We start from the raw sequence: 57,411 nt of genomic DNA on the forward strand, positions 1-57,411 counted from the left end.
CCGACGACCTCGCGGCACCACGACGGCCCGGGCCGGTACGACGGACCGCCGGCCGGCGACCGCGGCCGGCCCGGCGGGCCGGAGCACGACGGCCCGTGGGGCGAGCCGGCCCGCGACGACGAGTACCCGACCGCGCAGATCGCGCCGGTGCGCGACGAGCCCACCGAGCAGATCCCGGCGGTACGCGACGAACCCGCCTCGGAGCCGCCGGCCGGCCGCCGCGGGCCGGGACGCCGTCGGGCGAGCGCGGAGCGTCCGCCGACCACCGTGCCGAAGGCGTCCCGGGCGGGGCGCAACCTGCCGGCCGCGATCGGCGTCGGCGTGGCCCTCGGCGCGGCGGTCGTGGTGCCGCTGTTCTTCTTCATGCCGGCGTTCCTCGCCGTGCTGGCGGCCGCGGTGGGGATCGGCATCTGGGAGATGGCCCGCGCGGTACGCCGCAGCGGCGCCCACCCGCCGCTGGCGCCGCTCGTCGCCGGTGGCGTGATCACCGTGGGCCTGGCCTGGTACGCGGGCCCCGACGCGCTCTGCCTCGGGCTGCTGGTGACGGTGCTGGGCACGATGATCTGGCGGCTGGGCGACGGGCCCGGCAACTACCAGCGCGACCTGACGGCGGCCACCCTGATCGCGGTGTACGTGCCGTTCCTCGCCGGGTTCGCGGCCATGCTCGCCGCGGCGCCCGGCGACGGGGCCCTGCGGGTGCTGGTGACGCTGGTGGCTGTGGTGCTCTCCGACACCGGCGGGTACGCCGCGGGTGTGCGTTTCGGCAAGCACCCGATGGCGCCCACGATCAGCCCGAAGAAGTCCTGGGAGGGCTTCGCCGGCTCGGTGACCGCCGCGGCGGCGGGCAGCGCGGCGCTGCTGTGGGTCTTGTTCGACGTGGCTCCCTGGTGGGGTGCGCTGTTCGGGATGGCGATCTCGGTCTCGGCGGTGCTCGGTGACCTCGCCGAGTCGATGATCAAGCGGGATCTCGGCGTCAAGGACATGAGCAACCTGCTGCCCGGGCACGGCGGCCTGATGGACCGGCTCGACTCGATCCTGTTCGCCGTGCCGGTGGCGTACCTGCTGCTCGCCGTCTTCGTCCCGGTGGTGAGCTGAGGCATGCGTCACGGCGGCGACCCGCTGCGGGCCGGGTGGCCGGGGGCGATTCGACACGTACGGACGGGTGCGTCCGGGCGGGAGCGTGTCAGACTGGACGCGCCATGACGAGTCTCCCGCTGATCTCCGTAGACCCCGACGCCCGCGGCCGCCGGCCCGCGATGCCTCCCCGCCACCTCGCCGACCTGGACCTGCCGGGCCGGCAGGCGCTCGTCGCCGAGCTGGGTGAGCCCGCGTTCCGTGCCAAGCAGGTCTCCAACCACTACTTCGGCCGCCTGGTGCGCGACCCGGAGCGGATGACCGACCTGCCGGCGGCGACCCGGGAGCGGCTGGCCGGCGAGCTGCTGCCCACCCTGCTGACCCCGGTGCGCGAGCTGGCCTGCGACGACGGCGCGACCCGCAAGGCGCTCTGGCGGCTGCACGACGGCTCGCTGGTGGAGAGCGTGCTGATGGGCTACCCGGACCGGGTGACCGTCTGCATCTCCAGCCAGGCCGGCTGCGGCATGGCCTGCCCGTTCTGCGCCACCGGCCAGGCCGGGCTGACCCGCAACCTGTCCACCGCCGAGATCGTCGACCAGGCGGTCTACCTGGCCGGGGTGGCCGCCTCCGGCGTGGTGGCCGGGTCGCCGCCGCGGCTGTCACACGTGGTGTTCATGGGCATGGGCGAGCCGCTCGCCAACTACTCGCGGGTGGTGGCGGCGATCCGCCGGCTGGTCGCCCCGGCGCCGGAAGGGCTGGGCCTGTCGCAGCGGCACATCACCGTCTCGACGGTCGGCCTGGTGCCGGCGATCCGCCGACTGGCCAGCGAAGACCTCTCGGTGACCCTTGCGCTGTCGCTGCATGCCCCCGATGATGAGCTGCGCGACGAACTCGTCCCGGTCAACCAGCGCTGGAAGGTGTCCGAGGTGCTGGACGCGGCGTGGGACTACGCGGCCACGACGGGGCGTCGCGTGTCCATCGAATACGCGATGATCAAGGACGTGAACGATCAGCCGTGGAGAGCCGATCTGCTCGGGCGGCTACTGGCCGGCAAGCTGGCCCACGTGAACCTGATCCCGCTCAACCCGACTCCGGGCAGCCGCTGGGACGCCAGCCCGAAACCGGTCGAGCGGGAGTTCGTCCGGCGGTTGCGCGACGCCGGGGTGTCGACCACGGTGCGCGACACCCGGGGACGCGAGATCGACGGGGCCTGTGGGCAGCTCGCCGCCGCCGGGGACACGGACGGCGACTCACGCGCGGCAACGGCGTAGCGGTACGAGACCAGGAGACATAGTGGCGAGTCAGGGTCAGCGTTTCCGGCGTAAGGCGCTCCGCCGGGGCTACAAGGTCGACGAGGTCGATGCCTTCCTGGACCGGGTCGAGGCGACACTCGACGGCCAGCCGATCGGCGCGCCCGTGGCCTCCCAGGAGGTCCACGACGTCGTCTTCCGGGTCCGGTTCAACGGCTACGACGAGTGGCAGGTCGACCTGCACCTCGACCGGGTCGAGCGGCAGCTCGCCGAGCTGGAGGAGCGCGGTGGCGCACCGGCCGGACGCGGTGGCGATCCCCGGATGGCCGACCGGCTCGGCCCGCCGATGCGCGACGACCGGGGCATGTCGCCGGTGCCGCAGCCGCCGATGCCGCCCCGGCAGATGCCCGCTCAGCCCGGCCCGCCCGCCGACCGCTACGGCAACCGCTACGACGAGTCGACCGGCGCGTTCGCCGGTGGCTACGACGGCCCGCGCGGTGGCTACGACGGCCCCCGCGGCCCGGGTGGCCCCGGCCCGATGGGCCCGGGTGCGCCGATGGGACACGGCGGCCCGCCGCCGCGCGGCCTGCCGCCCGGCCCGGGCGGCTACGGCCCGGACAACGGCCCCGGCGGCTACGGCCCGCCGGACAGCGGCCCGGGTGGGTACGGTCCGCCGGACAGCGGCCCCGGCGGCTACGGTCCGCCGGACAACGGCCCGGGTGGCTACGGTCCGCCGGACAGCGGCCCCGGTGGGTACGGCCAGGAGGAGCGGTTCGACGGGTTCGAGGCCGGCCGGCGTGCCCGCGCCGACATGACCGCCGAGATTCGCATGCCCGAGCGCGAGCTGCGTGGTCGTGGCCCCGGCGGCCCGCCTGCGCTGCCGCAGCCGGGCTACGGCGCGCCGGAGCCCGGCTACGGCCCGCCCGATCCGGGTTACGGTCCGCCGGACCAGGGCTACGGCCCGGGTCCCTCGATGACCGGCCCGCCGCTCGTGGGTCCGCCGGTCGCCGGTCCGCCGATGGTGGGACCGCCGATGGCCGGCCCGCCCGGCAGCGACCTGCACCGGGTCGACCAGATCCGGCGCAGCTTCCAGGTCCGCCGGTTCGGCAGCGGGTACGACCCGGACCAGGTCGACCGGTTCTTCGAGACGCTGCTCGGCGGCATGCAGGGACGCAACCCGATGCCGGTGAACCCGAAGGAACTCGACACGCTGCGCTTCGGGCTGGTGCCCGGTGGCTACTTCGAGGCCGAGGTCGACGCCGCGCTCAAGGACGTGCAGGACATCCTGCTCGGCCGCTGACCCCCGCCGCGAGACGACGAAGGGCCCGCCCCCGGACAGGGGGCGGGCCCTTCGCGCAATACCGTGGGCGCCGCGCGTCAGGACCGCAGGCCGTTGCGGCGCAGCACGGCGTCGCCGATGACGATGGCGATCAGCAGTCCGGCGATCCCGAACAGCCAGATGTGCTCCACCCGGCCCTCCTCGATCCCGCAGAACGCCATCAGAACCAAGGCCAACGCCGACAGCACCGCACCGATCCGTCCGGACTTGCGGTGTCCGGGCTTGTGCTGATCTGGCGCGGTTACCGGCTCGTCTCCTGCCACTGTCGGTCCTTCCCTCGCGATCGGATCTCCGATCAGTCTGGCACGCGCCCAACCGGGCCCGGCGCAGGGTCCGACCTCCTGTGCCGGGGATGACCCGGGCGGGCGACCGTGGAGGGCCCGGCCGACCCGGGTCGTTGGTCCCGTCCCGGTGGGGGCGGATGGCCACTACCGGCGTCGCGGGACGGCGAGCACACTGCCTCCGGTAGCGTCTTGACGTACACCTTGATGCCTTTTTGAGGAGGACTGCGGTGCGAGTGACCGGTACGGGGCATGCCAGCATGCGGATCGACACGGCCGCGGGCAGCATCCTGTGCGACCCGTGGGTCAACCCCGCCTACTTCGCCTCGTGGTTCCCCTTCCCGGACAACTCCCTCCTCGACTGGGCGACCCTCGGCCAGGTCGACTACCTGTACGTGTCGCACCTGCACCGGGACCACTTCGACGCGAAGCACCTGCGTGACTTCGTGTCCAAGGACGCCACCGTCCTCCTGCCCGAGTTCCCCACCTCGGAGATGGAGGACGAGTTCCGGGAGCTGGGCTTCACCAAGTTCCTCAAGGCCCCGAACGAGCAGGTGGTGGAGCTGCCGGGCGGCCTGAAGATCATGATTCAGGCCCTGACCAGCCCGACCGACGGCCCGATCGGCGACTCCTCGCTCTGGGTCGAGTACGACGGCGTGCGGCTGCTCAACCAGAACGACGCCCGGCCGACCGACCTGAGCGTGTTCGCCGAGCTGGGCCACGTGCACGCGCACATGCTCCAGTTCTCCGGCGCGATCTGGTACCCGATGGTCTACGAGCTGCCGCAGGCGGCGAAGACCGCGTTCGGGAAGCAGAAGCGGGACCGGCAGTTCGACCGCACGTGGCGGTACATCGACGACCTGAAGGCCGACCACGTCTTCCCGATCGCCGGCCCGCCGTGCTTCCTCGACGACGAGCTGTGGCAGTTCAACGACATCTTCGGCGACGAGGGCAACATCTTCCCCGACCAGTCGGTGTTCCTGGCCGAGTACGCCAAGGTCGGCGGCACCAACGGCATCGTGCTGCTGCCGGGCAGCGTCTCGGAGGTAACCACCGAGGGCGCGACCACCACGCACCCGGTGCCGGTGGAGGAGTTCTTCGCGAACAAGGTCGCCCACCTGGAGGAGATGCGGGAGCGCAAGCGCCCGGTCATCGAGGCCGAGAAGGCGTCCTGGCGGCACCCCGAGGTCGACGTGCTGGGCGAGATGAAGCGCCGGATCGAGCCGCTGCTGGACGAGTCGATCTACCTGGCCAAGGGCGTCGGCGGCCCGGTCCGCTTCGACCTGGTCGGCTACGACGGTGCCGAGGTCGAATCCATCGTGGTGGACTTCCCGGGCAAGGAGGTCCGGCCGTACGCGGACGAGAAGGTCCGCTACCGGTTCCGTACCGAGCGGGCGCTGATCGAGCACCTGCTGCACATCGGCGAGGTGGACTGGGTCAACTCGCTCTTCCTGTCCTGCCGTTTCTCCGCGGCCCGCATCGGCCAGTACAACGAGTTCGTCTACGCCTTCTTCAAGTGCCTGTCCGAGGAGCGCCTCCAGTACGCCGAGGGCTGGTACGACGAGCACGAGCGGGCGGTCGACGCCGAGGACATCACGCTCGACGGCTGGGTGGTGCAGCGGCGCTGCCCGCACCTGAAGGCGGACCTGAGCCGGTTCGGCATCGTCGACGGCGACCAGCTCACCTGCCAGCTGCACGGCTGGAAGTTCGACCTGGCCAGCGGGCGCTGCCTGACCAGCGTCGGGCACAAGATCCGCGCGCACCGCGCCGACGCGGAGACCCCGGCGCCGGCCGGGGAAGCGGCCATCTGACGGTTTCCGCCCCGTCCGCTGCCCCCGGCACGCGACCATCGGTCGTGAGGGGGCAGCGTGACGGGTGCGGACAGGGAACCGGCGTACCGGTTCGGGCGCGGCAACGAGATGGCACGCGACGCCTCCCGGGTGGAGGCGTTCAGCGACGCGGTGATCGCCATCGTGCTCACCCTGATGGCCGTCGAACTGCTGTCGTTCGACCCGGACACGCCGCAGGACGACGGGCTGCCGGCCGCGCTGGCGCACGAGTGGCGCGCCTACCTGGCGTACGTGATCACCTTCGCCATCGTCGGCCAGGTCTGGCTGACCCACCACAACATGTGGCGTTACGTCCGCCGGGTCGATCAGATGCTGCTGGTGCTGAACCTGCTGCTGCTGATGTTCGTGGCGGCGATCCCGTTCACCGCCGACCTGCTCGCGGACAACCTGCGCGGCACCGTCGACGACCAGCGGCTGACCGCCGCGCTGTACGCGGGCGTGGTGCTCGGTGAGGCGCTGTTCTTCAACCTGAGCTGGTGGTGGGCGCGCCGCCGCGGGCTGCTGCAGCCGGGCCTCGACCCGAGGCTGGCGCGGGCGGTGGCCCGTCGGTTCCGCCTCGGTCCGCTGCTCTACCTGGTCGCGTTCGCGATCGTGTTCGTCGACCCCGTGCTGAGCCTGCTGGCGTACCTGCTGCTGGTCGGCGTCTACCTGGTCCGCGGGCCGGGCGACCTCCCACCCGCCGGCCAGGAGGCGCCCGACACCCCGTGAGGACTCAGCCCAGGTCGGCGAGGATGCGCCGGGCCGCGTTGTGCCCGGCCGCGCCGATCACGCTGCCCGCCGGGTGGCAGCCGGCGCTGCCCGCGTACACGCCGTCCACGCCCGTCGCGTACGGCATCCGGTCGGTGAACGACACCGTGTTGTCGACGTGGTGGATGTGCCCGCCGGTGATGCCGAAGTGCGCCTCGATGCCGGGCGGCGGCAGCGGCACCGCGTCCGCGACCAGGTCACCGGCGCCCGGGGCGTACCGCTCGCAGATCGCGATCAGCCGCTCCACGTAGCCGGGCAGAGCCGCGTCCCAGGTGGTGCCGGCCAGTTCGTAGGGGACCGACTGCACGAACAGCGCCGACGAGTGGTGCCCCGCGTCGTCGGACAGCGACGGGTCGACAGTCGTGTGCAGGTACCACTCGATGGTCGGCTCGTCCGGAAGCCGCCCGGCCCGCACGTCCGCCCACATGCCGCGCAGCGCGGCCATCGGCGACTCGCCGCCGTCGCCGACGAGCGAGGCCGAGCCGGGAAGCAGGTGGATGGTCGAGCCGAACGGGCTCGGCGCGTCGTCGGGCAGGCAGGAGAAGCGCGGCAGCCCGGTCAGCGCCAGGTTGAGCTTGAGCGTGGTGCCGGGGCGGCGGACCGCCGCCATCCGCGCGCCCAGCTCCGCCGGAAGCGCGCCGTCGGGCAGCAGCTCCATCAGCCGGTACGGGTCACAGGCGCCGAGCACCACGGAGGCGTCCACCTCCCGGCCGTCGGCGAGCGTCACCCCGGCGGCGACGCCCCCGGCCAGCCGGATCGCGGTGACCGGCGCGTCGGCCACGATCCGCGCCCCGGCGCGCTCGGCGGCCTCGGCGAACGTGCGCGACACGGTGCCCATGCCGCCCCGGGTGATCATCCAGGTGCCGTCCGCGCCCGGCAGCCGGCACATGTTGTGCACCAGGAAGTTGTGGCCGGTGCCCGGGTCGTCCGGGCCGGCGTTGAGCCCGGACAGGCCGTCGGTGACCGCGTACATGCTGACCAGCAGCTCGGAGCGGAAGTCGAAGCGGGCCAGGTGGTCGGCGACCGAGCCGCGGACCAGGTCGACGAAGACCTGCCGGAGCGCGGGCCGCACGTAGCGTTCGGCGGTCTCCTCGACCGGCAGCGGCTCGGCCAGCCACGCCGGGGCGAGGTCCTCCCGCAGCTGGGCCAGCTCGGCGTGCAACGCGTCGTCGGCGGCCACGTCGGCGGGGGAGAACATCTCCGCGAGCTGCCGCCGGCCGGCCGCGACGTCGCTGCCGGCCAGCAGGTACGGCGAGCCGAGCCCGCCCGGCGTGGGCAGGAAGTAGTGCGGGTCGCGGCGCAGCACCGGGATGGTCACGTCGAGCGTGGCCAGCAGCTCCGGCGGCATCAGCCCGAGCAGGTACGACCCGGTGGAGTGACGCAGCCCCGGCACCTTCGGGAACGGGTTCTCGGTGCGGGTCGCCCCGCCGATCACCCCTGATGCCTCGAGCACGAGGACGTCCAGGCCGGCGCGGGCCAGCAGGATCGCCGAGACCAGGCCGTTGTGCCCGGCGCCGACCACCACGACGTCGGCGCGGGACGGCAGCTCACTCGCGTCGCTCATGGGAACGGAGCGTAGCGGCGGCGGGTCCCGGGCGGGAGGGTTCGCGCTGGGGCGCTACCGTTCCCGGCATGTCCCCGGCTGTCCAGATCGCGCTCGCGGTGGCGCTCGTCGTGGTGGTATTCCTGCTCCTGCTCGTGCTGCGGCGCGACCGTCCCCGGGACCTGGTCGCCCCGGATCGCCCGGCCGGCGACGGGCAGGCCGAGGTGCTTCGGCTGGCCCGCGCGGGGCGTACGGTCGAGGCGGTCAAGGTGCTGCGCGAGCAGACCGGGCTGTCGCTGCTGGACGCGAAGCGGGCGGTGGACGCGCTGGCAGCCGGCGGAACCTGGTCGCCCGGCCCGCCGGCACCGGGAAAGGGCGTCGACGAGGCGGTGCGGGCCGAGGCCGCGCGACTGCTGTACCGGGGCAAGAAGATCCAGGCGATCAAGGTGGTGCGGGAGCACACGCACATGTCGCTCGCCGACGCCAAGCGGTACGTCGAGGGCCTCTGACGCCGGACGGCCGTCACCGGGCGTTCACCCTATAGTGGCAGTTGTCGATGCATTTCCGTCCTACCGTCGACGGGACACCCACCGCCTCCGGGAGGTAATCCCCGATGGACCGTCGTACCGTCCTGCGCGCCACGGCCGCCGGTGGCGCCGCCGCTCTCGCCGGTGGTCTCTGGGCCGCCGCGGCCGCCCCGGCCCAGCCCGCCCAGCCCGGCCCCGGCCCGTACGGGGACCTGCTGGCCGCCGACGCCAACGGCCTCCAGGTGCCGGCCGGCTTCACCAGCCGGGTGATCGCACGTTCCGGTCAGCGGGTCGCGGGCACCTCGTACACCTGGCACCCGGCGCCGGACGGCGGCGCCTGCTTCCCGGCCGGCGACGGCTGGATCTACGTCTCCAACTCGGAGGTACCGCTCGTCGGCGGCGCCTCGGCGGTGCGGTTCGCCGCCGACGGCGCGATCGCCGCCGCGTACCGGATCCTCGGCGGCACGAACGTCAACTGCGCGGGCGGGCCGACCCCGTGGGGGACGTGGCTGTCCTGCGAGGAGGTGCCGCTGGGCCGGGTCTTCGAGACCTGGCCGGCGGGCGGCCGGTCCGGCGAGGAGCGGACCCGGATGGGCCGCTTCAAGCACGAGGCGGCGGCCTGTGACCCGGTGCGGCGGGTGGTCTACCTGACCGAGGACGAGGGGGACGGCTGCTTCTACCGGTTCGTCCCGGACACCTGGGGCGACCTCCGCACCGGCCGCGTGCAGGTGCTCTGCGCCCCGGACGGCCAGGTGACCGGGCCGGTGACCTGGCGGGACCTGCCGGACCGCGACGGGTTCCCGGTGCCCACCCGCTACCAGGTGGCCGCGGCGCAGACGTTCGACGGCGGCGAGGGCTGCTGGTACGCCGACGACACCTGCTGGTTCACCACCAAGGGCGACAACCGGGTGTGGGCGTACGACGCGGTGAACCAGCGGCTCGACCTCGCGTACGACGACTCGCTGGTGCCGGCCGGGGCCGCGCCGCTGACCGGCGTCGACAACATCACCGGCACCGCCGGCGGTGACCTCTACGTGGCCGAGGACGGCGGCGACATGGAGATCAACGTGATCACGCCGGCCGGTGTGGTGGCGCCGTTCGTGCGGCTGCTCGGGCAGTCCGAGTCGGAGATCACCGGCCCGGCGTTCTCCCCGGACGGCAGTCGGCTCTACTTCTCCTCGCAGCGCGGTACCAGCGGCGCCCGGGCCGGCACCGGCGGCATCACGTACGAGGTGCGCGGCCCGTTCCGGCGTTGACCCGCAGCCGTCAGGCGCGGGCCGCCTCCCGGGTGGCCCGCCACCGGCTCGCCGCCAGCGTGGCCGAGTAGCCGGACAGCACGATCACGTGGAACAGGTACAGCCAGAGCAGCACCGCCACGCCGCCACCGATCTCGTCGAATCCGCCGAACGGCACGCCCAGGTCCAGCGGCAGCGAGCAGAACAGCACGAAGCCGTGCACGAAGCCGGACAGGTTGGCCGCCGTGAACGAGCCCAGGACGATGGTGGCGAGCCAGTCCGGGGAGGCCGGGCCGACCACCCGGAACACCCAGATCAGCACCGGCGTGAGCACCAGCCACACCGCGAGGAACGACAGCACCACGCCGAGCGCGCCGATCCAGCCGCCCTGGCGCACCAGCCGGGTGGTCATCGGCAGCCCCAGCAGGATCGACAGCAGCAGCACCGGGGCCGGCGCCAGCAGCGGGAGCAGCAGCAGGCGGCCCCGCCAGCCGACCAGCGCGCCGGACTCGGCGCGCGGCTCGGCCACCGAGACGAAGGCGCGGCGCAGTCCCTCGCCGTAGAGGGAGGCAGGCAGGAGCGAGGCCAGCGCCAGCAGCGGGGTCAGCCCCAGCCCGGCCTCGACCAGCGCGGCCGCCGCCCGGTGCGCGCCGATATCGGTGGGCAGCGTGTCGATGGCGTACCCGGTAAGCCGCCGCACCCGGTCCGCCCCGGCGAGCAGCCCGGTCAGCCAGATCGCCAGCAGCGCCACCGGCACCACGGCGATCGCGCCGTAGAAGGTGATCGCGGCTGCGTGCAGCGACAGGTCCCGGCCGCGTACCGGCCGGAACGCCGCAGCCGTGATCCGCTTCGTCCGCTCCCACCCGTCGCCCATCGCCCTCTCGTTCCCCGTACGACCCGGCGCCACGCATTACGATCCGGCGGCATGACGATCGCCACGACCGAGCGGCTGGTGCTGCGGGACTGGACCGAGTCCCCGGACGACCTGGACCGGATCTACGACATCTACTCCCGGGACGAGGTGATGCGCTGGCTGGGCGGCGGCAAGGGGCGGATGACCGACCCGTCCGAGGCACGCGAGCGGGTCCGGTCCTGGCACGAACGCTGGGCGCCGTACGAGGGCCGCTGGGGCCTGTGGGCGATCGAACCGCGCGACGGCGGACCGGTGGCCGGGAGCATCCTGCTCAAGCCGCTACCGGGACGCGACGGCGTCACCCTGACCGACGACATCGAGGTCGGCTGGCACCTGCACCCCGACGCCCAGGGCCGCGGCTACGCCACCGAGGCGGCCCGCGCGGTGCTGGAACGCGAGTTCGCCACCGGCACCCCGAGGGTGTACGCGGTGGTGATGGCCGGGAACGACCCGTCGATGGCGGTGGCCCGGCGCCTCGGCATGACGCACGTCGGCGTGCGCACCGACTGGTACGGCGGCGCCGAACTGGAGACCTTCGTCCTGGAACGCCCGACCTGAGCCGCGCCGTTGGCAGTTCGCCCTCGGCCTCCTACGGTGGTGGAGACACGGGGAGGCGCGGATGGTCGACGGTGGCGACGCGGCGCGTTGGCTGCACCTCAACGCCGCCCGGGGTGGTCCGGACGACCTGTCGCTCCTGGTGAACCGGGTCGCGCCCGCCATCGGGGCCACCGACATGGTGATCTACCTGGCCGACTACACACAGTCCTCGCTCGTACCCCTGGTCGGCGCGGGCGCGCCTCGGGACGAGCTCACGATCGAGACGACGCTCGCCGGTCGGGCGTTCACCGGCCTCCAGGTGCAGCGCGCTCCCGACCACCCGGACCGGCTCTGGGTGCCCCTGCTGCTCGGCTGCGAACGGCTGGGCGCGCTGGAGATCGTGTCGTCGCGCGCCGGCGACCCCGCGCTGGACCGGCCGGCCTGGGAGGTGGCGGTCGCCGTCGCCCAGGTCCTGGTGAACCGCCGGCTCTACGGCGACGTCGTGGAACGGATCCGCCGCCGCCTGCCGATGCAGGTCGCCGCCGAGATCGTGTGGGGGCTGCTGCCGCCGCTGACCTTCGCGACGGACGACCTGGTGGTCACCGCCATTCTCGAACCGTGTTACGACGTCGGCGGGGACATCTTCGACTACGCGCTCAACGGCGACATGCTCAGCGTCGGGCTCTTCGACACCTGCGGGCACGGGATCAAGGCGAGCGCGATGGCCTCGCTCGTGGTCAGCGCGTACCGCAACGCCCGGCGCACCGGTCTCGACCTGATCGACACGGCGATCAGCATCGACAGGTGGGTCCGCTCCGAACACCCGGGCATGTTCGCGACCGCGCTGCTCGCCGAACTCGACCGGCGGACCGGCCTGCTGCGGATCATCAACGCCGGCCACCCCGCCGCCATGCTGCTGAGGGACGGCAAGGCCGTCCGGGCGCTGCCCGGGCCGACCGCGCTGCCGCTCGGGCTGGGTAACCTGTCGACGCGGCGACCACGGGCGCACGAGGAGGCGCTACACCCGGGCGACCGCATCCTCGCCTACACCGACGGCATCACCGACGCCCGGGGCGACGACGGTGAACGGTTCGGGCTGGACCGACTTGTCGACTTCGTCGAGCGTGCCCTCAACGACCGGCTGCCCAGCCCCGAGACGATGCGCCGGCTGGTGCGCGCCGTCCTCGCCTACCAGCAGGACCAGCTCGACGACGACGCCACCGCGATGTTCCTGGAGTGGCGGCCCCCGCACCTGCCGTTGGGGCACCTGGAGCACCTCACCGCGCCCGACAGGACGATCGTGTCCCCGTAGCCTCGTCCTGCAGCGCCAGCCGCACGTGCGCCACGGGCGGATGACCGACCCGTCCGAGGCGCGCGATCGGGTCCGGCTGTGGCGGGAGCGCTGGGCGCCGTACGCCGGTCGGTGGGGGCTGTGGGCGATCGAGCCGCGGGCGGGCGGACCGGTGGCGGGGAGCATCCTGCTCAAGCCGCTGCCGGGACGCGACGGCGTGACGCTGACCGAGGACATCGAGGTCGGCTGGCACCTGCATCCCGATGCCCAGGGCAACGGCTGCGCCACCGAGGCGGCCCGCGCGGTGCTGGAGCGTGAGTTCGCCACCGGCACGCCGCGGGTGTACGCGGTGGTGATGGCCGGGAACGACGCGTCGATGGCGGTTGCGCGGCGGCTCCGAGAACGTGTGATGTTCGCCGAAGTGGTGACATCGCGGCGCCGGTGATGCCACCACCTCGGGGAAGTGGAGTCGATCATGCCGTCGGGCACTCCGGGACGAACCGGGGTGAGGCGCTGGGGAACAATGGTCCGGTGACCACTCCCCGAGACCTCGTGCTGCTCGGTTCGACCGGCTCGATCGGCACCCAGGCCATCGACATCGTCAGGCGCAACCCGGACCGCTTCCGGGTGGTTGCCCTCGGCGCGGGTGGCGGCAACGTGGAGTTGCTCGCCGCGCAGGCGCTGGAACTGGGCGTGGAGGCGGTCGGCGTGGCCCGCGCGTCCGCCGCGCAGGACCTCCAGCTCGCGTTCTACGCCGAGGCGAGCCGGCGTGGCTGGGCCACCGGCGACTTCAAGCTGCCGAAGATCGTGGCCGGGCCGGACGCGATGACCGAGCTGGCGCAGTGGCCGTGCGACGTGGTGCTCAACGGGGTGGTCGGCTCGCTGGGCCTGCCGCCGACGCTGGCCGCGCTGCACGCCGGTCGTACCCTCGCCCTGGCCAACAAGGAGTCCCTCGTGGCCGGCGGCCCGCTGGTCAGGGCCGCCGTCTCGCGACCGGGGCAGATCGTTCCTGTCGACTCCGAGCACTCGGCGCTGGCGCAGTGCCTGCGCGGCGGCGCCCGGGGCGAGGTGCGGCGGCTGGTGGTCACCGCCAGCGGCGGCCCGTTCCGGGGGCGGCGGCGCGACGAGCTGACAGCCGTCACGCCGGAGCAGGCGCTGGCGCACCCGACCTGGAACATGGGCCCGGTCGTCACGATCAACTCCGCCACGATGGTCAACAAGGCGCTTGAGGTGATCGAGGCGCACGAGCTGTTCGACGTGCCGTACGCCGACATCGAGGTGATGGTCCACCCGCAGTCGGTGATCCACTCGATGGTCGAGTTCACCGACGGGTCCACGCTCGCCCAGGCCAGCCCGCCGGACATGCGGCTGCCCATCGCGCTCGGTATCGGCTGGCCGGACCGGGTGCCGGGCGCCGCCGCCGCGGTGGACTGGACCAGCGCGCACACCTGGGAGTTCTTCCCGCTCGACGACGCGGCGTTCCCGGCGGTCGCGCTGGCCAAGGCGGCGGGCGAGGCCGGGCGCTGCCGCCCGGCGATCTACAACGCGGCGAACGAGGAGTGCGTGGCCGCGTTCGTCGCGGGCCGGCTGCCGTTCCTCGGCATCGTCGACACCCTCCAGCGCGTGCTGGAGGACGCACCCGATTTCGACGAACCAGGTACCGTCGAGGACGTGCTCGCCGCCGAGTCGTGGGCACGGGCGCACGCCCAGGAGATCATCGTCGGGTCGGTGGAAGGAGCTCGATGAGCTATCTGCTCGGGGTGGTGCTGTTCGCCCTGGCGATTCTCATCTCGGTGAGCCTGCACGAGGCGGGGCACATGCTGACCGCCAAGGCGTTCGGGATGAAGGTCACGCGCTACTTCGTCGGCTTCGGCCCGACGCTGTGGTCGTTCAGGCGGGGCGAGACCGAGTACGGCATCAAGGGCATCCCGCTCGGCGGCTTCTGCAAGATCGTCGGTATGACGCCGCAGGACGACGACGTCGAGCCGGGGGACGAGAAGCGCGCCATGTGGCGCTACCCGGTGTGGAAGCGGACGATCGTGATGTCCGCGGGCTCGATCACCCACTTCGCCCTGGCCCTGATCGCGCTCTGGATCATCGCGGTGTCGGTCGGGCTGCCGAACCCGAAGTTCCCCAGCACCGAGGCCGGCTTCCGGGCCGAGCCGGCGGTGATCGCCATCGCGCCGTGCGTGGTGGTGGAGAACGCGGCCCGTGCCTGCGAGTCCGGCGACCCGGCCAGCCCGGCCGAGAAGGCCCAGCTCAAGGACGGCGACCGGATCACCGCGGTGAACGGCAAGCCGGTCTCCACCTGGGGCGACATGCTCGACGTGGTCCGCGCCACCCCGCCCGGCACGGCCACCGTCGCCTACGTGCGCGACGGCAAGCCGGACGACGCTCGGGTCGACCTGGCCTCGGTGCAGCGTCCGCCGCTCGGCGACCCGAAGGGCGCCGCCTCGTCGGTCTCCGCGCTCGGCGTGGCGCTCTCGCCCACCACCCCGACCCGGGTCGAGTACGGCCCGGTCGCCGCGTTCGGCGCCACCGCCGACTTCACCGGCACCATGGCCGTGCAGACCGCGCACGCCATGCAGCGCATCCCGCAGAAGGTGCCCGCGTTGTGGAACGCGATCACCGGCGGCGAGCGTGACGTGGACACCCCGATCAGCGTGGTCGGCGCCAGCCGGCTCGGCGGCGAGGCCGTGGAGAACAACGCCTGGCTGGTGTTCTTCATGCTGTTCGTGTCGCTGAACTTCTTCATCGGCGTGTTCAACCTGCTGCCGCTGCTCCCGCTGGACGGCGGCCACATCGCCATCGCCTGGTTCGAACGGGCGCGCTCCTGGCTGTACGCGCGCATCGGCCGCGCCGATCCCGGCCGCGTCGACTACCTCAAACTCATGCCCTTCACGTACGCGGTGATCCTGATCGGCGGCGCGTTCACGCTGCTCACAGTCACCGCCGATGTCATCAACCCCATCACGCTCTTCTCAAGGTGAGTGCCTGAAGTGACCGCTGTCAGTCTCGGTATGCCCCCCGTACCGCCGCCGCCGCTGGCCCCGCGCCGGGCCAGCCGCCAGATCATGGTCGGTCCGGTGCCGGTCGGTGGTGGCGCGCCGGTCTCGGTGCAGTCCATGACCACCACCCTCACCGCCGACGTCAACGCCACGCTCCAGCAGATCGCCGAGCTGACCGCGTCCGGCTGCCAGATCGTCCGGGTCGCCGTACCGTCGCAGGACGACGTGGAGGCGCTGCCCGCGATCGCCAAGAAGTCGCAGATCCCGGTGATCGCCGACATCCACTTCCAGCCGAAGTACGTCTTCGCGGCGATCGACGCCGGCTGCGCCGCGGTGCGGGTGAACCCGGGCAACATCCGGCAGTTCGACGACAAGGTCAAGGAGATCGCGCGGGCCGCGGGCGACGCCGGCACGCCGATCCGGATCGGCGTCAACGCGGGCTCGCTGGACAAGCGTCTGCTGGCCAAGTACGGCAAGGCCACCGCCGAGGCGCTGGTGGAGTCGGCGCTGTGGGAGTGCTCGCTGTTCGAGGAGCACGGCTTCCGGGACATCAAGATCTCGGTCAAGCACAACGATCCGGTGGTGATGATCCGCGCGTACCGGCTGCTGGCCGAGAAGTGCGACTACCCGCTGCACCTCGGCGTCACCGAGGCGGGCCCGGCGTTCCAGGGCACGATCAAGTCGGCGGTGGCGTTCGGCGCGCTGCTGGCCGAGGGGATCGGCGACACCATCCGGGTCTCGCTGTCCGCTCCGCCGGTCGAGGAGATCAAGGTCGGCAACGCGATCCTGGAGTCGCTGGGCCTGCGTGAGCGTGGCCTGGAGATCGTCTCCTGCCCGTCCTGCGGCCGGGCGCAGGTCGACGTCTACAAGCTGGCCGAGGAGGTCACCGCCGGCCTGGAGGGCCTGCCGGTGCCGCTGCGCGTCGCGGTCATGGGCTGCGTGGTGAACGGCCCGGGTGAGGCCCGCGAGGCCGACCTGGGCGTGGCCTCCGGCAACGGCAAGGGCCAGATCTTCGTCAAGGGCAAGGTCGTCAAGACCGTGCCCGAGGCGCAGATCGTGGAGACGCTGATCGAGGAGGCGCTGCGCATCGCCGACGAGATGGGCGCCGAGATCCCCGAGGAGCTGCGTGACCTGGTGCCGGGTGGCGCCACCGTCACCGTGCACTGATCTGCTTCCCGCGTCGCCGTGCGGCCGTCCCCACATCGGGGGCGGCCGCACGCGCCGTCTCAGGGCCGGGGCACGGCGGCGAAGGGGGAGAGGGTGAACCAGCCGGGCGCGGCGCGCCGCAGCGCCTCCGGCCCGGTCACCTCCACCGCGCCGCCGCGCAGCGCCGCGGTCCACTCCAGGTCGCCCATCCAGACCTGGACCAGGGCGCGCAGGTCCGCCGTGACGGTCACCGTCACGTCGTGCCCGGGGTCGCTGTCGCAGACGTCGGCCTCGCCCGCGGCGATCACCATCCACCAGTCGCGCAGCGCCGCGGGCACGTCCCGGAAGCGGAACCGCACGACGGTACGCCCCGGCGGGACCGCGTCGTGGTCGACGTGCCGGTGCATGTCCCACAGCAGCAGTTTCGGGTCCAGGTCGGCGTCGCCCAGTTCGCCGATCCAGCGCACGCCCCAGGCGCCGAGCGCCTCCAGCACGGGCCGCAGCTCGCGCCCGGCGGCGGTCGGGACGTAGCGCACGTCGGCGCCGTCGACCCGTCGCTCCACCACCCCGGCGCGGACGAGCTGGTGCAGCCGGCGGGACAGCAGCGTGGGCGACATCCGGGGCAGGCCCCGGCGCAGCTCGTTGAAGCGTTCCGAGCCGCTGACCAACTCCCGGACCACGAGCAGCGTCCACCGCTCGTCGAGCAGTTCCATGGCCTTCGCCACGGGGCAGAACTGGTGGTAGGAGGCCCCCATGGCGGGCACGCTACGCCCGGCCCGCTGACCCGGCCAGCGGCCTGTCGGGAGCGGTACAGATCTCGTACTGGGGGCCGGGGCGTCCGCTGCCTAGCGTCCTGTGCAGGGACGACAGGTGAGGAGCGACGGATGATCGAGGAACGGGAGCAGGATGCGGCGGTGAAGGCCCGGCACCGCACGATGTGGGCGATGGGCGACTACGCCGCAGTGGCCGCGCAGGTGATCCCGGAGCTGGGGGCGACGCTGGTCCGGGCGGTCGGGGTGGGGCCGGGCATGCGGGTGCTGGACGTGGCGGCCGGAACCGGCAACGCGGCCCTGCCGGCGGCTCGGACCGGCGCGGAGGTGGTGGCCGGTGACCTCACCCCGGAGCTGCTGGCGATCGGGCAGGCGTCGGCCGAGCGGGAGGGCGTGACGCTGACCTGGGAGGAGGCGGACGCGGAGGCGCTGCCGTACGCCGACGGCGCGTTCGACGCGGTGCTGTCCTGCGTGGGCGTGATGTTCGCGCCCCGGCATCGGGTCGCCGCCGACGAGTTGCTGCGGGTGTGCCGGCCGGGAGGGACGATCGGCCTGGTCAACTGGACCCCGGAGGGTTTCGTGGGGCAGTTGTTCGCGGCCATGCGACCGTATGCGCCGCCACCGCCGCCGGGTGCGCAGCCGCCCCCGCTCTGGGGCGACGAGGACCATGTCCGGGAGTTGTTCGGCGACCGGGTCGACGCGCTCACGCTGGGGCGCGACGCCGTGGTGGTGAACCGGTTCGCCACGCCCGGACAGTTCCGGGACTTCTTCGCCACCCACTACGGACCGACGGTGGCGGTCTACCGGGCGAACGCGGGCGACCCGGAGCGTACGGTCGGTCTCGACCGCGCGCTGACCGAACTGGCGGCCCGGCACCTGGCCGGCGGCGTGATGCGCTGGGAGTACCTGCTCGTCACCGCGCGCCGCGCCTGACGGCACGCCGGTCGTCGTCCGGCCGGCGTACCGTCGCGGCGGCGGTGCTCACTCGGACTCGGCGAGGATGGCGTAGAGCTTGCGCCGGGTCTCGTCGAGCACCTGGGCGGCCCGGGCGCGCTGGTCGTCGGTGCCGGTGGTCATCACCTGCCGCAGCGCCTGCATGGCCTGGGCGCCGGCGTCGCGGATGTCGTGCCAGCTGTTGACCGTCTGCTCGGCGAACTCCGCCCAGGGCGGGGTCTGCGCCGCGCCGGCCGCCTCGGCCTGGCCCGCCTCGGTCAGCGCGAACCGCTTGCGTCCACCCTCGGAGTCGGCGGCGGTCGCGATGAGCCCTTCGTCCTCCAGCAGTTGCAGCGTCGGGTAGATCGAGCCGGGGCTGGGCCGCCAGGCCCCGCCGGTGCGGGAGTCGATCTCCTGGATCATCTCGTAGCCGTGCATCGGCCGCTCGGTGAGCAGCGCCAGCACGGCGCCGCGCACGTTGGGCCGCCGGCCGCGTCCGCGCCCGCCCCGGCCCCGCCCGTGACCGTGCGGTCCGGGGGAGAAGGGCGGCGGACCCGGGGGTACGGGCGGGAAGCCGAAGCCGCCACGGCGGCGCATCTCGTCGTGCATGGCGTGCATGCGTCGATGGAAGCCCATCGGTTCTCCTTCTGTCGGTGTATCACTGATGCATCAACGATATATCGGCAATGCATCGCCGACAAGACGTCACGTAAACAGGGCTGAAAACCGTACGTACGTCTTGCTAAGGTGCCGGTGTGCGCCTGCTTCCCGAACCGGGCCCGTCCCGGACCCTCGCCCTCTCCACGCTCGTCAACACCGTCGGGCGGGGCACCTGGCTCACCGCCAGCGCGCTGTTCCTCACCCGGTCGGTCGGGCTCTCGGTGGCTCAGGTCGGCGTGGCGCTCACGCTCACCGCGCTGGTCAGCCTGGTGGCGAGCACGCCGATGGGCTACCTCGCCGACCGCCTCGGCCCGCGCGGGCTCCAGATGGCCGCGCTGCTCGCCTCGGCCGGGTGCACGGCCGCACTGGTCGGCGTGCGCTCGTTCACCGGCTTCCTGGTCGTCGGCGTGCTGATGGCGGTCGCCGACGCCGGCACCCGTGGCGCCCGGGGCGCGCTGATCGCCGGCGCTGTCCCGCCCGACCAGCGGGTACGCACCCGCGCCTACCTGCGCGCGGTCACCAACGTCGGGATCTCGGTGGGTACGGTGCTGGCCGGGTTCGCGCTCGCCGCCGACACCCGGGGCGCGTACGTCACGCTGATCCTGCTCGACGCCGCCACGTACGTGCTGGCGGCAGCGGTGCTGCTGCGGCTCCCGCCGGTGCCGCCGATGCCCGCCCCGGCGCACGGGCCACGGCTGATCGCGCTTCGGGACCGCCCGTTCCTCGCCTTCACCGTGCTGGACGGGCTCATGTCCATGCACTTCTCGCTGATCAACATCGCCCTGCCGCTCTGGATCGCCGGGCACACCACGGCGCCGAACTGGCTGATCTCCGCCTGCCTGCTCGTCAACACCGTGGTGGTGATCCTGTTCCAGGTCCGCGCCTCGCGGGGCACCGAGGACCTGACCGGCGCGGGCCGGGCCGCCCGGCGGGCGGGTGTCCTGCTCGCGGTCGCCTGCGCGCTGTTCGCGGCCGGTGGCGGCGTGCCGGTCGCGGTGGCAGTGCCGCTGCTGCTGGCGGGTGCGCTGGTGCACGTCGTGGGGGAGCTGTGGCACGCGGCGGCCGGCTGGGGCATCTCCTTCGGCCTGGCCCCGGCGCACGCGCACGGGCAGTACCAGGGTGCGTACGGGATGGGCATGCAGCTCGGCTCGATGGTCGCCCCGCTGGTGGTGACCACGCTCGCGATCGGCTGGGGCGTACCCGGCTGGCTCGTGCTCGGTGTGGTGTTCCTGCTGCTCGGCGCGCTGGTGCCGCCGGTGGTGCGGTGGGCCGCCCGGACCCGGCCGGCCACGCCCGAACCGGTGCCGGCGCCGGCCGGCTGAGCGCCGTGCGGCAGGTGCCCGGTCGGCCCGCGCACGCGGGGGTGGATCTGGCAGGCTGGTAGCCGTGCTCACGCTGCCGGTACGCCAACTCGGGGAGTCGGAGCGCCGCGCGGTCGAGCGGCTGCTCGACCTCGACCCGTACGCCGGCGCGCAGGTCGCCGAGCGAGTGGCGGCACGCGGCCTGGCGTGGTGGCGGGCCGAGGCGCGGATCCTCGGGTACGGCTCCCGCCGGCACCTGGAGTCGATCTGCTGGCTGGGCGGCAACCTGACCCCGGTGCTCGCGTCCGAGTCGGCGGTGACCGCGTTCGCCGACCAGTTGAGCGCCGAGGATCGGCTCTGTTCCTCGATAGTGGGCCGCGCCGACGCCGTGCTCGGGCTCTGGGACCGCCTCTCCGCGCACTGGGGGCCGGCTCGGGACGTACGCCCGAACCAGCCGCTGCTGGCGACGGACGCGCTGCCAGCCGTGGCGCCCGACCCGCACGTGCGCCGGGTGCGCGCCAACGAGGTCGACCGGCTGTTCCCGGCGGCGGTGGCGATGTACACCGAGGAGGTCGGGGTGTCGCCGCTGGCCGAGGACGGCGGGCGCGGCTACCGGCGGCGGGTGACCGAGCTGGTGCGCGCCGGCCGCGCCTACGCCCGTTTCGTCGACGGGCGGGTGGTCTTCAAGGCGGAGCTGGCCGTGGTGACCCGCCGGACCGCGCAGGTGCAGGGCGTCTGGGTGGCGCCGGAGTGGCGCGGCCGGGGCATCGCCACCGCCGCGATGGCCGCAGTGGTCCGCGACGCGCTGGAACGGGTCGCGCCCACCGTGAGCCTCTACGTCAACGACTTCAACCTGCCCGCCCGCCGGGTCTACGAGCGCTGCGGCTTCCGCCCGGTCGGCACGCTCGCCACAGTGCTGTTCTGAGAATCACTCCCGCCAGACGTCCCGAACCGGACAACCGTCGCTATGCTGGGCATGTTTTTATACTGACTAGTCAGTTCGGAATTCGGGGTCGGGATGAACATCGTCGAGGCCAGGGGCCTGGGGCTGCGCACCCGCCGCGGCTGGGTCTACCGGGACGTCGACCTCACCGCCGCGAGCGGTGAGCTGCACGCCGTCACCGGCCCGCCCGGCAGCGGGCGCACCTCGCTGCTGCTGGCGCTGGCCGGGCGCTTCCCGCACAACCACGGCGAGCTGCGCCGCCGCGGCCCGGCCGCGCTCGGCCAGGTGGCAGGCGTGCACGAACCCGACCCGACGCTCACCGTCGCCGAGCACATCACCGAACGCCTGCTGCTGCTCGGCCCGGTGCCACGCCGCCGGCGCCGGCTGGTCCCGGTCGCCGCGGTACGGGCCCGCCGGGCCTACCGCCGCGACGCCTACGCCGCCGCCGTCGCCGGCGCCGGACTCACCGACGCGCCGCTGGAACCCGACCGGTACGGCCGCGACCTCACCCCGGTCGAACGCCAGGTGCTCGGGCTGGTGCTGGCCAGCCTCGGCGGCCCCAGCCTGATCGTCGCCGACGACGTGGACGCCGGCGCCGACCGCCCCGAGCGGGAGTGGATGTGGGGCGCGCTGGAACGCCTCGCCGACCAGGGGTACGCGGTCGTCGCCAGCGCCCGCGCCGTCGAACCCGGAGTTGCCGCCACCGTGCACCGCATCGGCGACCCGGCCCTGCCCGTCCCCGCCCTGACCGTTCCCGACGAGCCCGCCGAGGTGCCCGCATGAGCGTCCTGCGACTGGCCCTGTTCGAGCTGCGCCGGATGACCCGTGGCCGGCTGCCGCGCGCCGCGCTCGCGGTGCTCACCATCGTCCCGCTGCTCTACGGCGCCCTCTACCTGTACGCGTTCTGGGATCCCTACGGGAAGATGGACCGGATCCCGGTCGCCCTGGTCGACGCCGACCGCCCGGCCACCGCCGGTGACGGCAGCGAGGTGCACGCCGGCCGCGACCTGACCGAGAAGCTGCTCGACCGGCGGGTGTTCGGCTGGACCGTCACCGACCAGACCGACGCCACCAAGGGGCTGCGCGACGGGCGTTACCACCTGGTCTTCTCCATCCCGGAGGACTTCTCCGCCACGCTCGCCGCCGGCCCGGAACCGGACCGCCCGGCCCGGCAGGGCGAACTGAAGGTCGTCAACGACGACGCCACCAACTACCTCTCCGGCCTGCTCGCCCGGTCGGCGTTCAGCGAGATCCGGGCCGCCGCCGCGCAGAGCACCGCCGCCACGTACTTCGACAAGATGCTGATCGGCTTCACCGACGCCAAGGCCGAGACCGGCCGCGCCGCCGACGGCGCCGGAAAGATCGCCGACGGGGTCGGCAGCTCCCAGCGGGGCGCGGGCCGGCTCGCCGACGGGCTCGGTGACGCCGAGGACGGCGCCGGGCAGCTCGCCGGTGGACTCAACCAGTCGGTCCAGGGCGCGGACAAGCTCGCCAAGGGCCTCGACCAGCTGCGCACCGGCGCCGCCCAGCTCGCCGACGGCGCCGGGCGCGCCGCCACCGAGACCAAGGCCGCGGCCGCCACCGTGAACGCCGCCGCCGACAGGTACGAGCCGGTGCTGCGCCGCAACGCCGACAAGATCGAGAAGGCGGCCACGCTCGTCGCCGACGGCGCGCAGCAACTCGCCGCCGGGCTGGACGCGCTGCCGGGCAGGGCCGCCGAGGTGGTCGCGAGCGCCGAAGAGGTCCGCGACCGGCTCGACGCGGTCGCGAAGGAACACCCCGAGCTGGCGGACGATCCCGGATTCGCCGCCGCCCGCAAGGCAGCCGACCGGGCCGTCACGCAGGCCCGGTCCGTGGTGGCGGCGCTGGACAAGACCGACATGGCCACACTGCGCAAGCAGATGACCGACGTGGCGAAGACCGCCAGCGAGGTCGCCGCCGCCGCGCCGCACCTGGCCGACGACGTCGCCTCCGCCCGCGCCAAGGTGAACGAGCTGGCCGGCGGGCTCGCCACGCTGGCACAGGGCAGCGCCGAGCTCCGCGACGGGCTGGGCGACGCGTCGACCGGCGCGGACCAGTTGCGCGGCGGGCTCTACCGCCTCGCCACCGGCGCCCGCCAGCTCGACGGCGGCCTGGCCCAGCTCGGCAGCGGCAGCAACCGCCTCGTCGACGGGCTGACCTGGCTGGAAGGCGGCGCCGGCGACCTCGCCGACGGGCTCGCCGCCGGGGAACGGAAACTGCCCGGGTACGACGACGCGGCCACTCGCGCCGGCGTACTCGGCGACCCGGTCGGCCTGATCCGCGACTCGCAGAACCCGGCCGGCTCGTACGGCGTGGGCTTCGCCCCGTACTTCCTGTCGCTGGCGCTCTGGGTCGGCGCGATGATCACGTACATGCTGTTGCGGCCGGTCAACCGGCGGCACGTGATGTCCGGCGCGCCCGGCTGGCGGGTCGTGCTCGCCGGGTGGCTCCCCGCCGCCGGGATCGGCCTGGCCCAGGTCACGGTGCTCTACACGGTGGTGACGCTCGGGCTCGGGCTCGACCCGAGGCACGGCCCCGCCACGTTCGGGCTGCTCGCCCTCACCTCGCTGGCGTTCACCGCGATCATGCAACTGCTCGGGGTGGCGCTCGGCCCGGCCGGGCGGCTGGCCGCGCTGGCGCTGCTGATGCTCCAGCTCACCTCGTCCGGCGGCACCTACCCGGTGCAGACCTCACCCGGCTTCTTCCAGGCGATCCACCCCTGGCTGCCGATGACGTACGTGGTGGACGGCCTGCGGCACACCATCAACGGCGGTACGACCGCACCGGTGGTCACGGCCGCGCTGGTGCTGCTCGCGTTCGGGCTGGGGGCCATGGCGCTGACAGTCGGCGCGGCCCGCCGCTCCCGCCGGCTGACCCCGGCCAAGCTGCACCCCGAACTGACCATGTGAGGATGGGCCGGTGACGGACGGACGGACACGCCGGCGCGAGGACACCCGCCAGCGCCTCTTCGTGGCGGCGGTGGACCTCATCGCCGAGCAGGGCTTCTCGGCCACCACTGTGGACGACATCGCGGCCCGGGCCGGCGTGGCGAAGGGGACCGTCTACTACAACTTCGAGTCCAAGACCGTCCTGTTCGAGGAGCTGCTGCGGCACGGCATCGGCCTGCTCACCGCCGAGTTCCGGGCCGCCGTCGACGGGCTGCCGCCGCTGGAGGCGCTCGGCGCGCTGGTCCGCGCCCAGCTGGAGTACATCCGCCGCTACCGCGCCTTCGCCCAGCTTCTGCTCTCGGAGATGTGGCGGACCAACCGGGAGTGGCAGCAGACACTGCGGCTGCTGCGCGGCGAGGCCATCGCGGTGATCGCCGAGACGGTGAAGGCCGGGGTGGACAGCGGGGAACTCCCCGCCGACCTGGACGTGCGTACCGCCAGCTCGGCGCTGTTCGGCGTCGGGCTCGTGGTGGCCGTGGACTGGCTGGTCTTCTCGCCGGAGCGGCCGATCGACGAGGTGCAGGAGTCGCTGCTCGGCATCGTCCGGCGGGTCGCCCGGACCTGACCAGCGGTCGGTAATTCGGTTGATTCCGGACCGCCGGAAGGGTGAGGCTGAGGGCACCGCCCCCACCGATCCGAGTCCGGAGGACTTCCATGCGCCTGCTCCGAGATCTCTGGGCCACGGCGCCCCGGCGGATGGCGGCGGTCCTGCTGCTGATCGTGCTCGGCGCCGGTGGTCAGGCGGCCGCCTCCGCGCTGGCCGGGCCGGTGCTGGTGCACCGCTCGTCCGGCTGGTTCGTCGCGCTCGCGGTGGCGCTCGTCGCCGCTGTCGTCACCGACCTGCTGATCGGCCTGATCATGGCCCGGCTCACCGCCGACTGGTCGGCCGACGTGCGGCGGCGGCTCTGCCGGGTCGCGCTCGGCCAGGACCTGCCCACCCTGGAGACCACCCCGGTCGGCGAGCTGCTCGACCGGATCGACAACGACGTCTACCAGGTCGCCGCCGAGATGCGGAACACCGGCGTACGGCTGGCGCAGGGCCTCGCGGTCTGCGCCCTCTCGGCGGTCAGCGCCCTCATCGTCTGGTGGCCCGCGGGCGTCGGCATGATCCTGCTCACCGCCCTGCTCGCGGTGACGCTGCGCCGCCCGACCGCCCGGATCGCCCCGGCCCGGATGGCCGAGGAGGAGGCGTGGTCCGACCTCGCGGCAGTGATGGAGGAGGCGGTGCACGGGCAGGACGACGTACGCACCAGCCTCGCCCGGCCGTACGTGCTGCGCCTCTACGCCCGCCGCGCGGCCGAGGTGATCACCCGGTGCGTCCGGGTGTTCCGGCTCTCCGCCCGGGTCACCGCGGCCGCCGCCGGCGCGGTCCGGGTCGGCATCGCGGGCGTGGTGCTGGGCGGCGCGTGGGCGCTCGCCACCGGCCGGGTCGACGCCGCGCGGCTCACCGCGATCTGGCTGCTGGCCATCGCGTTCGGCGCGACGGTCGAGCACATCGCCCGATGGGTGCCGCACCTGCAGCAGGCGTTCGGCGCGTGGGGCCGGGTACAACTGCTGGCCGGGTCGCCGCAGGAGCCCGACGGCGGTGCCACCCCGGTCGAAGGGGACCTGACCGTGCGCGGGCTCACCTACCGCTACCCGGCCGGCGGGGACGACCGCGGGCCGGCGCTGCGCGACGTCCACCTGGACTTCGTCCGCGGTCGCTCGTACGCGCTGGTCGGGCGCACCGGCTCGGGCAAGTCGACGCTGGCCAAGGTGCTCACCCGGGCGGTGGACGTACCGCGCGGCACGGTGTTCCTCGGCGACACCGACGTGGTCGACCTGGACGTGGAGGAACTGCGCCGGTGGATCGCAGTGGTGCCGCAGCGCACCGAGATCCTGGCCGGCACGCTCGCCGAGAACGTGGCGCTGTTCGACCCGGAGCTGCTGGAGGCGGCCGAGCGGGCGCTGGCCGAACTGGGCCTGGCCGGCTGGATCGCCGAGCTGCCCGACGGCGTGCACACCCGGCTCGGCGACGGCGGCTACGTGCTCTCCGCCGGGCAGGAGCAACTCGTCGCGTTCGCCCGCATCCTGGTCCGCGACCCGCACGTGGTGATCCTCGACGAGGCCACCGCGCGGCTCGACCCGGTCACCGAGAACCGGGTACGCGAGGCCACCGAACGGCTGCTCACCGACCGGATCGGCATCGTCATCGCGCACCGGCTCTCGTCGGTGCGCCGCTGCGACGAGGTGGTCGTGATGGCCGACGGCGCGGTGCTGGAGGCCGGTCCGCTGCGCGAGTCGGCCCGCTTCGCCGAGCTGCTCGCCACCAGCCACGCCGGGGCGTACGCCGGGGTGGGCGCCCGGCGCGGCGGCGTGGACCTGCTCGACGCGCCCGCCTGGGACGACGCGCCCACCACGCCGGCCGCGCCCGCGACGCGGCCGGCCGCCGTGCCGCGTGCCGACCCGCCACCGGCACCGCCGACGCCGCCCGCGCGGACCATGCGCGAGATCCTCCGGCTGGGCTTCAACGACCCGCGGTACGGCCTGCTCTCGGTCGCCCTGTTCATCGTGATGACGGTGCTCGGGATGGACGGCGCGGTGCTGCCCTGGCTCTGGGCCGACCTGGTCGGCGGCGGCGACCCGTGGCTGCCGGCGCTGGGCATCGTGGCCGCGCTGCTCGTGGTGCTGCCGCTGCCGTACCTGACGAACCTGTGGTTCCCGCAGTGGTGGATCCGGCAGATGCTGCGGATCAGCGCCCGGCTGGTGCACGGGCAGACCGGCGCGCGGCGGGTCAGCGGGCACACCCCGGCCGAGGTGGTCGCACAGGGCGGCGACACCGACCGGGTGGTGCACCTCGCCGACAACCTGATGGACCAGTTCATCTCGCTGACCATCGTGATCACCATGACGCTGGTGACCGGCAGTCTCGTACCGGCGTTGTTCTTCGTCGGCACGATGGTGGTCTCCGGGCTGGCGGCGACGCTGTTCGGGCCCCGGCTGGAACGCACCGCGGCCGGCACGGTGAAGGCGCGCGCCGCGTTCGCCACCGCGCTGGTGTCCGCGCTGTCCGCCGCCCGGACGGTGAAGCTGGCCGGCGCCACCCGCCCGGTGCTGCGCCACCTCGCCCGGCTGGACGAGGTACGCAGCGAGCGGCAGCGCCGCGAGATCGCCATGCAGGTGTGGGCCCGGTCCACCCCGGCGGTCGCCAGCGGCCTGCTGCCGATCGGCGCGTGGGCGCTCTATCTGACAGGCGGGCTGTCCGCCGGCGCCACGCTCGTGGCCGTATCCACGCTCGGCGCGGCCCGCTGGTTCGCGTGGACCACCGCGTCGCTGGTGTCGCAGTACCCGTCGGCGCGGGTGTGGACGAAGCGGACGGTGGCGATGACCGGTGAGGCCGTGTACGCGGCGCCGGTGCCCGGACTGGACCTGGTCGCGGGCACCGCGCCCGCGCCCGAGCCGCCGCCCCGGCACCCGCTGCGCCGCCTGGAGCTGTCCGGCTTCGGCGCGCTGCACTCCGACGGCATGCTCGCCGTCCGCGACGTCGACCTGGTGGTCGAGCGCGGGCAGTTGGTGCTGGTCGTCGGCCCGGTCGGATCCGGCAAGTCGTCGTTGCTGCGCGCGCTCGCCGGGATCGTGCACCACGTCGGCGAGCTGCGCTGGAACGGCGACCCGGTCACCGAGCCGGAGATGTTCCTGCGCCCCAACCAGGTCGGGTACGTGGGTCAGCTGCCCCGGGTGCTCTCCGGCACGGTGGCCGACAACATCGCGCTCGGTCACCAGGTGGACGCCGCCGGGGCGGTCTCGACCGCCCAGCTCGAACACGACCTGGCCGCGGCCGGCGGCGGGCTCGGGCTGCTGATCGGGCACAAGGGCACCCGGTTGTCCGGCGGTCAGCTCCAGCGGCTGGCGCTGGCGCGGGCGCTCGCCCCGCGTACCGAGCTGCTGGTGGCCGACGACGTGTCGTCGGCGCTGGACGTGGGCACGGAGCTGGCGCTGTGGGCGGCACTGCGCGAGCACGGGGTAACAGTGGTCGGCTCGACCGCCAAGCGGGCCGCCCTGGTGCGGGCCGACCACGTGGTGGTGCTGATCGACGGCACGGTGGCCGACCAGGGCACCTGGACCGACCTGGAACCCCGCTGGAACCACCTGGCCGGCTGACTCCCCCCGCCCCCCGCCCACCGGGCGGGGCGGGGCCGGTCAGACGGCTCGGGTGTACTGGTCGGGCCAGGTCGGGGTGGCTCCCAGCTTGGCGGCGGCGCGGCGCGGCCAGTACGGGTCGCGCAGCAGCTCCCGGCCCAGCAACACCAGGTCCGCCTCGCCGCCGGCCACGATCTGCTCGGCCTGCTCGGGCTCGACGATCAGGCCCACCGCACCGGTCGGCACCCCGGCGTCGCGGCGGATCCGGGCGGCGAGCGGCACCTGGTAGCCGGGTCCGACCGGGACGGACGCCTGGGCCGCCGCGCCTCCGGAGGAGGTGTCGACCAGGTCCACCCCGGCGGCGGCCAGTTCCCCGGCGAGCACCACGCTGTCCTCGACGGTCCAGCCGCCGTCGGTCCAGTCGGTGGCGGAGATCCGGGTCAGCACCGGCACGGACTCGCCGACGGCGGCGCGTACCGCGCGGGCCACCTCCAGCGTGAGCCGCATCCGGGCGGCCCGGTCCCCGCCGTAGCCGTCGGTGCGGCGGTTGGTCAGCGGGGACAGGAACTCGTGCAGCAGGTAGCCGTGCGCGGCGTGGATCTCCACGGCGGCGAACCCGGCGTCCAGCGCCCGCCCGGCGGCGGTGGCGAAGGCGTCCACCACGGCCGCGATGCCCGCCTCGTCGAGCGCGGTGGGGGTGCGGTACTCCGGCACGAACGGCTGGTCGCCCGGGCCCACGGGGGTCCAGCCGCCCTCGGCGTCCGGCACGCCGCCACGCGCCGGCGCCCACGGCCGGTACGTGGACGCCTTGAACCCGGCGTGCGCGAGCTGCACGGCCGGCACCGCGCCCTGACCGGCGACGAACGCGGTGATCGGCCGCCACGCGTCGACGTGCGCGTCGGACCAGAGGCCGGTGTCCTGCGGGCTGATCCGGCCCTCGGGCACCACTGCGGTCGCCTCGGTGATCACGAGCCCGGCCCCGCCGACCGCGCGGGAACCCAGGTGGACGCGGTGCCAGTCGGTGGGCAGGCCGTCGGGTCCGGCGCTGTACTGGCACATGGGCGCCAGCGCGATCCGGTTGGGCAGGGTGACGCCGCGCAGGGCGAGCGGGGTGAACAGGGCGCTCATTCTCGGATCCTCCGGTCAGGGCAACGGGTGCGCCTCCTTGTGGGAGACGCACCCGTTGCGAGTGTGGATCAGGCGGGTACGGGGTCGAGCCGCTCGGGCTCGACCGGCTCGATCAGGTCGCGCTTGCCGGCCGAGTCGTACGCGGCCCGGTCGAGCGTGCCCTCCCGGGCGGCCACGATGGTCGGCACGACGGCCTGCCCGGCCACGTTGGTGGCGGTACGGATCATGTCAAGGATCGGGTCGATGGCCAGCAGCAGACCGGCCCCGGCCAGCGGCAGGCCCAGCGTGCTCAGGGTCAGCGTGAGCATGACGATCGCGCCGGTCAGGCCGGCGGTCGCGGCCGAGCCGACCACCGAGACGAACGCGATGAGCAGGTAGTCGGTGACGCCCAGGTTCACGCCGAACACCTGCGCCACGAAGATCGCGGCGAGCGCCGGGTAGATGGCGGCGCAGCCGTCCATCTTCGTGGTGGCGCCGAACGGCACCGCGAAGGAGGCGTACTCGCGGGGGACGCCGAGGCGCTCGACCGAGCGCTGGGTCACCGGCATGGTGCCCACCGAGGAGCGGGAGACGAAGGCCAGCTCGATGGCGGGCCAGGCGCCGGCGAAGAAGCGCAGCGGGTTGAGCTTGCCGGCCACCGCGAGCAGCACCGGGTAGACCACGAACAGCACCAGGGCGCAGCCGACGTAGACGGCTGTGGTGAACTTCGCGAGCGGGGCGAGCAGGTCCCAGCCGTACGAGGCGACGGCGTTGCCGATCAGGCCGAGCGTGCCGATCGGGGCGAGCCGGATGACCCACCAGAGCGCCTTCTGCACGATCGACAGCAGCGAGCGGTTGAGCGCCACGAACGGCTCGGCGGCGTCGCCGACCAGCAGCGCGGCGGCGCCCACCACCAGGGCGAGGAAGACGATCTGGAGGACGTTGCCCTCGACGAACGCGCCGACCGGGTTGGTCGGGACGATGCCGGTGAGGAAGTCGATCCAGGAGCCGGTGGTCTTCGGCGCGGTGGCGCCGGCCGGGTCCAGGTTGACGCCCCGGCCGGGGTCGGTGATCAGGCCGATGCCGATGCCGATGCTCACCGCGATCAGCGCGGTGGCGCCGAACCAGAGCAGCGTCTTGACGGCGAGCCGGGCGGCGTTGGCGACGCCGCGCAGGCTGACCACGCTGACCACGATGGCGGTGAAGACCAGCGGCGGCACTGCGAGCTTGAGCAGCTGGACGAAGAGGCTGCCGACGGTGTCGAGCGTGCTGGTCAGCCAGGCGAGGTCGGCGGCGCGGGCGAGGAAACCGAGCGCCACGCCGAGCACGAGGCCGAGCAGGATCTGGACGGAGAAGGGGATTCTGCGCAGGGCGGAGGTCATGAGGACGAATCCAAGGTCTGGGGAGGGAAGGCGGGCGTCGGGGGCGTGGAGCTACGCCGGACAGACGCCGCTGGCCTGCCGTCGGAGATCGACGTACAGGCGCTCGGTGAGGCACCAAACATTGGTCATCGTCGCGATACTTTACTCTCCTCCCGCCCCGGAACGGAAGGACCGTCGCCGGTGAGGCTCCTTACAGCCAGGTAGCCGGAGGTGGTCAGTCCCCAGACGGCGACCACGACCAGCAGCACCCGTTCCGACATCCCGAGCAGCGTGCTGCGCCCGACCAGCAGCAGCGCCAGCGCGACCACGGCGGCCACCGGCAGCGCCAGCGCCGCGCCGATCGCGGCGATCCGCCGCAGCCCTCGATCCGCAGCCGGGGAGAACAGCAGCACGAGCATCGCGAGCACCACCGCGGCAGTCGCCGCGATGCTGGCCCCGCCGTGCACCAGGTCGGCCACCGTGGTCGCCTCGAACGGCGGCAGCGGGCAGCCCTCGCTGCACGTCACCGCGCCGGAGACCACGGTGGCGACCGCGCCGGCGCCGAGCAGCCCGGCCGCCGCGCGCGACCCCGGTGGCAGCGCCCCGGCGAGCAGCAGCAGCGACGCGGCCATCGAGAAGATCCCCACCCGGTACGCCCCGGCGTACCCGCTGTCGGCGATGCCCGCTTCGCTCACGTACGCGATGGGGCCCGGACCGGGACCGGCGATCACCGCGACAGTCACCGCGGCCGCGCCGGCGGCCAGGCAGACGGCGGCGAACGCGGCGGCGATCCGGCGGGCTGTGCCCTCAGCCACGTCCGTGTGGGGTGGTCCAGCCGGACAGGTCCGGGCCCAGCGGCACGATCCGGGTCGGGTTGATCATGTCGTGGGTGGCGTAGTAGTGCCGCTTGATGTGGTCGAAGTCCACCGTCTCGCCGAAGCCCGGCGTCTGGAACAGGTCCCGCGCGTACGCCCAGAGCACCGGCATCTCGGTGAGCTTGCGCTGGTTGCACTTGAAGTGCCCGTGGTACGCCACGTCGAAGCGCACCAGCGTGGTGAACAGGCGCACGTCCGCCTCGGTGATGGTGTCGCCCATCAGGTAGCGCCGCCCGGCCAGCCGCTCGCTCAGCGCGTCGAGGCGGGCGAACAGCGCGGTGAACGCCTCGTCGTACGCCTCCTGGGAGGTGGCGAAGCCGCACCGGTAGACGCCGTTGTTGACGTCCCGGTGGATCTCCGCCATCAGCGCGTCCATCTCCGGGCGCAGCTCGACCGGGTACAGATCCGGCGCGTCCGGCGCGTGGAACCGCCGCCACTCGGTCGAGAAGTCGAGCGTGAGCTGCGGGTAGTCGTTGGTGACCACCCGTCCGGTAAGCGTGTCCACGAGCGCCGGCACCGTGACCCGGCCGGTGTAGTCCGGGTCGGTGGACAGGTACGCCTCGGAGAGGAAGCCGATGCCGAGCACCGGGTCGAAGCCGTCCGGGTCGAGCGCGAACCGCCAGCCCCGCTCGTCCCGGATCGGGTCGACGGTGCCCAGCGAGATCACCTCGTCCAGCCCGAGCAGGCCGCGCACGATCCGGGCCCTGTGCGCCCACGGGCAGGCCCGGCACCAGATCAGCCGGTACCGGCCCGCCTCCAGCGGCCAGCGTCCCTGCTCGTCCGGTCCGCCGCCCTCCGGTGAGGTGGAGTGCGGGGTGACCCGCCCGGTGAACCGGTTGGGCTGGCGGACGAACGCGCCGCCGCCGCTGTTCTCTGCGCTGAACTGAGCCCCGGACATGCGGCAAACCTATCCGCTCCGGTCACGGATATCCTGGCGCCGGGTACCCCCGCGACCCGCCGACCGCTCCCTTCCCACCCCCGAAGGACGTACGCGCGATGACAGTGGCCTATCTCGTTGCCGGAGTCCGCACCCCGATCGGCCGGTACGCCGGCGCGCTGGCCGGGGTCCGCCCCGACGACCTGGCCGCGCACGTCGTCCGCGAGCTGGTGGCCCGCCACCCCTCGGTCGACTGGGCCCGCACCGACGACGTGATCCTGGGCTGCGCCAACCAGGCCGGCGAGGACAACCGCAACGTGGCCCGGATGGCCGCGCTGCTCGGCGGCCTCCCGGAGGAGGTGCCGGGCAGCACCGTCAACCGGCTCTGCGGCTCCGGCCTGGACGCGCTCGCCTCCGCCGCCCGCGCGATCGTCGCCGGGGATGCCGACCTGGTGGTGGCCGGCGGCGTGGAGAGCATGAGCCGCGCGCCGTTCGTCATGCCGAAGGCGGCCACGCCGTTCGCCCGCACCGCCGAGGTGTACGACACCACGATCGGCTGGCGGCTGGTCAATCCGCTGATGCGCAAGGGCTGGGGCATCGACTCGATGCCGGAGACGGCGGAGAACGTGGCAGCCGAGTTCGGCGTGGACCGGGCCGCGCAGGACGCCTTCGCGTACCGGTCGCAGCAGCGGGCCGCCAAGGCGCAGGCCGACGGCCGGCTGGCCGAGGAGATCGTCCCGGTGACGGTGCCCGCCGGCAAGCGGGAGACGAAGCTGGTCGAGGCCGACGAGCACCCGCGCGAGACGACGCTTGCGAAGCTCGCCGCGCTGCCCACCCCGTTCCGCGAGGGCGGCACTGTCACCGCCGGGAACTCCTCCGGCGTCAACGACGGCGCCGTCGCGCTGCTGGTCGCCTCCGCGGCCGCCGTCGAACGCTACGGCCTCACCCCGCTGGCCCGGGTACGCGGTGCCGCGTCCGCCGGCGTACCGCCGCGGATCATGGGCATCGGCCCGGTCCCGGCGACCCGGAAGCTGCTCGACCGGACGGGCCTGTCGCTCGCCGACGTGGACGTGATCGAGCTGAACGAGGCGTTCGCCGCGCAGTCGGTGGCGGTGCTGCGCGAGCTGGGCCTGCCGGAGGACGCCGAGCACGTCAACCCGGGCGGCGGGGCGATCGCGCTGGGGCACCCGCTCGGCGCCAGCGGCGCCCGGCTGGCGTTGACCGCCGCGCTGGAACTGCGCCGCCGGGGCGGCCGGCGGGCGCTCGCCACCATGTGCATCGGCGTCGGGCAGGGCATCTCGCTGCTGCTGGAATCGGCCGACTGACCCGGGCCGGCAGCATCGCCCGCTGTGGATCTCCCGTACCCGGCCGTACCGGCCTAGAGTGGTCTGGACCACATGATCCGCCATCGACGGCGGACGACGACCTGGGGGACCGAGCGATGCAGACGCCGGAGAGCCTGCCCACCGAGATCGACCTGAGCCGGCCGAGCGCCGCCCGGGTCTACGACTACTTCCTCGGTGGGGCGCACAACTTCGAGATCGACCGGCAGCTCGCCGAACAGATCGCGGCCATGACGCCGAACCTGGCCGCCACCATGCGCTCCGGGCGGGAGTTCCTGCGCCGGGCCGTACGGGTGCTGCTCGACGCGGGCATCGACCAGTTCCTCGACATCGGCTCCGGCATCCCCACCGTCGGCAACGTGCACGAGGTCGCCCAGGCCGCCAACCCGGACGCCCGCATCGTTTACGTCGACATCGACCCGGTGGCCGTGGCACACAGCCACGAACTGCTCGCCGGCAACGACCGGGCCACCGCGGTCCTGGCCGACCTGCGCGAGCCGAAGCTGATCCTGGACCACGCCGCCGCCAGCGGCCTGATCGACTTCGACCGGCCGCTGGGCATCCTGCTCGCCGGCGTGGTGCACTTCGTGCCCGACGCCGACCGCCCGGCCGACATCCTGGCCACCCTGCGCGCCGCCGCCGCGCCCGGCAGCTACCTGGTCATCTCCCACTCCACGTTCGAGGACCAGCCACAGGAGATGCTGGACGCGCAGCGGTTGTCGGCGCGTACCGCCACCGAGATCACGCTGCGCTCGCGGGCCGAGATCACCGGCTTCTTCGGCGACTGGACGATCCTCGAACCGGGCGTGGTGCACATGCCGCTGTGGCGGCCCGACTCCCCGTCGGACGTGGACGAGCACCCGGAACGGTTCGGGGCGTTCGGCGGCGTCGCCCGGCACGACCGCGCAGCCGGCTGAGCCCATGCGTGCCCCGGACAGCGACGGGGGAGACGTCAGCCGGCCCGGCGCCGCCGCGTACGCCGCCGAGTGGGCTCGCGCCGTGCGCCGCATCGGGTTCGTGCCGCTGAGCGCGGCCGAGACCGAGCGCCTGCTGGTGCCGCTCACCGAGCGGCTCGGCGAGGCCCTGCTCGCCCCCACCTTTTCCGCCCGCCCCGCGGAGGAGGTGGGGCGTGCCCTGGTCGAGGCGCACCTCACCGAGCCCGGCGTGCTCGACTGGTCGGTGCAGGCGCTCGGCGATCGGTTCCTGCCCTGGGTGCTGCCGTCGCGGACGGAGTCGCCGGAGCTGCGCGAGCGGGTCGCGCTGCTCCAGGGCGCGATCGCCGCCGGGTTCGCCCGCGCACTGCGCGACCGGGTCTTCAGCCAGCAGGAGCGGATCGCCCGGTCCGCGTGGCAGGCCCGGGACACCGTCGAGCAGGCGCTGCGGGACAGCGAGGCGCGTTTCCGGGCGGTCTTCACCGGCGCCGCCATCGGCATCGGCATCGCCGGGGTGGACGGGCAGATCATCGAGGTCAACCAGTCCTTCGCGGACATGCTCGGCTACACCGTCGCGGAGATGCGCCGGATGAACGTGTCGGCGTTGGCCTATGCCGACGACGCGGCCGGGATGTGGGAGCTGTACCAGGAGCTGATCGAGGGCAAGCGGGACAGCGCCCGGGTGGAGAAGCGCTACTACCGCAAGGACGGCAGCGTGGTCTGGACCGACCTCGCGGTCTCGCTGATCCGGCACGACGACGGCCGGCCCCGGTTCACCGTCGCGATGGTGGAGGACATCACCCAGCGGTACGAGTTGCAGCAGCGGCTGCGCTTCCAGGCGCTGCACGACCCGCTGACCGGCCTGCCCAACCGGACGCTGTTCTTCGAGACGCTCGGCGACGTCTTCGACGGCGCCGGCCCGGACCAGCGCGTCGGGCTCTGCTTCATCGACTTGGACGGCTTCAAGGCGGTCAACGACAGCCTCGGCCACGACCTGGGCGACCGGCTGCTCAAGGTGATCGCCCGCCGGCTCAGCGACTGCGTGGCCGGGCGCGGCCACCTGGTGGCCCGGATGGGCGGTGACGAGTTCGTCATCCTGGTCGACTCCGACGGCGGCATCGACGACGCGGTGGAGGTCGCCGAGCTGGCCCTGGCCGCGGTGTCCGCGCCGGTGCACGTCGGTGACCAGCAGCTCGCCGTGTCGGCGAGCATCGGCATCGTGGAGTGCCCGGCGGCGGAGACGAGCGTCGGTGACCTGATGAAAGCCGCCGACACCACGCTCTACTGGGCCAAGGCGGAGGGCCGGGGCCGCTGGGCGGTGTACGACCCGGAGCGCAGCGCCGCCGACATCGCCCGTTCCGCGCTGGCCGCGAACCTGCCCGCCGCGCTGGACCGGGGCGAGTTCGTGCTGCACTACCAGCCGATCGTGTCGCTGCTGGACGGCACGATGGTGGCGGTCGAGGCGCTGGTGCGCTGGCAGCACCCGGAGCTGGGGCTGATCGGCCCGGACCGGTTCATCGGGCTGGCCGAGGAGACCGGCCTGATCGTCCGGCTCGGCGCCTGGGTGCTGCGTCAGGCGTGCCGCGACGCCGAGTCGTGGCGGCGCGCGTACCCGGACACCACGCCTGTGGTCAGCGTCAACCTGGCCGCCCGGCAGGCCGACGACCCAGCCATCGTGGAGACGGTGGCCGAGGCGTTGCAGCACACCGGCCTGCCGGCCGAGCTGTTGCAGCTGGAGCTGACCGAGAGCGCCGTCATGGGCAGCGCCGGTGAGCCGCTGCGGACGCTGCACCAGCTCGCCGACCTCGGGCTGCGGCTGGCCATCGACGACTTCGGCACCGGCTACTCGAACCTCGCGTACCTGCGCAGGCTGCCGATCCACTGCGTGAAGCTGGCCGGCCCGTTCGTGGAGGGGATACGGGGTGACGGCGGGGACGCGGTCGCCGACCACCGGGATGAGCGGATCGTGGACGCGCTGGTGCGGCTGGCGCACGCGCTGGAGCTGTCGGTGACGGCCGAGGCGGTGGAGACCGAGGTGCAGGCCGAACGGCTGCGGGCGCTGCGGTGCGACACCGGGCAGGGCCGGCTGTTCGGCGCCCCGATGCCCGCCGACGGCATCCGCGCCCGCCTCGGCGGGTAAGGAAGGCGCACACCGGGCGGGCGGGTCCCCGCCGGGCCGGTGCGGAGGAGACGAGGAGCACGGTGAGCCTTACCGATTCGCAGGCGGTGGTGTCGGTGGTCGCCGCGCTGGCGATCGTCGCCGGCCTGGCCGGGGTGATCGTGCCGGGGCTGCCGGCGCTGCCGCTGTGCTGGGGCGGAGTGCTGGTGTGGACGCTGTTCGGCGACGCCGGGCCGGGCCGCTGGGCGGTGCTGGCCGCCGCCACGGTGATCGCCGCCGGCGGCACCGTGCTCAAGTACCTGTGGCCGGGGCGCAACCTGAAGCGGACCGGCGTGCCCACGACCTCGCTGCTGGCGGGCGGGCTGCTCGGCGTGATCGGCTTCTTCGTGATCCCGGTGGTCGGGCTGCCGATCGGCTTCGTCGGCGGCATCTTCGGCGCGGAGCGGCTGCGGCTCGGCGACACCCGGCTGGCCTGGCCGGCGACGGTGCAGGCGCTCAAGGCGGCCGGGCTGTCGATGGTGCTGGAGTTCACCGCCGGCCTGATGATCGCCGCGCTGTGGGTCGCGGGGTTGCTGTTCGTCTAGAGGTGCGGCGGCGCGGGGCGTCCGGAGGGTACGGCCGATCGCCGTACATCAGTGAGAGAGAGGTGGACGCCGCGCGCCGCCGCGGACCGGGCGTTGCCGAGCGCCCGGTGCCGGCCCGTCGGGTCGGGCCTGGTCACGCCCACAATGATGCCCCGGGTGGGATCCGGCGACAACGCAATTACCGGCACACGTATTGACCACCTTGATCGGCCGGGAGCACACTGCGAGCACTCGCACGAGCATCGCCTCGAGGAGGTGTGCAGTGGCCACGACGCCCGCGCCGACCGCCGAGCAGCCGATGGACGACGACGCCCGACGACTCGCTGAACTCGGCTACAAACAGGAGCTGCGCCGCAAGTGGAGCGGCTTCTCCAACTTCGCGATCTCGTTCTCCATCATCTCGATCCTGGCCGGCTGCTTCACCACGTTCGGCCAGGCGTGGAACAACGGCGGCCCGGTGGCGATCTCCTGGGGCTGGCCGCTGATCTCGCTGTTCATCCTGATCATCGGCTTCTGCCTGGCCGAGCTGGTGTCGGCGTACCCGACGGCGGGCGGGATCTACTGGTGGGCGGCGACCATGGGCCGGCCGGTGCACGGCTGGTTCACCGGCTGGCTCAACCTGATCGGGCTGGTCGCGGTGACCGCGTCGGTCGACTACGGCTGCGCCACGTTCCTCAACCTGACGCTGTCGGCGCTGTTCGACGGCTGGGCCGGCACCGGGCACCAGACGTTCGGACTGTTCGTGGTGATCCTCGCGCTGCACGGGCTGATCAACATCTACGGGCACCGCATCATCGACGTACTCCAGAACGTCTCGGTCTGGTGGCACGTGGCCGGCGCGGCCGCCGTGGTGCTGATCCTGGTCCTGGTCCCGGACAACCACCAGAGCTTCCAGTTCGTGTTCACCGAACGGTTCAACAACTCCGGCTTCGGTGACGGCGACACCGGCGGGCTGGCGTTCTGGTTCTACGTGCTGCCGCTGGGCTTCCTGCTCACGCAGTACACGATCACCGGCTTCGACGCCTGCGCGCACGTCTCCGAGGAGACCCGGGGTGCCTCCAAGGCCGCCGCACAGGGTCTGTGGCGGTCGATCTTCTACTCGGCGGTGGGCGGCTGGATCCTGCTGCTCGCGTTCCTGTTCGCGGCCACCGACGTGGACGCGATCAACGAGGCGGGTGGCTTCTCCGGGGCGATCTTCGAGAGCGCGCTGACGCCGTTCTTCTTCAAGGCCGTCATCATCATCTCCACCATCGGGCAGTTCTTCTGCGGCATGAGCTGCGTGACCTCGATGTCGCGGATGGCGTACGCGTTCAGCCGGGACCGGGCGGTGCCCGGCTGGCGGCTGTGGTCGAAGGTCAACCGCAACGGCACGCCCGTCAACGCCATCATCGGAGCGACGCTGGCCGGGCTGGTGCTCACGCTGCCCGCGCTCTACCAGCGCGGCGGCATCCCGGTCGCGTTCTACGCGGTGGTGTCGGTCGCGGTGATCGGGTTGTACCTGTCCTTCATCATCCCGATCTTCCTGCGGCTGCGGATGGGCGACCGGTTCACCCCGGGCCCGTGGACGCTCGGCCGGCGCTACAAGCTGCTCGGCTGGATCGCGGTGGTCGAGATCGCCGTCATCTCGGTCTACTTCGTGCTGCCGATCGTCCCTGCGGGTGTGCCCGGCAACCCCGACTTCAGCTGGACGGCTGTGAACTACGCGCCGATAGCGATCGGTGGCGTGCTGCTCGGCGTCGGCATCTGGTGGTACGCCTCGGCCCGCAAGTGGTTCACCGGCCCGCGCCGCACCGTCGACCAGGCCGAGCCCGAACCCGAGCCCGCCGAGCCGTCGTAGCTGTCGGTGGGTCCTGCCATGATCCGGCGATGGACTCGGAAGCGGTGGTACGCGCGTTGTGGGATCGCATGCAGGCCCGGGACTGGACCGGCGTCGGCGAGGTGCTGGCCGACGACGTGGTGGTGGAGTGGCCGGTCAGCGCCGAGCGGATCGTGGGCCGCGGCAACTACGTGAAGGTCAACGCCGAGTACCCGGAGGGCTGGTCGATCCGGGTGCTGCGGGTGGTGGCGGCGGGCGACACGGTGGTGTCCGAGGTGGAGGTGCCGCACGAGGAGATGGGCGTGCACCGCGTGGCCTCGTTCTGGACGGTGCGCGACGGGCGGATCGTCGAGGGCCGGGAGTACTGGACGAGCCTCGGAGCGGACCCGTCCCCGCAGTGGCGATCCGCCTGGGTCCAGCCGATCTGACGCTGCCGGCTGTCCGCGTACCTCCGGGGTCAGATCGTGGGGCGGCGGTGGGTGAGCGGGAAGCGGAGGATGCGGTCGTCGCCGGCCGCCGGGGTGCCGCGGCCGTCGCGGTTGCTGGTCGCCACCCAAAGCGCGCCGTCCGGCGCCACCTCGACGGTACGCAGGCGGCCGTAGGTGCCGGCCAGCTCCGCCACCGGTACGCCCACGCGGCCGGCGGGGTCGACGGGCACCGCCCAGAGCCGGGCGCCCCGCAGCGCGGCGACGTAGAGCATGCCCCTGGTGAACGCGGCGCCGCTCGGGGACGCCTGCGCGGGCGGCCAGACGACGACCGGGTCGCGGAACCGGGGGTCACCGGCGACGCCCTCGACGAGCGGCCAGCCGTAGTTGCCGCCGGGCACGATCCGGTTCACCTCGTCCCAGGTGCTCTGCCCGAACTCGGTGGCGAACAGCCGCCCCTGCCGGTCCCAGGCGAGGCCCTGCACGTTGCGATGGCCGTAGCTGTAGACGAGCGAGCCGGGGAACGGGTTGCCCGGCGGCACGCCGCCGTCCGGGCGGATGCGCAGGATCTTGCCGTTGCGGCTGGTCAGGTCCTGTGCGCGGGTGGCCATCCCGGCGTCGCCGATCCCGGCGTACAGCATGCCGTCGGGGCCGAACGCGATCCGGCCACCGTCGTGCACGGCGCTGCGGGCGATGCCGCTCACCAGCACCTGCGGCGCCCGGGACGAGCCGAGGCGGAACCGGACGATCCGGATGTCGGTCGCGGTGGTGTAGGCGGCGTAGACCCACCTGTCGCGGCGGTACCCGGGGGAGACCGCGAGCCCGAGCAGGCCCGCCTCGCCGCCCGCGGCCACGTCGGCGATCCGGGCCACCTGCCGGGCCGGGCGTCCCGGGCGTACGCGCAGGATCGTCCCCCGGTCCCGCTGCGCGACCAGGGCGCTGCCGTCGGGCAGGAAGTCCAGCCCCCACGGCGCCTCCAGCCCGGTCGCGACGACGCGGGGGCGGGTCAGGTCGTAGCCGGACCAGCCGGCACGCCCGTCGAAGCCGCGCAGGTCGAGCGCGACCGGGCGCTGCTGCGCGCCCGCGGGGACCGGCCGGTCCGGGCCGTCCGCGGGTCGCTCGCCGGTGGGCCGGTCGCCCGCGTGGGCGTCGGTCACGGCGAGCACGATCGCGAGGACGGCGGCGACGACCGCGACGGTACGACGACGCATGTGTGCTCCTCGGTTTCGCCACCGGCCCCGCCGGGGCATTGACGGTGATCCGGTTTGCCAGTAGACCTTGGTGATGGAGGCCCCTGATGAAGCAAACGCCGCTCTCGCTGGAACAGTTGCGGGTCGCCGTCACCGAGGGTGAGATCGACACGGTGGTGCTCGCCCTCACCGACATGCAGGGCCGACTGCAGGGCAAGCGGTTCCACGCGCCCTACTTCCTCGACCAGGTCGTCGCGAACGGCAGCGAGGGCTGCAACTACCTGCTCGCCGTGGACGTCGACATGAACACCGTCGACGGGTACGCGATGTCGAGCTGGGAACGCGGCTACGGCGACTTCGCCATGCGCCCCGACCTGGACACGCTGCGCCGGACGCCCTGGCAGCCCGGGTCCGCGCTGCTGCTGGCCGACCTGGAGTGGCTGGACGGCTCCGGCCCGGTGGTCGCCTCGCCCCGGCAGATCCTGCGCAAGCAGCTCGACCGGCTGGCCGCGCACGGGCTGACCGCGTACGCCGGCACCGAGCTGGAGTTCGTGCTCTACCGCGACTCGTACGAGGAGGCGTGGCGGCGCGGCTACCGCGACCTGACCCCGGCCAACCAGTACAACGTGGACTACTCGCTGCTCGGCACCGCCCGGGTCGAGCCGCTGCTGCGCCGCATCCGCACCGAGATGGCCGGCGCCGGGCTCACCCCGGAGAGCGCGAAGGGCGAGTGCAACCTCGGCCAGCACGAGATCGCGTTCCGGTACGACGAGGCGGTGCGCTGCGCCGACCACCACGTCATCTACAAGAACGGCGCGAAGGAGATCGCCGCCCAGGAGGGCATGTCGATCACGTTCATGGCCAAGCCGAACGAGCGGGAGGGCAACTCCTGCCACATCCACTTCTCGCTGCGCGACGCCTCCGGCTCGTCGGCGATGCTGGGGGACGGGCCGGCGCACCTGAGCGTCACCGGGCAGCGGGTGCTGGCCGGGCTGCTCGCCACCATGCGCGAGTTCAGCCTGTTCTTCGCGCCGAACATCAACTCCTACAAGCGCTACCAGCCCGGCTCGTTCGCGCCGACCGCGCTGCGCTGGGGCACCGACAACCGCACCTGCGCGTTGCGGCTGGTCGGGCACGGGCAGGGGATGCGGGTGGAGAACCGGGTGCCGGGTGCGGACGTCAACCCGTACCTGGCGATCGCCGCGCTGGTGGCCGGGGCGGTGCACGGCATCGAGAACGAGCTGGAGCTGGCGGACGAGTGCACCGGCAACGCGTACGACGACCCGGACGCCGAGCGGGTGCCCACCACGCTGCGCGACGCGCTCGACCTGTGGCAGCGTTCCGAGGTGGCCCGGGAGGCGTTCGGCGACGAGGTGGCCGCCCACTACGCCAACCAGGCGAAGGTCGAGCTGACCGCCTTCGACGCCGCGGTGACGGACTGGGAGCTGACCCGTGGCTTCGAACGCCTCTGACCCCGCCGGCCCGTCCTCGCGCCCCGCTGTCGACGCCGATCTTGCACTTGCGGCCCTCGACGCGGGCGTTATGCGGCTTTCGCCGGGGCACCAACTGCAAGATCGCCGAAGCGAGCGGAGGGGGACGCGTGGGTGAGGTGATCTCGCCTGTCGACGGGGCCGGGATCGGGGTCGTTCCGGGGTGCTCGGTGGGGGACGTGGATGCGGCTGTCGCGCGGGCGGGTGCCGCGTTCGAGTCGTGGCGTCGGGTGGCGCCGGGGGACCGGGCGCGGCTGCTGCGGCGGTTCGCCGCCCAGGTCGACGCGCACCTGGAGGAGCTGGCGCGGCTGGAGGTGCGCAACGCCGGGCACACCATCGGCAACGCGCGCTGGGAGGCGGGCAACGTCCGCGACGTGCTCGACTACTACGCGGGCGCCCCGGAACGGCTGACCGGGCACCAGATCCCGGTGCCCGGCGGGCTCGACGTCACGTTCCACGAACCGCTGGGCGTGGTCGGCGTGATCGTGCCGTGGAACTTCCCGATGCCGATCGCCGGCTGGGGATTCGCCCCGGCGCTCGCCGCCGGCAACACGGTGGTGCTCAAGCCCGCCGAGCTGACCCCGCTGACCGCGCTGCGCCTGGCCGAACTGGCCCGCGACGCCGGCCTGCCCGACGGCGTGTTCACCGTGCTGCCCGGCCGGGGCAGCGTGGTCGGCGAACGGTTCGTCACCCACCCGGCGGTCCGCAAGATCTGCTTCACCGGCTCGACCGAGATCGGCACCCGGATCATGGCCGGCTGCGCCACCCAGGTGAAGCGGGTGACGCTGGAGCTGGGCGGCAAGTCGGCGAACATCGTCTTCGCCGACGCGGACCTGGAGAAGGCGGCGGCCACCGCGCCGTACGCGGTCTTCGACAACGCCGGCCAGGACTGCTGCGCCCGCTCCCGGATCCTCGTCCAGCGCCAGGTGTACGACAGGTTCCTGGAACTGCTCGAACCGGCCGTACGGGCGCTGCGGGTGGAGGACCCGGCGCGGGAGACCGCCGAGATGGGCCCGCTGATCTCCGCCGCGCACCGGGACCGGGTCGCCGGCTACGTCGACGGCGCGGACGTGGCCTTCACCGGCTCGTGTCCCGACGGCCCCGGCTTCTGGTACGCCCCGACGGTGCTGCTCGCCGGCTCCCCGGCGGACCGGCACTGGCGGGAGGAGGTCTTCGGCCCTGTCGTCTCGGTGCTGCCGTTCGACGACGAGGCGGACGCGATCCGGCTCGCCAACGACACCGAGTACGGGCTCTCCGGCTCGATCTGGACCCGGGACGTCGGGCGCGCGGTGCGGGTGGCCCGCGCCGTCGAGTCCGGCAACCTCAGCGTCAACTCGCACTCCTCGGTGCGCTACTGGACCCCGTTCGGCGGGATGAAACGGTCCGGCCTGGGCCGGGAGCTGGGTCCGGACGCGCTGCACGCCTTCACCGACGTCAAGAACGTGTTCATCGGCACCGAGGAGTGATCACAGTGCAGGGACGGCTTTCCGAGCGGGTGGCAGTGGTGACCGGCGCGGGCAGCGGCATCGGGCTGGCCACCGTACGGCGCTTCGCCGCCGAGGGCGCGCGGGTGGTCTGCGTGGACATCGACGCCGACGCCGGCACCCGGGCGGCGCAGGAGGTGGGTGGTGAGTTCGTGGCCGCCGACGTGGCCGACGAGACGGCCGTCCGCGACCTGTTCGACGGGGTGGTCGAGCGGCACGGACGGGTGGACGTGTCGTTCCACAACGCCGGGATCTCGCCGCCGGACGACGACTCCATCCTGGAGACCGGCCTGGACGCCTGGGAGCGGGTGCTGCGGGTCAACACCACGAGCGTCTACCTGTGCTGCAAGTACGTCATCCCGCACATGCGCCGGCAGGGCAAGGGCTCGATCATCAACACCGCGTCGTTCGTGGCGCTGATGGGCGCGGCCACCTCGCAGATCGCGTACACGGCGAGCAAGGGCGGGGTGCTGGCGATGACCCGGGAGCTGGGCGTCCAGTTCGCCCGCGAGGGCATCCGGGTCAACGCGCTGTGCCCCGGGCCGGTCGCCACGCCGCTGCTGCTGGAGCTGTTCGCCAAGGACCCGGAGCGGGCCGCCCGGCGGCTGGTGCACGTGCCGATGGGCCGGTTCGGCGACCCTGCCGAGATCGCCGCCGCGGTGGCGTTCCTCGCCAGCGACGACGCCTCGTTCATGACCGCCGCGCAGTTCGTCGTCGACGGCGGCATCACCGGCGCGTACGTCACTCCCCTATGAGCGTTCGGAGAAGGCCGGTCATCGGCATCACCGCGTACGTCGAGCCGGCCGGCTGGGCCGTGTGGCGGGACGTGCCGGCGACGCTCGTGCCGCACGCGTACGTCCGGGCGGTCACCGCGGCGGGCGGCCGGGCCGTCGTGCTGCCCCCTGACGACGCCGACGCCGACGTGCTGGGGCTGCTGGACGGGCTGCTGCTGGCCGGTGGCGCGGACGTCGGCCCGGAGCGGTACGGCGAGCCGCCGGACCCGCGTACCGAGAGCCGGCCGGACCGCGACGCCGGCGAAGTGACGCTGCTGACCGCCGCGCTCGCCGCCGACCTGCCGGTCCTGGGCGTGTGCCGGGGGATGCAGCTGCTCGCGGTGGCGTACGGCGGCGTGCTGCACCAGCACCTGCCGGACGTGGTCGGGCACGGCGGGCACCGTCCCGCGCCGGGCGTGTACGGGTCGCACCCGGTGCGCTTCGCCGCCGACAGCCGGGCCGGGCGGGTGATGGCCGGGGTGGACCGGGTCAACTCGTACCACCATCAGGCGGTGGCCGACCCCGGCGGCCTGGCGGTCACCGGCTGGGCCGACGACGGCGTGGTCGAGGCGGTGGAGGACCCGGCGCGGCGCTTCGTGCTCGGTGTGCAGTGGCACCCGGAGAACGAGGCCGACCCGCTGCCGGTGGCCGCGCTGGTCCGGGCCGCGACGTCGGCCAGATCACACACCGGCGTTTCGTAGGTCAGGAAAGCCGAATCGGCGGTCCGGTCGACCGGCGAGGAGCGCCCGACTCGCCCCGGCACGCCGGTTACGCCAGGATGTGGCGGAGGTAAGCAGCGTCTACCAGGGCGAGTGCGTTACGTTGCTCGTCCGTCGGGGTAGTAGGCGGGGACGGTCGGCGTAGCAGCGCCGACCGTCGTGATCATGGCCGGAGCGGGAGGCTGCATGGGCTCGGCCCAGCGGGGCGGGGACGACGGTCGGACGTTCCCGGCGGCCGGCGAGGCGTCACTTTCGCCGCTGCTGGCCGCGGCGTTCGCCGCCGGTGGCGAGATGGGCGAACGGCTGCGCGGTTTCGACTGGTCGACCACCGCCCTCGGCAGCCCGGACCGCTGGCCCGCCGCGCTCTCCCACGCGGTGAGCACCATGCTGTCGTCCCGCGCCCAGATCGTCGTCTTCTGGGGCGATGAGCACCTCGCCTTCTACAACGACGCCTACCGGCCGACCATCGGCGACAAGCACCCGGCCGTGATCGGCCAGTCGGCGCGCCGGTACTGGGCGGAGACCTGGGACGTGCTCGGACCGCTGCTGGACGGCGTACGCCGCACCGGCGTGGCCTACCGGGGCGAGAACCACCCCTTCGTGCTGAACCGGCACGGCTTCCTGGAGGACGTCTACTTCGACATCTCGTACGACCCGGTCCGCAGTGCCGACGGCACCGTCGGCGGCGTGTTCTGCTTCGTCAACGAGACCACCGGACGGGTGCTCGGCGAGCGCCGGCTGCGTGCCCTCGCCGAGCTGGGCAACGAGCTGGGCGACGTGCCGGGCCTGCTCGAACTGGGCCGGGCCGTCACCCGGGTGCTCGACGCCCATCGCGCCGACGTGCCGTTCAGCGCGCTGTGGTTTCCCGGCGAGCACGGGACGCTCGTGCCGGGCGGCTGTTCGGGCGTGGACCCGGCCACCGTCACCGGCCCGCCGCCCGGCCTTCCCGAGGGCGAGCCGCTCACCGAGGCACGCTGGATCGCCACCGCCGACCTGCCTGGCGCGGTGCCGCCGGACGCCGCCGATCAGGCGCTCCTGCTGCCGCTGACCGCCACCAACGAGCCGGCCGGCGTGCTGCTGCTCGGCGTGTCCCGACGGCTGCCGTTCACCGACGACTACCGCGACTTCGTCGACCTGGTCGCCGCGCAGGTCTCCCGGGCGGTGGGCAAGCAGCGGGCGCACGAGCAGGAACGCGCGCGAGCCGCCGAGCTGGCCGCGCTGGACCGTGCCAAGACCAGCTTCTTCGCCAACGTCAGCCACGAGTTCCGTACCCCGCTGACGCTGGTGCTGGGGCCGCTGGAGGAGATGCTCGCGGACCGGGAGCTGCCCGAGCGGTACCTCGACCGGCTCACCGTCATGCACCGCAACGGGCTGCGCCTGCTCAAGCTGGTCAACACGGTGCTCGACTTCTCCCGGCTGGAGTCCGGCCGGCTGGCCGCGCGCTACCAGCCCACCGACCTGTCCGACTACACCTCCCGGCTGGCCAGCACGTTCCGCTCGGCCACCGAGCGGGCCGGGCTGCGCCTGGTGGTGGACTGTCCGCCGCTGCCCGCGCCGGTCTACGTCGACCGGGACATGTGGGAGAAGATCGTCCTCAACCTGGTGTCGAACGCGGTCAAGTTCACCTTCGACGGCGAGATCCGGGTCCGGACGCGCGCCGCCGACGGGGCCGCCGTCCTGGAGGTGACCGACACCGGCGTCGGCGTCGCGCCGGAGGAGCTGCCGCAGGTCTTCGAGCGGTTCCACCGGGTGGCCGGCGCCCGCTCGCGTACCCACGAGGGCACCGGCATCGGGCTCGCCCTGGTCCGCGAGCTGGTCGAGATGCACGGCGGCACGGTGAGCGCGCACAGCGTCGTCGACCGGGGCACGACGTTCACGGTGACCATGCCCTTCGGGTACGCACACCTGCCCGCCGACCGGGTGGCCGCGCTCTCCCCGGTTCCGCTGAGCGAATCGGAGCAGGCCCGCCTGTACGTGGCCGAGACGGCGCTCTGGACCGACGAGGTCGCCCGGCCCACCGGACTGCCGGAGGCGTCCGGCTCACCGGGCGGGTCCGGCCGGATCCTGTTCGCCGACGACAACCCCGACCTGCGCGAGCACGTCGTCCGGCTGCTCTCCCCGGCGTACGAGGTGGTGGCCGTGCCGGACGGCGTGGAGGCGCTGCGGCTGGCCGTCGAGACCCCGTTCGACCTGGTGCTGACCGACGTGATGATGCCCCGGCTGGACGGCTTCGGGCTGGTCGCCGCGCTGCGGGCCGAGCCGGCCACCCGGCACGTGCCGATCGTGCTGCTCTCCGCGCGGGCCGGCGCCGCCGAGGAGGTCGCCGGTCTCTCCACCGGCGCCGACGACTACCTGACCAAGCCCTTCTCCAGCCAGGAGCTGGTCGCCCGGGTCCGGGCCAACGTCGAACTGGGCCAGTTGCGCGGGCAGATCATCCGCCGGCTACGGGCACTCGCCGACGCCGTCGTGGAGATCAACAGCGCCCGTTCCACCGCCGAGGTGGTCCGGGTGGCCGCCCGGCACGCGCTGCGCCTGGCCGAGGCCGGACGGGTCCGGGTCACCGCCACCGGGGCCCGCCACGAGGAGGACGCCGGCGGTGACCTGCCCACCGAGCCGACTCTGGTGCTGCCGCTCACCGGCACCTCCGGCGGGCAGCTCGGCGAGCTGCGCGTGTGGCGCCGGGAGGGTGGCGGCACCGAGGAGGCGGCGCTCACCGAACTGGCCCGGTTGATCGGCGTACGGCTGGAGAACGCCCAGCTCTACGAGGCCGAGCACCACATCGCCACCACGCTCCAGCACAGCCTGCTGCCGCGTACGCTGCCGCAGTTGCCCGGCGCGCTGGTGGCCAGCCGTTATCTGCCCGGCAGCGCCGACGTGGAGGTCGGCGGCGACTGGTACGACGTGATGGCCACCGCCGACGACGACGTGGTGCTGGTCATCGGTGACGTGGTGGGCAAGGGCGTGCGGGCCGCCGCGGCGATGGGCCAGCTCCGCAACGCGTTGCGGGCGTACGTCCTGGAGGGCTACGACCCGGGCGAGGCGCTGACCCGGCTCAACCGGCTGGTCCACTCCGCCGGCAGCGGCTCCTTCGCCACTGTGGTCTGTCTCGGCTTCTCCCCGCGCACCGGCCGGATCCGGTACGCCAGCGCGGGCCATCCCTCACCGCTGCTGATCCGAGGTGACGACGTGGCGTTCCTGCACGATCGGGCCCTCGGACCGCCGATCGGGGCCATTCCCGGCGCCGTCTACCCGGCCGCCGAGGGAGAACTCGCCCCGGGCAGCCGGCTCCTGCTCTACACGGACGGCCTGATCGAGGACCGGTCCGCGGGCATCGACGCCGGGCTGAGCCAGTTGCGGGCGGACGCGACGGGGCGCGCCGGGCACGTGGCGGACCTGGTCGACGCCGTCATGGCACGGGTCGCCGAGCGGTCCCGGCACGACGACGTGGCGGTGCTCGCGCTGGAGGCGACCGAGTTGAACCGGTTCGCGCTGCGCCTGCCCGCCGACCCGACCCGGCTCAGCGTGCTCCGCAAGCGGCTGGAGGACTTCCTCGTCGCCCACCAGGTCGGCGAGACCGACCTGTTCGACCTGACGGTGGCGGTCTCCGAGGCGGCGGCGAACGCGATCGAGCACCCGGTCGACCCGGTGGACCCGACGATCGAGGTCGAGGTGACGATCGCCGATCGTACGGTCACCGCGACCATCCGGGACAGCGGGCGCTGGCGGGAGTCGAGCGGGTCGAGTTTCCGGGGACGCGGGCTGACGCTGATCCAGGCGCTCGCGGAGATGACCGTGAGCCGTACCGCGAACGGCACCGAGATGACGCTGCGCCGCCGGCTGGCCGACTGACACCGGCGCGGCGGCGCAGCGGCACCTAGAGGGTGACTTCCGCGTCCTCCGCGAGGGTGAAGAGCCCGGCGTCGAACACCAGCTTCACGAGCTTCGTTCCCTTCGGTACGTCGAAGTAGACGTTCGCCTTCACTGCGTTCCCCGGGTTGATCTCGTCGAGGAAACCCTCGCCGCTCTCGTTGCCGTAGATCGCGGCCTCGCCGTCGGCCTCGTACTCCCGGCCGGTCGCGTCGAGGGCGCTGACGGTGCCGTCGGCGTGGAACAGCTTCGCCTTCTTGGTGACGTTCTTCGCGGTCAGGACGACCCGGCAGAAGCTTCCCTGGGCCTTCTTGTTCAGGAAGTCGCTGCCGACCTTGGCGATGCCGCACTTGATGCTGTGTGCGGTGAACTCGAAGTCGCCGCCGCGTACCTTGTCGCCGATCCGGTAGGCCTTCGGCGCGTCGGCGGGCTTCTCGCTCTTGACCGGCGGCGGCGCGGCGGCCGAGGTGGGAGCGGAGGTCGGGGCCAGCCCGGCGCCGTCAGCGGCGGGGGCGACGGGAGCGCCGTTGCCGGCCGCGCCGGGGCTCTTCTCGTCGCCGGTCAGGGCGAGCAGGGCCGGTCCACCGCAGCAGAACACCACCACGACGGCGACACCGATGAGTACCGGCATGAGCCACTTCTTCTTCGGCGGCGGTCCGAAGCCGGGCTGACCGGGCGGTGGCGGATACACCCCGGGGGGACCGGGCGGCGGGGGATAGGAGCCCGGAGGACCGGGCGGTGGCGGGTACGAGCCAGGGTTATGCGGTGCGGTCATGGTGATGCGCTCCCAGATGATGTGCCCCCGCGCCCCGCGGAGGCGATCACCGACGCTGCCACACAGCCCTCGGCCCGCAAAGATCGTTTACTGTCCGGTGCCCGACCGCGTTCACCCGAACAGTTCGCGCCCGTGACCTCGACGGCCGTGAGAATCCACCGCGGTCGTTACCGGAATGGCCGGACCGGGCGAGTACGCCTCCGGAATCCGGACAGGTTCCGCGCCGTCAGGGCCGGGCGAGCCAGTCCTGTTCGCCGAGGCCGGAGATGTCCAGCACGCGCCGGACCTGCGGGGACGGCAGCACGGTGAGCGCGTCCGGGAACCGCTGGGCGAGCCGGACCACCGCGTGGATGGCGGCCGAGTCGAAGAAGGTGACCGCCCGCAGGTCGAGCGTGAGCCGCTTGGCGGGCTCGCGGAGCGCGGTCTGGAACATGGTGTCGGCGGTCGCCATGTCGACCTCGCCGGTCACCTGGACGCGCAGTTGGTCGCCGTCGACCTGGGCGGTCACGGAGAAGACGGGCGCCGCGCCCCCTTGATCCACGGAGCAACAATGGCACAGCGTTTGCGGCACGGCAACAACCTGCCCGGCGGGCCTGTGGCGGGGGGCACACCGCCCCCGGCGATAGGCTTGGAACATGACCGTCCGTGCGCCGCTGACCCCCGGCACGCTCTCCCCGTGGCGAGCGGTCCCCGCCCACATCCCGCGCCCGGAGTACGTGGGTAAGAAGCGCCCGCAGGAGTGGCGCGGCTCGCACGTGCAGACGCCGGAGACCATCGAGAAGATGCGCGTGGCGGGGCGTCTCGCCGCCCAGGCCACCCAGCTCGCCGGTGAACACTGCAAGCCCGGGGTGACCACCGACGAGATCGACAAGGTGGTGCACGAGTTCCTCTGCGACCACGGCGCCTACCCGTCGACGCTCGGCTACCGGGGCTTCCCCAAGTCGTGCTGCACCAGCCTCAACGAGGTGATCTGCCACGGCATCCCCGACACCACCGTGCTCCAGGACGGCGACATCATCAACGTCGACGTCACCGCGTACCTGAACGGCGTGCACGGCGACACCGACGCCACGTTCTGCGTGGGCGAGGTGAGCGAGGAGGCCCGCCTGCTGGTCGAGCGGACCCACGCGGCGATGATGCGGGGTATCAAGGCCATCGCGCCGGGGCGGCAGATCAACGTCATCGGCCGGGTGATCGAGTCGTACGCGAAGCGCTTCGGCTACGGCGTGGTCCGCGACTTCACCGGGCACGGCATCGGCGAGGCGTTCCACAGTGGCCTCTACGTGCCGCACTACGACAGCCCGCGCCCCACCGACGTGATGGAGCCCGGGATGACGTTCACCGTCGAGCCGATGATCACGCTCGGCACCTACCAGTACGACATGTGGGACGACGGCTGGACCGTGGTGACCAAGGACCGCAGGTGGACGGCCCAGTTCGAGCACACCGTCGTCGTGACCGAGGACGGCTACGAGATCCTGACGCTGCCGTGACCGACACCCCGGCGGCGCTGCGCGAGGCGCACCACGCGGACGTCTCCGGCGGCTGGCTGCGGCCGGCGGTCTTCGGCGCCATGGACGGGCTGGTCACCAACATCGCCCTGATCGCCGGTGTGGGCGGCGGTGGGGTGTCCCCGCGCAGCGTGGTGCTGACCGGCACGGCCGGCCTGGTGGCCGGTGCCATCTCGATGGGCCTCGGCGAGTACACGAGCGTCCGGTCGGCGAACGAGCAGGTCGCCGCGGAGGTGGCCAAGGAACGGCGCGAGCTGGAACGCCACCCGGAGGCGGAGGCACGGGAACTGGCCGACGCCTGGGTCGCCCGTGGACTGCCCCGGGACCTGGCGACGCAGGTCGCCGAGGCGGTACGCGCCAACCCGGAGGAGGCGCTGCGGGTGCACGTACGGGAGGAGCTGGGCGTCGACCCCGACGACCAGCCCAGCCCGTGGGCGGCCGCGATCTCGTCGTTCGTCTGCTTCTCCATCGGCGCCCTTGTGCCGCTGCTGCCGTACCTGCTCGGCTTCACCAGCCTCTGGCTGGCGCTCGCCGTCGGCGGCGTGGGGCTCTTCGTGGCCGGCGCGATCGTGGCCCGGTTCACCTACCGGCCCTGGTGGACCAGCGGCCTGCGGCAGCTGCTGCTCGGCGCGCTGGCGGCCGGCGCCACCTACCTGATCGGCGCGCTGATCGGCGTCGGCGGCGGCATCGGCTGACGGTAAACCGTCCGCGACCGCCAGCCGTCGGCCGCCAGCCGTCCGCAGGTCGTCAGCCGGACAGCAGGTCGTCGATGGTGCCGTCGACCGGGCGGCCCCGGGCCGCCAGTTCCTCGGCCTGGCGGGTCAGCGCCGCGCCCACCTCTGTCATGTCCGCCCCGGCCAGCCCGGTACGGCGCACCGCGTCCCCCGGGTCGCGGAAGTAGGTGCGGCTGAACAACCCCTGCACTGTTGCGGCGGACAGCCGCGCCTCGCCGAGCATGAGCAGCGCCTGGTCCGTCTCGTACCACTCGGCCAGCCGCAACGCCCGCGCGTGCGCCGCGCTGCCCCGGTACCACGCCTGCCGCGCCGCGCCGCTGAACTCGGCCGGCCGGGCGCGTGCCAGGCGCGCCAGGTGCTCGTCGCGCAGCTTCCGCAGCCAGCCGGTCGGATCGTGCAGGGCACGGGTGGTGACGTAGCGGTCCGCGGTCAGCGGCCAGCGGGACGTGATCGTCGTCGCCCGGCGCAGGTAGTCGTCCGCCCCGGCCACCGTGAGGTCGACGAGCACCCCGTCCACCCGCCGGGTGGCGGCCGGCGGCCCGGCGCCCGGCCGGTAGGTGACGACCAGCAGGCCGACCTCGCGGTCCCCGCCGCCGTCGTCGTCGCCGTGCGCGAGCGGACCGTGTACGGCGACCGCCAGCACGTCGGCCGGGAACCGCCGCAGGACGGCGTCACCGACCCGCTCGGCCACCTGCCACCGTGGATCGTCCAGACGCCGCTCGGCGTTCACGCCGACAGCCACGGTGCACCTCCGTCCGACAGGTCGCCTGCGGCAACCCTAGCCAGATCGGGGCGGGTGGCCCCGGCGGCGCGGATGTCGGATTGTGCACGGCTGTGGCCGGCGAGGACGCTCAGGCGTTCTGGACCAGGCGGAACACGCGGATCTCGCGGCCACCGGCGCGCTCGACGTACGTGCGGTACGCGGGCCACTCCTGCACCAGCCGCTGGAACAGCCGTTCCCGTTCCTCGCCGGTGACCTGCTCGGCGGTGACCGGGATCCGGCGGCCCCTGACGTCCACCTCGGCGCCCGGGTGGGCCATCAGGTTGAACGTCCAGGACGGCTGGTGCTGCTGCCCCCAGTTCGAGCCGATCACCACGTAGGCGTCGCCGTCGGGGACGTACACCAGGGGGTTGCTGCGGGGCTTGCCGGAGCGGCGGCCGGTGGAGGTGAGCACCAGCGTGGGCACGAGCCCGAAGGCGACCACGCGCCCCTTCGTCATCCGGCCGACCAGGCGGTCGGCGGGGACGAGCAGGCGCATGGTGGCGCCGAACCAACGCTGGTGACCGAGGCGGCGGGTGAGGGTTCCCAGGGCTGACATCCGACAAGTGTGCCGCCCGCGCCGTGCCCCGTCATCCCTCGGACGGTCAGTCAGTCGAGCCGGCGTTCGATCGGCAGGCGGGACCGGGTGAACAGCGCCGCACCGCCCATCGCCACCAGCGGCACCACGACCAGCGCGGCGAGCGTGACACCGGGCACTGTCACCGGGTACGGCGGCTGCACCGGCCAGGACTCCGCGTACCGCTGGTTGAGCGCGGCCAGGACGACCACGGCGGAGCCGAGCCCGGCGACGATGCCCAGCGCGGAGCCGAGCACCGCGATGACCCCGGCCTGGCAGAGCGACAGCAGGCGGCGTACCCGCGGATCGGCGCCCACAGCCGCGAGCGTGGACAGGTCCCGGCGGCCCTCGGCCGCGGCGAGGCCGGTGGCGACCGCGGCGGCGCCCAGCGTGATCACCCCGGAGGCCACGGCCAGCAGGAGCAGCATCGGACGCTGGTCCGACGGCGGGTCGGCGGTCGCCACCTGCGCCGACATGGGCCCGATGTCGTACAGCTCGTCGGTCAGCCTCTCCATCTGCCGGTCGTCGGCAGGCGAGCCGGCGGTGTCCAACAGGTAGCCCAACGGTACGGCGGACAGGCCGAGCGCGTCGGCGGCGGCGGGGGAGAGCACCAGCCGGTCGACGCTGAGACCGCCGCGCAGCGCGTACCCGGGCAGGAGACGTCCGGTGGGCGGGCCGCCGGAGTTGTAGTTGACCTCCACCCGGACCTGCCCGTCCACCACCCGCCGGGCGTCGGTGACCACGACACCGCCGGCGGCGAGCGTCCGGCGCGCGGCGGCCAGCTCGCCGGCGGCCGCGCCGGTGAGCGCGGCCAGCGCGGCGCCGTCGTCCACGAGCGCCGGCAGGTACACGTCGACCGGCTCCTGGAAAGGGCTCACGCAGCGCGGATCGCGCCGGGCCGAGTCGGGGACCGGGTCGGAGGACGTGTACGGGCAGCGCTGCTCCGGCGGAACGACCGCGTACACGGCGCAGTCGTCCTTCTCCCGGACGGTGCCGGCGCAGCCGGGGATCGCGACGGGCGTCACAGTGGCGTCGGGCAGGACCGTCCGGGCCCGGGTGGCGACGACGTCGGCCGACGGCGGGTCCGCCGGGATCTCGCCCGAGTGGGTGAGCAGCACGTTCCCCGGCGGCAGGCCCGGCTGCCAGAGTTCCCGGGAGCGGGTCTCGTCACTCGCCACATAGACGCCGATGGCGACGCTTCCGGCGACCGCCGCCATCACCGCCGAGATGGCGGGCGCGGCCGACGACCGGTTGCGGCTGGCGTCGCGCAACGCGAGCCGGGGGGTCAGCGGCAGCAGCCGGCCGGCCCGGCCCAGGACCCCGACCAGCGTCGGGGTGCAGAACACCAGCCCCAGCTCACCCAGGGCGACGCCGGCCAGCACACCGGTCTGCGAGGTGCGGCCGGCGGCGTACGCGGCGAGAGCGGTTCCGGCGACGGTGAGCGCCACGCCGATCAGCAGCCAGCGGCGGCGGGGCCGGCTCGCGTCGCGCCGGCCGGCCAGGCCGGTCGCCACGTCCTGCCGGGCCGCCGTCCAGGCCGGGGCCATCGCCGCCAGCACGCCGGCCAGCACCGCCGTCGCGGCGATCGCCAGCAGCGCGGTCGGGAAGATCCGGTACGCCCCGAGGCGCTCCCCGAGCACGTACTGCTCGACGAGCGGCCGGCCGGCGAACGCCGCACCGATGCCGAGCAGCAGGCCGAGAGCAGCCCCGCCGGCGCCGAGCACCACCCCGTCGGCGAGCACGATCCGGCGCAGGTGGGAGGCGTCGCCACCGGCCACCGCGACGAGCGCGAGGTCGCGCCGCCGGCGCCGGACGCTCACCGCGAAGGCCGGGCCGACCAGCAGCACCACCTCCAGCAGGCCCAGCCCACCGACCACCCCGACGACGCCGGCCTCGTCGGCGTCCGGTACGCGCATGCCGCGGGAGAACTCATCCCGTCCGGGCAGCCGTTCGCGGGCGACGACCTGGACGCCCTGCGCGTTCAGCCGGTCGACCAGCCCCGGGTCCAGCGGGCCGGGCAGGTCCACCAGCCAGGTGTCGCTGCCGGCCGCGCCCTCCGGGGACACCCCGGGCAGCGTGATCACGTCCCGGAGGTTGTCCGGGTACTCCACCACCCCGACCACCCGGTAGGTGGTGCCGTCGATGGTGCGTACCGGGTCGCCGATGCGGGTCTCCAGCCGGCGCAGCGCCGTCGGGCCGACCGCGATCTCGTCGGGGCGCACCGGCGGCCGGCCGTCGCGTACCCGGGCCAGTGGCCGGGTGAGCGGGTCGGTCAGGTCCACGGCGCGCGCCTCGATCGATTCGACGTGCCGACCCACCCGCGTCGAGAACGTCATCCACCAGCGCGTGCGAGCCAGCCGGCTGCCCTCGGGCAGCAGCGCGCGCACCTCCTCGGCGGTCGCCGGACGGGTCCGGCCGACCCATTCGCCCCGGACCGGCCAGGCCGACTCGCCCCAGGCGTCCTGCGTCACCGGCGTCAGGCTGTCCCAGCGCAGGGCGACGTCGGCGCCGCCGAGCTGGCGCTCGATGCGCTCGGCGCGGGTCAGATCACCCATGTCGTAGCTGACCGCGGCGAAGCTGAGGCCGAGCACCGGCAGCGCGATCATCACCAGCACCAGCAGCGTGCGCCGCCGGGACCGCCGGGCCTCCCGGCGGGCGATCCGCAGCGCGGTCCGCCACGAACCGCGTACGGCGGCGAGGCGGCCGCCGGTCACCGGCTGCTGCCGCTGAGCAGGTGGTCGACGCCGATCAGCGGGGCGGTCGAGTCGACCATCACCCCGTCGCGCAGGAAGACCACCCGGTCCGCCCAGCCGGCGTGCCGGGCCTCGTGGGTGACCAGCACCCCGGCTGCTCCGGCGTCCACCCGTCGGCGCAGCAGGTGCAGCACCGCCTCGCCGGTCTGGGAGTCCAGCGCGCCGGTCGGTTCGTCGGCGAGGACCAGGCGGCGCTCGCCGACGAGCGCCCGGGCGATCGCCACCCGCTGCTGCTGGCCGCCCGACATCTGGTCCGGGAAGCGGTCGGCCAGGTCCTCGAGGTCGACCTCGCGCAGCGCGGCCAGCGCCAGCTGGCGGGCCGCCCGTACGCCGGCGCCGTCCAGTTCCAGTGGCAGCGCCACGTTCTCCACGGCGGTGAGGCTGCCGAGCAGGTTCAGGTCCTGGAAGACGTACCCGATCCGGCGGCGGCGCAGCCGGGCCAGCTCGCGGGCGGACAGCCCGACCAGCGCCTCGCCCTCGACCACCACCTCGCCGCCGGTGGGCCGGTCCAGGCCGCCGGCCAGCGCCAGCAGCGTGGACTTGCCGGACCCGGAGGGGCCCATCACCGCCACCAGCTCACCGGCCCGCACGGTCAGACTCACGCCGCGCAGCGCGTGTACGGCGGCCTCACCGGCGCCGTGGGTCCGGCGTACGTCCCGCAGCTCCAGCACCCCGTCGATCGGGTTCATCAGCGCCTCCCGTGCCGGGTCACCGGCGGGCTTCGTCGCCGGCCCGGTCCACCGCCTCGGGGTGGTCGACCGCCCGGATCGGCGCCGGGCGGTGCCGGACCAGGCTCGTCTCGCAGTGGTCGAGCCACCGCACCTCGGCCTCGGTCTGGAAGATCATCGCGTCCAGCACCAGCCGCCAGGGTAGATCCTCCGGCTTGTCGCTCGTGTACTTCAA

Annotated in this window: 50 protein-coding genes (2 of these 50 running past the window's edge); 33 read left to right on the top strand and 17 right to left on the bottom strand. The window is 73.6% G+C overall.

Translation table 11 applies throughout. The features are described 5' to 3' along the window. The 3 genes from GA0070562_RS11375 to GA0070562_RS11385 form a co-directional block, all read left to right on the top strand. Positions 1-1,095 carry the 3' portion of a phosphatidate cytidylyltransferase gene (locus GA0070562_RS11375; RefSeq protein WP_091419620.1) on the top strand. It extends 231 nt beyond the left edge of the window, so 1,095 of the gene's 1,326 nt are visible here — the last part of the coding sequence; its start codon lies beyond the left edge, outside the window; its stop codon occupies positions 1,093-1,095. A 104-nt stretch (positions 1,096-1,199) separates the two neighbouring features. Beyond that, positions 1,200-2,345 carry a dual-specificity RNA methyltransferase RlmN gene (gene rlmN / locus GA0070562_RS11380; RefSeq protein ID WP_091419622.1) on the top strand — a complete coding sequence of 382 codons (1,146 nt, stop codon included), beginning with the start codon at positions 1,200-1,202 and terminating at the stop codon, positions 2,343-2,345. A gap of 22 nt (positions 2,346-2,367) precedes the next feature. Then, positions 2,368-3,624 (top strand): DivIVA domain-containing protein, encoded by a 1,257-nt coding sequence (locus tag GA0070562_RS11385; protein ID WP_091419623.1) that lies wholly within the window; start codon positions 2,368-2,370, stop codon positions 3,622-3,624. 77 nt (positions 3,625-3,701) lie between these two features. On the opposite strand, the gene GA0070562_RS11390 is transcribed toward GA0070562_RS11385, so the two are convergent. Then, positions 3,702-3,926, bottom strand: a complete 225-nt coding sequence (locus tag GA0070562_RS11390; protein ID WP_081635946.1) for a hypothetical protein — start codon at positions 3,924-3,926, stop codon at positions 3,702-3,704. Between the two features lie 248 nt (positions 3,927-4,174). On the opposite strand from GA0070562_RS11390, the gene GA0070562_RS11395 reads away from it, so the two are divergent. Together GA0070562_RS11395 and GA0070562_RS11400 are read left to right on the top strand one after the other, a co-directional pair. Next, complete coding sequence (locus GA0070562_RS11395) at positions 4,175-5,755, top strand: Rieske 2Fe-2S domain-containing protein (protein ID WP_091419625.1); 1,581 nt, start codon at positions 4,175-4,177, stop codon at positions 5,753-5,755. A 108-nt stretch (positions 5,756-5,863) separates the two neighbouring features. Next, positions 5,864-6,502 carry a TMEM175 family protein gene (locus tag GA0070562_RS11400; protein WP_175438722.1) on the top strand — a complete coding sequence of 213 codons (639 nt, stop codon included), beginning with the start codon at positions 5,864-5,866 and terminating at the stop codon, positions 6,500-6,502. 4 nt (positions 6,503-6,506) lie between these two features. On the opposite strand, the gene GA0070562_RS11405 is transcribed toward GA0070562_RS11400, so the two are convergent. Beyond that, positions 6,507-8,105, bottom strand: coding sequence for a phytoene desaturase family protein (locus GA0070562_RS11405; RefSeq protein WP_091419629.1), 1,599 nt, complete (start codon positions 8,103-8,105; stop codon positions 6,507-6,509). A gap of 68 nt (positions 8,106-8,173) precedes the next feature. On the opposite strand from GA0070562_RS11405, the gene GA0070562_RS11410 reads away from it, so the two are divergent. Continuing rightward, entirely contained in the window at positions 8,174-8,593 is a 420-nt protein-coding gene (locus tag GA0070562_RS11410; protein ID WP_091419631.1) for a 50S ribosomal protein L7/L12, read from the top strand. A 104-nt stretch (positions 8,594-8,697) separates the two neighbouring features. Then, positions 8,698-9,867 carry an alkaline phosphatase PhoX gene (locus GA0070562_RS11415; RefSeq protein ID WP_091419632.1) on the top strand — a complete coding sequence of 390 codons (1,170 nt, stop codon included), beginning with the start codon at positions 8,698-8,700 and terminating at the stop codon, positions 9,865-9,867. A gap of 10 nt (positions 9,868-9,877) precedes the next feature. Here the strand turns inward: GA0070562_RS11415 and GA0070562_RS11420 are convergent, their stop codons facing one another. Further along, entirely contained in the window at positions 9,878-10,720 is an 843-nt protein-coding gene (locus GA0070562_RS11420; RefSeq protein WP_091419634.1) for a YhjD/YihY/BrkB family envelope integrity protein, read from the bottom strand. A 51-nt stretch (positions 10,721-10,771) separates the two neighbouring features. On the opposite strand from GA0070562_RS11420, the gene GA0070562_RS11425 reads away from it, so the two are divergent. From GA0070562_RS11425 to ispG, 6 genes are all read left to right on the top strand, one after another. After that, on the top strand, positions 10,772-11,317 hold the full coding sequence (locus tag GA0070562_RS11425; protein ID WP_091419636.1) for a GNAT family N-acetyltransferase: 546 nt from the start codon (positions 10,772-10,774) through the stop codon (positions 11,315-11,317). Between the two features lie 61 nt (positions 11,318-11,378). Then, the gene (locus GA0070562_RS11430) at positions 11,379-12,608 is read left to right on the top strand and encodes a PP2C family protein-serine/threonine phosphatase (protein WP_091419639.1); all 1,230 of its coding nucleotides are present in this window, start codon (positions 11,379-11,381) and stop codon (positions 12,606-12,608) included. Between the two features lie 25 nt (positions 12,609-12,633). Next, positions 12,634-13,032: a GNAT family N-acetyltransferase gene (locus GA0070562_RS11435; RefSeq protein ID WP_276526476.1), complete on the top strand. Its 399-nt coding sequence runs from the start codon at positions 12,634-12,636 to the stop codon at positions 13,030-13,032. 86 nt (positions 13,033-13,118) lie between these two features. Beyond that, complete coding sequence (gene dxr / locus GA0070562_RS11440) at positions 13,119-14,333, top strand: 1-deoxy-D-xylulose-5-phosphate reductoisomerase (protein ID WP_091419642.1); 1,215 nt, start codon at positions 13,119-13,121, stop codon at positions 14,331-14,333. Beyond that, the gene (locus GA0070562_RS11445; protein WP_091419644.1) at positions 14,330-15,577 is read left to right on the top strand and encodes a M50 family metallopeptidase; all 1,248 of its coding nucleotides are present in this window, start codon (positions 14,330-14,332) and stop codon (positions 15,575-15,577) included. Before dxr ends, GA0070562_RS11445 begins: the two co-directional genes overlap by 4 nt. A gap of 9 nt (positions 15,578-15,586) precedes the next feature. Continuing rightward, entirely contained in the window at positions 15,587-16,762 is a 1,176-nt protein-coding gene (gene ispG, locus GA0070562_RS11450) for a flavodoxin-dependent (E)-4-hydroxy-3-methylbut-2-enyl-diphosphate synthase (RefSeq protein WP_091419647.1), read from the top strand. A gap of 59 nt (positions 16,763-16,821) precedes the next feature. On the opposite strand, the gene GA0070562_RS11455 is transcribed toward ispG, so the two are convergent. Then, positions 16,822-17,496, bottom strand: a complete 675-nt coding sequence (locus GA0070562_RS11455) for a winged helix-turn-helix transcriptional regulator (protein ID WP_091419649.1) — start codon at positions 17,494-17,496, stop codon at positions 16,822-16,824. Between the two features lie 129 nt (positions 17,497-17,625). Between GA0070562_RS11455 and GA0070562_RS11460 the strand changes: the two genes are divergently transcribed. Further along, on the top strand, positions 17,626-18,444 hold the full coding sequence (locus GA0070562_RS11460) for a class I SAM-dependent methyltransferase (protein ID WP_091419651.1): 819 nt from the start codon (positions 17,626-17,628) through the stop codon (positions 18,442-18,444). A gap of 48 nt (positions 18,445-18,492) precedes the next feature. Here the strand turns inward: GA0070562_RS11460 and GA0070562_RS11465 are convergent, their stop codons facing one another. Next, positions 18,493-19,080, bottom strand: a complete 588-nt coding sequence (locus GA0070562_RS11465; RefSeq protein WP_091419654.1) for a PadR family transcriptional regulator — start codon at positions 19,078-19,080, stop codon at positions 18,493-18,495. Between the two features lie 119 nt (positions 19,081-19,199). Here GA0070562_RS11465 and GA0070562_RS11470 point away from each other — a divergent pair, with 119 nt between their 5' ends. From GA0070562_RS11470 to GA0070562_RS11495, 6 genes are all read left to right on the top strand, one after another. Beyond that, a complete protein-coding gene (locus tag GA0070562_RS11470; RefSeq protein WP_091419657.1) occupies positions 19,200-20,426 on the top strand; it encodes an MFS transporter in 1,227 nt (408 codons plus the stop codon). 64 nt (positions 20,427-20,490) lie between these two features. Further along, positions 20,491-21,330 (top strand): GNAT family N-acetyltransferase, encoded by an 840-nt coding sequence (locus GA0070562_RS11475; protein ID WP_091419660.1) that lies wholly within the window; start codon positions 20,491-20,493, stop codon positions 21,328-21,330. Between the two features lie 93 nt (positions 21,331-21,423). Further along, on the top strand, positions 21,424-22,131 hold the full coding sequence (locus GA0070562_RS11480; protein ID WP_091419662.1) for an ATP-binding cassette domain-containing protein: 708 nt from the start codon (positions 21,424-21,426) through the stop codon (positions 22,129-22,131). Further along, positions 22,128-24,278, top strand: coding sequence for a YhgE/Pip family protein (locus GA0070562_RS11485; RefSeq protein WP_091419664.1), 2,151 nt, complete (start codon positions 22,128-22,130; stop codon positions 24,276-24,278). The genes GA0070562_RS11480 and GA0070562_RS11485 overlap by 4 nt, the downstream gene beginning before the upstream one ends. 10 nt (positions 24,279-24,288) lie before the next feature. After that, a complete protein-coding gene (locus GA0070562_RS11490) occupies positions 24,289-24,882 on the top strand; it encodes a TetR/AcrR family transcriptional regulator (protein WP_091419665.1) in 594 nt (197 codons plus the stop codon). 89 nt (positions 24,883-24,971) lie between these two features. After that, positions 24,972-28,457: an ATP-binding cassette domain-containing protein gene (locus tag GA0070562_RS11495; RefSeq protein WP_091419669.1), complete on the top strand. Its 3,486-nt coding sequence runs from the start codon at positions 24,972-24,974 to the stop codon at positions 28,455-28,457. A 39-nt stretch (positions 28,458-28,496) separates the two neighbouring features. On the opposite strand, the gene GA0070562_RS11500 is transcribed toward GA0070562_RS11495, so the two are convergent. From GA0070562_RS11500 to GA0070562_RS11515, 4 genes are all read right to left on the bottom strand, one after another. After that, positions 28,497-29,564 (bottom strand): NADH:flavin oxidoreductase/NADH oxidase, encoded by a 1,068-nt coding sequence (locus GA0070562_RS11500; RefSeq protein WP_091419671.1) that lies wholly within the window; start codon positions 29,562-29,564, stop codon positions 28,497-28,499. A 68-nt stretch (positions 29,565-29,632) separates the two neighbouring features. Continuing rightward, the gene (locus GA0070562_RS11505; RefSeq protein ID WP_175438723.1) at positions 29,633-30,913 is read right to left on the bottom strand and encodes a dicarboxylate/amino acid:cation symporter; all 1,281 of its coding nucleotides are present in this window, start codon (positions 30,911-30,913) and stop codon (positions 29,633-29,635) included. Positions 30,914-31,050: 137 nt separating this feature from the next. After that, entirely contained in the window at positions 31,051-31,719 is a 669-nt protein-coding gene (locus GA0070562_RS11510; protein ID WP_091419679.1) for a DUF998 domain-containing protein, read from the bottom strand. After that, the gene (locus tag GA0070562_RS11515; RefSeq protein ID WP_091419683.1) at positions 31,712-32,677 is read right to left on the bottom strand and encodes a glutathione S-transferase family protein; all 966 of its coding nucleotides are present in this window, start codon (positions 32,675-32,677) and stop codon (positions 31,712-31,714) included. The genes GA0070562_RS11510 and GA0070562_RS11515 overlap by 8 nt, the downstream gene beginning before the upstream one ends. Before the next feature lie 98 nt (positions 32,678-32,775). Here GA0070562_RS11515 and pcaF point away from each other — a divergent pair, with 98 nt between their 5' ends. From pcaF to GA0070562_RS11545, 6 genes are all read left to right on the top strand, one after another. Further along, positions 32,776-33,981 carry a 3-oxoadipyl-CoA thiolase gene (pcaF, locus tag GA0070562_RS11520; protein ID WP_091419685.1) on the top strand — a complete coding sequence of 402 codons (1,206 nt, stop codon included), beginning with the start codon at positions 32,776-32,778 and terminating at the stop codon, positions 33,979-33,981. Between the two features lie 116 nt (positions 33,982-34,097). Continuing rightward, positions 34,098-34,916, top strand: coding sequence for an SAM-dependent methyltransferase (locus GA0070562_RS11525; RefSeq protein WP_091419688.1), 819 nt, complete (start codon positions 34,098-34,100; stop codon positions 34,914-34,916). Between the two features lie 4 nt (positions 34,917-34,920). Next, positions 34,921-37,071: a putative bifunctional diguanylate cyclase/phosphodiesterase gene (locus GA0070562_RS11530; protein WP_091419690.1), complete on the top strand. Its 2,151-nt coding sequence runs from the start codon at positions 34,921-34,923 to the stop codon at positions 37,069-37,071. 62 nt (positions 37,072-37,133) lie between these two features. Next, complete coding sequence (locus GA0070562_RS11535) at positions 37,134-37,634, top strand: DUF456 domain-containing protein (protein ID WP_091419692.1); 501 nt, start codon at positions 37,134-37,136, stop codon at positions 37,632-37,634. Positions 37,635-37,896: 262 nt separating this feature from the next. After that, complete coding sequence (locus GA0070562_RS11540; RefSeq protein ID WP_091419694.1) at positions 37,897-39,471, top strand: amino acid permease; 1,575 nt, start codon at positions 37,897-37,899, stop codon at positions 39,469-39,471. Between the two features lie 29 nt (positions 39,472-39,500). Next, the gene (locus GA0070562_RS11545) at positions 39,501-39,878 is read left to right on the top strand and encodes a nuclear transport factor 2 family protein (protein ID WP_091419696.1); all 378 of its coding nucleotides are present in this window, start codon (positions 39,501-39,503) and stop codon (positions 39,876-39,878) included. Positions 39,879-39,907: 29 nt separating this feature from the next. Here GA0070562_RS11545 and GA0070562_RS11550 read toward each other — a convergent pair whose 3' ends face one another. After that, positions 39,908-41,086, bottom strand: a complete 1,179-nt coding sequence (locus GA0070562_RS11550; RefSeq protein ID WP_091419699.1) for a PQQ-dependent sugar dehydrogenase — start codon at positions 41,084-41,086, stop codon at positions 39,908-39,910. A gap of 86 nt (positions 41,087-41,172) precedes the next feature. Between GA0070562_RS11550 and GA0070562_RS11555 the strand changes: the two genes are divergently transcribed. The 5 genes from GA0070562_RS11555 (at position 41,173) to GA0070562_RS11575 (ending at position 49,380) form a co-directional block, all read left to right on the top strand. Then, positions 41,173-42,537, top strand: coding sequence for a glutamine synthetase family protein (locus GA0070562_RS11555; protein ID WP_091419701.1), 1,365 nt, complete (start codon positions 41,173-41,175; stop codon positions 42,535-42,537). Positions 42,538-42,665: 128 nt separating this feature from the next. After that, positions 42,666-44,021, top strand: coding sequence for an aldehyde dehydrogenase family protein (locus tag GA0070562_RS11560; RefSeq protein ID WP_091419704.1), 1,356 nt, complete (start codon positions 42,666-42,668; stop codon positions 44,019-44,021). Between the two features lie 5 nt (positions 44,022-44,026). Beyond that, complete coding sequence (locus tag GA0070562_RS11565; RefSeq protein ID WP_091420230.1) at positions 44,027-44,794, top strand: 3-oxoacyl-ACP reductase; 768 nt, start codon at positions 44,027-44,029, stop codon at positions 44,792-44,794. Then, positions 44,791-45,513 carry a gamma-glutamyl-gamma-aminobutyrate hydrolase family protein gene (locus GA0070562_RS11570; RefSeq protein ID WP_091419706.1) on the top strand — a complete coding sequence of 241 codons (723 nt, stop codon included), beginning with the start codon at positions 44,791-44,793 and terminating at the stop codon, positions 45,511-45,513. Before GA0070562_RS11565 ends, GA0070562_RS11570 begins: the two co-directional genes overlap by 4 nt. Positions 45,514-45,717: 204 nt before the next feature. Continuing rightward, positions 45,718-49,380, top strand: a complete 3,663-nt coding sequence (locus GA0070562_RS11575; protein ID WP_091419708.1) for a SpoIIE family protein phosphatase — start codon at positions 45,718-45,720, stop codon at positions 49,378-49,380. Positions 49,381-49,405: 25 nt separating this feature from the next. On the opposite strand, the gene GA0070562_RS11580 is transcribed toward GA0070562_RS11575, so the two are convergent. Together GA0070562_RS11580 and GA0070562_RS11585 are read right to left on the bottom strand one after the other, a co-directional pair. Then, positions 49,406-50,029, bottom strand: a complete 624-nt coding sequence (locus GA0070562_RS11580) for a DUF4352 domain-containing protein (RefSeq protein WP_091419711.1) — start codon at positions 50,027-50,029, stop codon at positions 49,406-49,408. Between the two features lie 370 nt (positions 50,030-50,399). Continuing rightward, on the bottom strand, positions 50,400-50,714 hold the full coding sequence (locus GA0070562_RS11585) for an STAS domain-containing protein (protein ID WP_225853427.1): 315 nt from the start codon (positions 50,712-50,714) through the stop codon (positions 50,400-50,402). A 94-nt stretch (positions 50,715-50,808) separates the two neighbouring features. On the opposite strand from GA0070562_RS11585, the gene map reads away from it, so the two are divergent. Further along, entirely contained in the window at positions 50,809-51,666 is an 858-nt protein-coding gene (gene map / locus GA0070562_RS11590) for a type I methionyl aminopeptidase (protein WP_091419716.1), read from the top strand. Then, complete coding sequence (locus GA0070562_RS11595; protein ID WP_091419719.1) at positions 51,663-52,379, top strand: VIT1/CCC1 transporter family protein; 717 nt, start codon at positions 51,663-51,665, stop codon at positions 52,377-52,379. The genes map and GA0070562_RS11595 overlap by 4 nt, the downstream gene beginning before the upstream one ends. Positions 52,380-52,431: 52 nt before the next feature. Here GA0070562_RS11595 and GA0070562_RS11600 read toward each other — a convergent pair whose 3' ends face one another. The 5 genes from GA0070562_RS11600 to GA0070562_RS11620 form a co-directional block, all read right to left on the bottom strand. Further along, positions 52,432-53,160, bottom strand: a complete 729-nt coding sequence (locus GA0070562_RS11600) for a hypothetical protein (protein ID WP_091419721.1) — start codon at positions 53,158-53,160, stop codon at positions 52,432-52,434. Between the two features lie 109 nt (positions 53,161-53,269). Continuing rightward, positions 53,270-53,737, bottom strand: a complete 468-nt coding sequence (locus GA0070562_RS11605; protein WP_091419723.1) for a nitroreductase family deazaflavin-dependent oxidoreductase — start codon at positions 53,735-53,737, stop codon at positions 53,270-53,272. A 50-nt stretch (positions 53,738-53,787) separates the two neighbouring features. Further along, positions 53,788-56,469: an ABC transporter permease gene (locus tag GA0070562_RS11610; protein WP_091419725.1), complete on the bottom strand. Its 2,682-nt coding sequence runs from the start codon at positions 56,467-56,469 to the stop codon at positions 53,788-53,790. After that, a complete protein-coding gene (locus tag GA0070562_RS11615; protein WP_091419727.1) occupies positions 56,466-57,197 on the bottom strand; it encodes an ABC transporter ATP-binding protein in 732 nt (243 codons plus the stop codon). The genes GA0070562_RS11610 and GA0070562_RS11615 overlap by 4 nt, the downstream gene beginning before the upstream one ends. Positions 57,198-57,216: 19 nt before the next feature. Then, positions 57,217-57,411: the end of a PadR family transcriptional regulator gene (locus tag GA0070562_RS11620; protein WP_013284661.1), read on the bottom strand. Its footprint extends 387 nt past the window's final position; only the last 195 of its 582 coding nucleotides appear in the window; the start codon falls outside the window, past its right edge — the gene reads right to left on this strand; its stop codon occupies positions 57,217-57,219.

It is taken from the genome of Micromonospora tulbaghiae, assembly GCF_900091605.1.
GTDB classification, from domain to species: domain Bacteria; phylum Actinomycetota; class Actinomycetes; order Mycobacteriales; family Micromonosporaceae; genus Micromonospora; species Micromonospora tulbaghiae.

Coding starts and splice junctions, on each gene's coding strand:
- GA0070562_RS11425 (WP_091419636.1), top strand. CDS start 10,772: ATGACGATCGCCACGACCGAGCGGCTGGTGCTGCGGGACTGGACCGAG.
- GA0070562_RS11525 (WP_091419688.1), top strand. CDS start 34,098: ATGCAGACGCCGGAGAGCCTGCCCACCGAGATCGACCTGAGCCGGCCG.
- GA0070562_RS11465 (WP_091419654.1), bottom strand. CDS start 19,080: ATGGGCTTCCATCGACGCATGCACGCCATGCACGACGAGATGCGCCGC.
- GA0070562_RS11430 (WP_091419639.1), top strand. CDS start 11,379: ATGGTCGACGGTGGCGACGCGGCGCGTTGGCTGCACCTCAACGCCGCC.
- GA0070562_RS11445 (WP_091419644.1), top strand. CDS start 14,330: ATGAGCTATCTGCTCGGGGTGGTGCTGTTCGCCCTGGCGATTCTCATC.
- GA0070562_RS11605 (WP_091419723.1), bottom strand. CDS start 53,737: ATGTCAGCCCTGGGAACCCTCACCCGCCGCCTCGGTCACCAGCGTTGG.
- GA0070562_RS11550 (WP_091419699.1), bottom strand. CDS start 41,086: ATGCGTCGTCGTACCGTCGCGGTCGTCGCCGCCGTCCTCGCGATCGTG.
- pcaF (WP_091419685.1), top strand. CDS start 32,776: ATGACAGTGGCCTATCTCGTTGCCGGAGTCCGCACCCCGATCGGCCGG.
- GA0070562_RS11575 (WP_091419708.1), top strand. CDS start 45,718: ATGGGCTCGGCCCAGCGGGGCGGGGACGACGGTCGGACGTTCCCGGCG.
- rlmN (WP_091419622.1), top strand. CDS start 1,200: ATGACGAGTCTCCCGCTGATCTCCGTAGACCCCGACGCCCGCGGCCGC.
- GA0070562_RS11555 (WP_091419701.1), top strand. CDS start 41,173: ATGAAGCAAACGCCGCTCTCGCTGGAACAGTTGCGGGTCGCCGTCACC.
- GA0070562_RS11530 (WP_091419690.1), top strand. CDS start 34,921: ATGCGTGCCCCGGACAGCGACGGGGGAGACGTCAGCCGGCCCGGCGCC.
- GA0070562_RS11415 (WP_091419632.1), top strand. CDS start 8,698: ATGGACCGTCGTACCGTCCTGCGCGCCACGGCCGCCGGTGGCGCCGCC.
- GA0070562_RS11500 (WP_091419671.1), bottom strand. CDS start 29,564: ATGAGCGCCCTGTTCACCCCGCTCGCCCTGCGCGGCGTCACCCTGCCC.
- GA0070562_RS11400 (WP_175438722.1), top strand. CDS start 5,864: ATGGCACGCGACGCCTCCCGGGTGGAGGCGTTCAGCGACGCGGTGATC.
- GA0070562_RS11455 (WP_091419649.1), bottom strand. CDS start 17,496: ATGGGGGCCTCCTACCACCAGTTCTGCCCCGTGGCGAAGGCCATGGAA.
- GA0070562_RS11405 (WP_091419629.1), bottom strand. CDS start 8,105: ATGAGCGACGCGAGTGAGCTGCCGTCCCGCGCCGACGTCGTGGTGGTC.
- GA0070562_RS11410 (WP_091419631.1), top strand. CDS start 8,174: ATGTCCCCGGCTGTCCAGATCGCGCTCGCGGTGGCGCTCGTCGTGGTG.
- GA0070562_RS11495 (WP_091419669.1), top strand. CDS start 24,972: ATGCGCCTGCTCCGAGATCTCTGGGCCACGGCGCCCCGGCGGATGGCG.
- GA0070562_RS11615 (WP_091419727.1), bottom strand. CDS start 57,197: ATGAACCCGATCGACGGGGTGCTGGAGCTGCGGGACGTACGCCGGACC.
- GA0070562_RS11485 (WP_091419664.1), top strand. CDS start 22,128: ATGAGCGTCCTGCGACTGGCCCTGTTCGAGCTGCGCCGGATGACCCGT.
- GA0070562_RS11420 (WP_091419634.1), bottom strand. CDS start 10,720: ATGGGCGACGGGTGGGAGCGGACGAAGCGGATCACGGCTGCGGCGTTC.
- GA0070562_RS11515 (WP_091419683.1), bottom strand. CDS start 32,677: ATGTCCGGGGCTCAGTTCAGCGCAGAGAACAGCGGCGGCGGCGCGTTC.
- GA0070562_RS11480 (WP_091419662.1), top strand. CDS start 21,424: ATGAACATCGTCGAGGCCAGGGGCCTGGGGCTGCGCACCCGCCGCGGC.
- GA0070562_RS11580 (WP_091419711.1), bottom strand. CDS start 50,029: ATGCCGGTACTCATCGGTGTCGCCGTCGTGGTGGTGTTCTGCTGCGGT.
- GA0070562_RS11460 (WP_091419651.1), top strand. CDS start 17,626: ATGATCGAGGAACGGGAGCAGGATGCGGCGGTGAAGGCCCGGCACCGC.
- GA0070562_RS11570 (WP_091419706.1), top strand. CDS start 44,791: ATGAGCGTTCGGAGAAGGCCGGTCATCGGCATCACCGCGTACGTCGAG.
- map (WP_091419716.1), top strand. CDS start 50,809: ATGACCGTCCGTGCGCCGCTGACCCCCGGCACGCTCTCCCCGTGGCGA.
- GA0070562_RS11545 (WP_091419696.1), top strand. CDS start 39,501: ATGGACTCGGAAGCGGTGGTACGCGCGTTGTGGGATCGCATGCAGGCC.